This window comes from Halobacillus seohaensis (genome assembly GCF_042663045.1).
Lineage (GTDB): Bacteria > Bacillota > Bacilli > Bacillales > Halobacillaceae > Halobacillus_A > Halobacillus_A seohaensis.
This window is the reverse complement of the sequence record NZ_JBHSZV010000034.1, coordinates 57,672-115,342: the sequence shown is the minus strand read 5'-3', so window position 1 is coordinate 115,342 and position 57,671 is coordinate 57,672. Positions and strand designations below refer to the sequence as shown.

Genomic DNA, 57,671 nt, shown 5'->3' with positions numbered 1-57,671 from the left:
AAGTGCTATTGGCTTCTTACTACTTATCATTACATTGATCGTTACGGTAATTGTTCGTAAGTTAACAGCGGATAAAGAAGAAATTCAATATTAGAAGGAGTGACCATCATGAATCGCATAGGATATTTGATCCTATATGTGTGTTTGGGAATAGTTGCAATATTCCAGATACTACCAATTATATGGTTGTTTCTATTTTCTTTAAAAAGCAACCAAGAAATATTTGCTGGATCTCCTTTTGCTTTACCAACTGAATGGAAATGGGAAAACTATCTAAAGGTATGGGATGGCGGTATTGGAATCTACTTTTTTAATAGTGTATGGATTACAGTTATATCGATTTTGCTAACAGCTCTTTTAGCAAGTATGGCTACATTTGCAATTACAAGAATGCAATGGAAATTAAATAAGTTAGTATTAGGCCTTTTTATGGTAGGGTTAATGATTCCGATTCACTCAGCCATTATCCCATTGTTCAGTATGTTCTTGAACATTAATTTAATTGATAATCCATGGTCAATTGTTATTACGTATACAGCTTATAATTTACCGATCACCATGATGATTTTACTAGGGTTTTATTATACCTTACCGCGAGAAATTGAAGAGGCGGCGATTATAGACGGATGCTCGATTCATAGAATGTTTTTTCGGATTATCTTGCCGATGACGACACCTGTTCTGTCTACTATTGTCATTATTAATATGATTTACAACTGGAATGAATTTGTATTTGTTAATACATTTATTAGTTCAGATAAATATAAAACGTTGACGGTAGGCATTCAGAATTTTATTGGACAGTATATGACTGATTGGGGTGCTATTGGAGCTACATTGATTATTAGTTTATTGCCAATTCTATTAGCTTTTATATTCTTTAGTAATAAAGTCGTTGAAGGGATTTCATCCAGTGCAGTTAAAGGATAACTAAATAGAATATCTCCACCAGATAATGGTGGTGAGGAATTCTATTTAAATTGTCTCTTGCTTTCTATTTTGTGAATCGCATGCAAACTTAGCCACATGGTTATAAATGCATAGGCGCTTATACCGAAGATAATGGCAAGTGCAGGAATAAATCTCATTACAATAAAGAGGGAAGCAAGACATATCAAGATAAAAAAGCTTTGAATGGGACTAATAAGCATGATTAAGAATGTGTTCTTTAAAATTCTAGTTATTTTTAGATCAAAATGAACGAACACCGGGAAAAGGTAAAACAAAAATAATAAGAAGATTAGCATGAAGGCAAATAAAGGTATGGAAGTCCATGTCAGACTGCCCCCCACATTTAATCTAATGTAGTAGATATCAATGCTGATTAATAGAAAAATAAAGGTGATTAGAATACCTAGCAAATTACTTTTCCAAAAATCAGCTTTGAAATATTTAAAGTAAGAAGAAAAGAGACGAATATCCGTTTTCCCTGTTAACCAGTCTCGGACAATCGCAAACATTGCAACGGTTGATGGGAATATACCAAGAATAACAAAACCAGTAAGTGTAAACAGGATCCATAAAATTTGGATGTAAGCCATTCGGGTAATCCATTCCATTATTCTATAAAGTTTACTTCCGAATAAATTCATTAAAATAGCCTCCAGTAGCAAAAGGTAGCTTGCAGATATGGACCATTATACAAGAATTGCCTAAATTGTACATGAAAGATTGGGATGGAAATTAAGAGAGTTAAAAAAATCATTGATAATTAAAACAGGAGGTAACAATTATGACTTATTTTAAAAATATCGACAAAATTAAATACGAAGGATCAGGATCTACAAATCCTTATGCATTCAAATTCTACAATCCAGAAGAAATAGTAAACGGTAAAACGATGGAAGAATATTTGCGTTTTGGGGTAGCGTATTGGCATACATTCACTGAAGATCTTTCTGACCCCTTTGGTACAGGTACAGCTTTACGTCCTTGGGATAAATATGATGGTATGGATCTGGCTAAGGCGCGTGTGGAAGCAGCATTTGAATTTTTCGAGAAACTTAATGTACCGTATTTCTGTTTTCACGATGTCGATATCGCCCCGGAGGGAAATAATCTAGCAGAATCTAATAAGAATCTGGATACCATTGTCGCGATGATTAAAGATTATATGAAAGATAGCAAGACTGAGTTGCTTTGGAATACCGTGAACAACTTCACACATCCACGTTTTGTCCATGGGGCTGCTTCATCGAATAATGCAGATGTATTTGCCTATGCTGCTGCAAAAGTGAAGAAAGGACTGGAAGTTGGTAAGGAATTAGGATCAGAGAACTATGTGTTTTGGGGAGGACGTGAAGGTTACGAATCACTGCTAAATACCGATTTGAATCTCGAACTTAATAATTTGGGTCGTTTTTATAATATGGCGGTAAATTATGCAGAAGAAATCGGGTTTGACGCTCAGTTCTTAATTGAGCCTAAACCAAAAGAACCAACTACACATCAGTATGACTTTGATGTAGCTTCCGGTTACGCCTTCTTACAGAAATTTGATCTTCAGGATCACTTTAAATTCAATATTGAGGCGAACCATGCGACACTGGCTGGTCATACTTTTGAACATGAACTTCGTTATGCACGAGTCAACAATCTATTAGGCTCTGTCGATGCAAACCAGGGACATCCATTACTAGGATGGGATACGGATGAATTTCCAACGGACCTTTACTCTACAACTTTGGCAATGTATGAAATTATTAAAAATAATGGATTGGGCCGAGGTGGTTTGAATTTTGATGCAAAAGTGCGACGCGGTTCATTTGCACCGGAAGACTTATTTCATGCTCATATCGCTGGAATGGACAGCTTTGCCGTAGGTTTGAGAGTCGCTCAGAATTTGGTTGATGATAAAGTATTTGAAGGGATTGTTGAAGAACGTTATAACAGCTTTAATGATGGAATTGGTAAAGAAATAGTTGATGGAAAAACAGACTTTCATAAGCTAGAGCAACACGCTCTTGGTTTAAATGAAATTAGTAATCAATCTGGTCAGGTAGAAAGAATTAAATCTATTATTAATCAATATTTATTAAAAGCCTATGCAGGAGAGTAGATAGTATGAAGCATGTGATTGGTGTTGACTTAGGAACAAGTGCAGTTAAGTTGCTTCTTGTGAATCCAAAAGGAGATATTATTCAAGAAATTTCCAAACCTTATCCTTTAATTCAGGAGCATAACGGGTATAGTGAGCAGGATCCTCAAGTATGGGTGGATCAGACCATTTCGGGACTATCAGAATTGGTTCAGAAATTTGATGGAGACCCTGATGATATAGAGGGTATTAGTTTTTCTGGGCAGATGCATGGTTTGGTCTTGCTTGATGATAATAATGAAGTGCTGAGAAATGCAATTCTTTGGAATGACACACGAACAAGTTCACAGTGTGAGCAAATTTATAATCTTGTTGGTGAGGAGCGCCTTTTAGAAATCACAAAAAATCCTGCCTTAGAGGGGTTCACCCTTCCGAAAATTTTATGGGTGAAGGAACACGAGCCAGAAACTTTCGCCAAAGCAAATTCTTTTGTTTTACCAAAGGACTATTTACGATATAAATTAACTGATGAACTTCATATGGAATATTCTGATGCTGCGGGTACACTTTTATTGGATATGAACTCTAACAATTGGAGTGATGAAATCTGCGAAGTATTAGACATTGATAGAAGCCTTTGTCCTCCGCTAGTAGCTTCTCATGAAAAGGTTGGCAGCTTGACGAATGAGATTTCATCAGCAACAGGGTTATCTGTAAATACTCAAGTGTTTGCAGGAGGAGCGGATAATGCTTGCGGCGCAATTGGTTCTGGTGTTTTGGAGGATGGAAAAACCTTGTGTAGCATCGGTACATCAGGTGTGGTCCTATCATATGAATCAAGTAATGATAAAGATTTTGGTGGAAAAGTACATTATTTCAACCACGGTGCCCCAAATGCTTATTATACAATGGGAGTTACACTCGCGGCAGGATACAGTCTAGGATGGTTTAAAGACGTATTTGCAAAGGAAGAATCATTTGAGGACTTGGTAGCGGGAGTGGGATCGGTTCCCCCAGGAGCCAATGGTCTATTGTTTACGCCGTACTTAGTCGGTGAGCGAACGCCACATGCAGATGCTTCCATTCGGGCAAGCTTTATAGGGATGGATGGTTCCCACGTAAGAAAAGACTTTGTTCGTGCTGTTATGGAAGGGATTACGTTTTCCTTGAACGAGTCGATTGATCTATTTCGTAAAAACGGTAAGAAAATCGATACAATTGTTTCTACTGGTGGCGGAACGAAGGACGATAACTGGCTTCAAATACAGGCAGATATTTTTGATGTAGAAGTTGTTAAATTATCAAGTGAGCAAGGTCCAGGTATGGGGGCAGCTATGCTTGCAGCTTATGGGTCGGGTTGGTTTGAGTCTTTACAAGAATGTGCGGAAGAATTTCTGAAATTAGATAAAACAATTCAGCCTATTAAGGAAAATGTGGAGAAATACAAAGGGTTGTTTGGACTTTACCAAGAGGTATATGAACAAACCAATAAATTGAATGAAAAACTAGTACCATATCGTAAATAATAAATGGAGGCTAATTCACTAGCATGTTTGTATCAATGCTTTTGATTAGCCTCTATTTATAAAATATTCGAATATAGGAGGATTTAAAATTAAATACAATCAGTTAGGGAAAACAGACTTGAAAATTAGTGAATTAAGTTTTGGTACTTGGGCGATCGGTGGAGATTGGGGACGTATAAATGATAATGATGCATTAAGAGGGTTAGATATAGCTATGGACCGTGGCGTTAATTTCTTTGATACAGCGGATGTATATGGAATGGGTCATAGTGAAGAGTTGTTAGCTCAAGCAACAAAAGGGAAAGAATCCAGCGTCCATATTGCTACAAAGTTCTGCCGTAGGGGAGACTTCCAAGATCCGGATAATTACTCTAGACAACAAGTTACGGAATACGTTGAAAACAGTTTAAAACGACTGAATCGTGAACAAATCGATCTATATCAAATTCACTGTCCTCCTTTTGAGATTATAAAAGATGGGTCAGTTTTTGAAGTGTTGGAAGATTTAAAGGCCGAAGGGAAAATTCGTTATTATGGTGTGAGTGTTGAGTCTGTAGAAGAAGGACTGTTTGTACTAGAGAATACGAATGCGAGTTCAATACAAGTTATATTTAATATTTTTAGACAGAAGCCTTTGCAAGAGCTATTGCCCAAAGCAATAGAAAAACAAACGGGTGTCCTTGCTAGAGTACCACTGGCGAGTGGATTATTGACAGGCAAATTCAATAATGATCATACATTTGAAGAAAATGACCATCGTTATTTCAACCGTAATGGAGATGCATTTAATGTCGGTGAAACATTTGCAGGCCTTGAATTTCAACGAGGCGTTGAATTGAGTAAAGGTTTACAATGGATAGCGAAGGATCGAGGAAATATGACTAGAGCTGCTCTTAAATGGGTGATGCAGAATGAAGCTGTAACTAGCATCATTCCAGGATTTCATAGTGTAGAACAAGTAGAAGATAATCTCCAGGCAGTGAGTAGTAGAGATTTTTCTCAAGAAGAAATGGAAAAATTGCAGGCATTTTATGATAATGAAGTGTATGAACATATCCGTGGCATTTATTGAGCAAAGGTATGGAGGCAGATACATGCAAATTGACATTAAAAAATTGGATAATGAATGGAAACAATTTGACCTGGTAAATGACAATGGGATGATGGTTAGTGTGTTGAATTATGGAGGAATTATTAGGAGAATTGTTGTACCTGATAATAAAGGAAAAATGGAAAACATAGTACTTGGTTATAAAAATTATGAGGATTACCAGGAAGACCGTAATTTTTTCGGTGCTATTATAGGAAGAGTAGCTGGTAGAATAGAAGGGGGATCTTTTGCACTAGGGGACAGAACCTATTCACTTGAGGAAAACGATAATGGAAACCATTTACATGGAGGAGAAACTGGATTTCATCAAAAAGTTTGGGAGTCAGATCCTTTTCAAACAGATGATGCTATAGGGATCAAACTCACCCAAACTAGTCATGATGGAGCAGGGGGGTACCCTGGTAATCTTGATGTTATGGTTACCTATAAACTAAATAATCATAATCAATTGATTATTAATTATGATGCAATAAGTGATCAGGACACTGCTTTGACACTTACCAATCATACTTACTTTAACTTAAGTGGTGATTTGAAAAGAAATATTAAGTCACATCATGTGACCCTTGATAGTGATAGGTTTGTTGAGTTGGATGCAAATTTAATTCCAACAGGTCATATATTGGATGTCGTTTCGCACTTTCCATTTGATTTTCGGCAGGGGAAAATGCTTGAAAAAGGGATTAATTCGGAAATAGCACAAAATACGTTAGCAGGATGCGGATATGATCACTATTTCATTTTTAATCATAGAAAGAAAGAAAACGTAGTGGTAAAGGATGAATCGAATGGTCGCACCTTACATATCAAAACGAATCAACCGGGAATGGTGTTGTACACAGGTAATAATTTAAAAAAAGGTCTTCAGTTAACAGAGGGACCTTCTGATAAATATCTTGGTGTTTGCTTTGAAACCCAGGCTTCCCCAGCATCGCTTCATCATGATGGTTTTCCATCTGTCATTATAGGAGCAAATGAAAAATATTCTAAAGAAACAACTTTCACTTTCCGATAGCTTTAATATCACAACACCAGAACGATTGTTCTGGTGTTGTGTAGGCTTGCTCCAGATTATATGATACAATCATAGTTAGATAATGTTCCTTTTAGGGTGGTCGGCTAACCCCACGGCATGAAGGGGGGTGATGCCTATTAGCGTGTATGAGGTTCTGATGGTTTTATTCACATTTGGAATGTTTCTTATTGCACTGCTTGCATTGGTCATAAAAATGATCAATAAAAAATAGACCTCCCTATTAACCTGGCTAGTTTATTGGGTGAGGTCTATTCTTCATGAATAGCTGATCCCCTGGGGGAATCATTATCTAGAGGTCGCAGTTACAGCTGCGACCTTTTTATTATATGTCTCTCTATTTAGTATCATACCATCTTAATTCCTTTTATACCACTTTACGGTAAGGTTAAAACCACTGAATTATTGTTTATTTCTGACACACAGCTACACCTAAAGGATAATAAACTCCGTTACGAGGGGGCTCAATGGTTACTCCGTTCTGATAAAAAATTTCCACTTCAGAAAAGTCTTTAAATAATCCTTTAAACTCTTCGGCAGTCATCTGAAAGTAATGAAAAGGAGAGCCGCTTGGATAACTGATGCCTTTTCCAAAGGGAGTAGAGAGAATCAGAGTGCCACCTGGTTTAAGCAACTTGTGTATATGGCTCATGAATATCTTTTCGTCAGGTATATGTTCAATGGTTTCAAAACTAAGAATCGTATCAAATTGTCCTATTTCAGTTACCCAGTCTGCATGCAGAATATCGCCAACTTGGAATTCGAGTAGCGGGTGATAGTAATTTTGAATGGCATATTGGATCGTATCTTTGCAGATATCGATACCAATCATCTCATCAATATGCTTCTTTCTTTTTTTTGCAATGTGGGCGGAACCATAACCGACTCCACAAGCAAGATCGAGCACACGTCCGTGTACATATAGTTCAGAAAAGTGATACCTAGCTATGTGTTCGAGTAGTAAGTTGTTCATAGGATCCATCTCTTTTGGTATGACACGTTCCCCTGTGTCTTTTAACATGATCGTTTCACCGCTTTTATATATAATTAATAGGTTGGGTTATATTATAACAGATTATGTCTAGTTTGTAGAAAATGATTGAATTTATAGCTGGTTTTAGATACATTGGATATAGTCCTTGGTTTTTCCGCCCAATCCTTAATTGAAGGACCAATAGCGAGGGTATCCACAGCCGTTGCTATTAAAAAAAGTGTCGCCTAATTATGTTTAGGCGACACTTTTTTATTACTTAACAATGATGACAGGAGCTTTAACATACTTCACAAGTTTGTGACTCACACTACCTAGAATTAAAGTTTGAAATTTATTTTTCCCACGACTACCGGTAATAACGCAATCATAGTCGTTCTCATTGGCATACTCTATAAGCGTTTCAGCAGGTTCACCGTGTAATAGGGTGACTTCAGCTTTTACACCTTGTGATTCAATATGTTGAATTGTATCAAGGAATTTCTCTTTTCGTTTAGCTGTAGCTGTGTGAGAATCTCCATGTTTGAGAACATCATTCTTTGATTTCTCCCCATCTACTGAGTAAACAAGTTCAATTTTCACTTGATCTTTGTAGGGAGATACCATTTTAATAGTTTGTTCGATAGCTCGTTTGGAGTGCTCGGAACCATCAGTAGCTAATAAGATATTTTTAAACATTGGTTTGCTCCTTTATTTCAAATTTGGTCTTAGTGTCCCGCGCTTTTAGAAACACCGCCAAGACGATTTAATAGACGTGAACTCTCTCCATTTAAACCTTTAAAATGGACATGGATACCATTTTGCTCAAATTTCGTTTCTAAATTGTCTAAAGCTCCAATTGCTGAATCATCCCAAAGATGAGATTCACTTAGATCAATGACGACTTCTTCAATGTTGTCTTTAAAGTCAATAGCTTCCAAGAACTCCGTCACAGAAGCAAAGAATAACTGTCCTTGTACATAATATATTTTCTTTTTGCCTTCATTCGCATATAAAGGAAGGACACGTACTTTTGAAATCTTAACAGCAAAGAAGATCATACTTAGTACAACACCGGCTAACACGCCGTAAGCTAAGTTGTGGGTGATTACAACAGTAAGGACTGTAACAACCATAACCGATGCATCAGTTTTAGGAACACGGTGAATATTTCTTATAGAGCTCCAATCAAAGGTTCCAACTGCTACCATGATCATAACACCTGCAAGGGCAGCCATTGGAATTTGAACAACCACTCCACCTAAAACAATAATAAGGAACATGAGGACAATTCCCGAAACAAGGGAAGATAAACGTCCGTTCCCTCCAGATTTTACGTTAATGACGGATTGACCAATCATAGCGCAACCAGCCATACCGCCAAAAGAACCTGCGACAATATTTGCGATCCCTTGCCCGCGGGTTTCTTGGTTTTTATTACTATCTGTATCTGTCATATCATCGACAATTGATGCCGTTAGTAATGATTCTAACAGGCCAACAATCGTTAATGCCAATGCATATGGGAAAATAATCATGAATGTTTCTAAATTTAATGGAATATTAGGCAATGCAAAAATTGGCAAGGTTTGGGTTAGTTCTCCCATGTCTCCAACATTACGGATTCCAAAATTCATAGAGATAGCAATAGCTGAAACCACTACAATTGCAACCAAAGTAGATGGCACGGCTTTCGTAACGAGTGGGAATAAATATATGATGGCAAGAGTTAACCCAACGAGTGCATACATAATCCATGCTTCATCGACAAAGTGTTGAAATTGAGATGTGAAGATTAAAATAGCTAGGGCGTTTACGAACCCTACCATAACGGATCTCGGAATAAACTTCATAAATCTTGCGAGTTTAAAGACTCCGAATACAATTTGTAAGATTCCTGTTAAAATTGTAGTAGCTAATAAATATTCAATTCCATGTTCGGCTACTAAGGTGATCATAACAAGAGCCATAGCCCCTGTCGCACCTGAAATCATTCCAGGTCTCCCACCGACGAATGCAATAACGACAGCAATACAGAAGGAAGCGTAAAGACCAACCATAGGGTCTACTCCTGCGATTATCGAAAAGGCAATAGCCTCTGGAATTAGCGCTAATGCCACTACGATCCCAGAAAGGGTGTCACCTTTGACATTACTAAACCACTGTTCCTTAATTGTTGAGATTGACATATTTTCCCTCTTTCTATAGTTTTTATTAGACTACCGATTCTCACAGTAGTCAAGTCCTGTTATAATTTTTCACCATTCTTTAATTTTTCAATACATTCGTGGAGGTCGGTTTTTTTTACCCTCCAATGACTACCGATCTTAAAAGCAGGAATACTGCCGCTTTGCGCTAACTTATAAGTTGTCATTTCACTGAGCTGCAAATATTCTGCAACTTGAGATATTGTCATAATATCTCTTTCCATGGTCATACCCCCTGCAAAAATAAACTATAATATATTAGATTAATTTATAAAACGTTATAACCAACTATAATAGACTATAATATAACCGGATGAATTGCAATGCTTACCTCGATAGTAAGCGCTTACTTTTAATATAAAGCGTTTTCCATTAATAGACTTAAAGTGAAGGGGGATTATGAACCTATGTTTAAAAAAATTCTGCTTGCTTCAGATGGGTCAGGTCATGCATTAAGAGCAGCTCACACGGCAGTGAAATTAGCTGGATATGACAAAGGGGGGGAAGTAACAATTATTTATGCGATAAACGGTTCTGCATCTAAATCTGATGTGTTAACTGAAGGGGATCCACATGAAAGAGTAAATAGAAGGAAGGAACGTCTCAAAAAAACTGAGGGTGTATTACAAGAACGGGGAGTGCAGTATGAAATAAGGATTGTGAAAGGTGATCCTGGTCCTACTATTGTCCAATATGCCAATGATCACTCCTATGATGTGGTTGTCATCGGAAGTCGCGGGTTGAATGGATTGCAGGAGATGGTGTTAGGCAGTGTAAGTCACAAGGTAGCCAAGCGAGCGAATTGTCCTGTGATGATTGTTAAGTAAAAAGGATAAATATGCTGTTATATCAAGGGCTACGTGGTTGGGGCTAGTGGGATTAGAGGACATGGTGAGCACCGCAGGACGAAGTCCAAGGAGGCTCACCGTACTCCCACGGAAAGCGAATTAACCTGCTCCTCCTACCGAAGACGGAACAGCCACACAATCTCGGAATCGAGTCTTCAACAATCCTGCTCGATGGTTGAGTAAACTTCTTGCTCAACTCGGGCAACTATCAACATTAACGTTTAATATAGCCAAGTAAAAGAAAAAGCAAAGAAATCTTATGTAGCTCCGATACTGTGGAGAAAATATAAAGGAACTTGTTCAATAACATGGGAATCAAACAATAGTAATAATGCATACGCAAAAACGCTAGGATTGATTTCTGCTATTTGGAAAGTTATTACGTATGTTTCTCCACCATAACGGAATTGCTTACAGAAACCTCCTGCCCTTCTTTAACTCTAAGAGTGAACGTCATAAAATTTGGAGTTTATCTTATCTAACAGGAAGTACTCTTTTGCTGGTCCTATCAAATGAAGACGGTGCAGGGATCGGGTCATGGCTACATAAAGAAGCTTCACATCTAGTTCTTCCTGAGAATAGGATTCGTCCAAATTCATTATGATGACAGCATCAAACTCAAGTCCTTTAGATAAATAAGAGGGAACAATCGCGATTTTTCCATCGTTGATTGACTCATTCTCCTGTAAAAGTTGAAAGGAGAAATCATTAAGATCGCGGGAGATATTTTCAATCTGTTTGGCTTCATTTTTCGTTTTACTGATGATGGCGATTGTCTTCATACCTTGGGCATATAATTGCTCTAAAGTAGAATTCAGCTTCTCCTTAGCGTTTTCGAGGCTTGAGGTTTCTGTGAATGATGGATAACCCCCATGGCGGACGACGGGCTCTGCGGCGTCAAGTTCTGGCATAGAGAGTTCTAGCAAATGGTTGGCTAAATTCATAATTTCAATGGTTGTACGGTAACTTTTTTTCAAAGTACGGTATAAAGCTCTTGGGAAAACTTCTTGGATTAGCTGATCCCAACTTTTCATTCCTCTATAAGAATGAATCCCTTGGGAAAGGTCCCCTAAGATTGTAAATAAATCTGTCCCCGTGCTCATTCTCAACGCATAAAGCTGGAATAAACTATAATCTTGTCCTTCATCGATTACGACATTTTTAGCTTTCCACTCATCATTAATCCCATAAATTTGATATTGCAAGTAAAGAAGTGGAGCAAGATCCTCTAACTCGTATTTCTTTTTTTTGAAAACAGATGTGGAGGAGGTAACTAAATGGTTTCGTTGCTGATCTGTTAGTAAGTTCCGTGTATATGACTTCAACAGCTGTTCATCACTCATTAATTGTTGGTAATAGGTGTAGACTTTTTCTAATTGATATTGTTTGATATATTCTGTTACAACTTTGTTCGTCGTTTTTTTAATACGAGCTATTTTCCTATCTTTTTCCTCGTTCAAACGAACAACTTTTTTTCTTTTTTCTTCTGTATGGGTCGTCGAATAGTATAGTTGATCAAATCGATCTTCAAACTTTCTTTCGATAAGCTTAATCATTTCTTTTTTCTTCTTTTTAAAAGTTGCTTGGAGAACTCCTTTAATTTTGTTGATTCGTTTTTCAAAGGGAAGGTACTTATATTCTTTAAGGAAGAGGCGGTTAACATTTTTGGATTTGTAAAGGGTGAAACCTTCTACTTTAAAAGGAACATCAACTTTGAATTCTGTCTCAAGATCATTTATAAACTGATCAATGACTTGTTTGAATTCCATCGATCCTTTGAAACTTGAAGCCCATTTAGTAAGATCTTCTTGATCACCTTCTAGTAGTTGTAAAAGTTTTTCATCTGGATGGATGATATTAATTTTCTTTCCGAGACTTTTTTGAACATAATCGATGAATGTTGTTTGTTTAATTTGGTCCACTCCAAGTTCCGGTAGAACCTCTGATATATAATCAATGAAGAGGTGGTTTGGGGCAAGAATCATCATTTCATCTGGGTTTACTTGTTCGGCATAGGAATAAATAAACATAGAAAGCCGATGGAGAGCAATAGTTGTTTTGCCACTTCCAGCAACACCTTGAACGATTACTGGTTTAGATAACTCTGAACGGATCACTTCATTTTGCTCAGCCTGAATGGTAGAAACAATTTCCGTTAATCGATTATCTGAGCTTTCTGAAAGCGTAGCTTGGAGTAACTCATCGCGTGTTGTAACATCTATATCTCGTATTTCTTTAAGGTCGCCTTCTTCAATAATATATTGTCGCTTTAGCGATAAGTCCCCTGAGTATATTTGACCTTGTGCCTCATATTCTACTTCACCTAGTCGACCATCATAATAAAGACTAGCAACAGGGGAACGCCAATCAATAATGATTGATTCTTGGGTATCCTTTTTGAAAAGGGAAACCTTTCCTATGTAATAAGGAGTGGGCTCTTGAGTGTCACCTTGAAAATCAATTCTTGCAAAATAAGGCTTATTTTCAACTCGTTTTAAATGTTCCAAATCAGATGAGGTCATTTCATAAAACTTTGCATTGATTAAAATATTGATATAACTCAAACTACTATCAAGGTGATCCAAATTGACAAAAGCGTCCTTGATATTGTCTTTATATTTTCCTTGTTTCCCTTCGGAAGCTAGAAGAATGTTTTGAATGTATTCCTTGGTGTATTCAAGACGTTTTAATTCTACATTATAGTCTGGATGATCTTTTGTCATAATGGTCCTCCGTTTTTTCAATGTACATTGAACGTAAATCACTTGATGAGGTGAGTCAATTATAATCCATTATATATGAATTTATGCAGTTATAAACATTTGTTAACTATGTGGTTGAATTGATGACAGGCGCCTTCATAAATTTGTGATCTTCTATGAAAACAGATAAACTAAAGATACACACTTCAGTAAGGGAAGGTCGTACTTATGGAACAAGAGCGTGAGATTTTAACGATTGCTCAAGTAGCTGATTATTTGCAAATCAGTGAAGTGACAACATATAAGTTAGTCCAAGAGGGAAGAATTCCAGGTTTTAAAATTGGAAGACATTGGAGAGTTAAGAAGGAAGAGTTAAAGGATCACATAGAAAAGCTTCAACACGGGGAACATTTATAACAATTCAGAAGTCGGTATATACCATATGGAGTTTGGTAGGGCAGGGAAAACAACTCGCTTGCCACGGGCAGACGCCAAGCCTCCTCGAGCTTTACTTTCAATTTATTCGTGAATTTATGTATGCCAATTTGCATACGAATTTTCAGGTCAAAATGTAACTTACAATGGCTATTGTTACCTAACAAATTGGTGTGCAAATCACACTACATTTTTCTAATGGGTTTTAAAAAACGAAAATCCTCTCACAAACATTAAAAATGACCATCAAATTAGCATACAAATTGATGGTCATTTTTAATGTTTGTGAGAGGTGAAGGGACCCGTTAGAATAGCCCCTCTCTTCTTTCTATATTAATAGTAAGGATAGTAGGGATAAGGCTGGTAATAAGGGTAAAGCAATAACGATGATAGAGCCGTTAAAGGAAACAAACTTCGTCTGAAGCGCCGTGCTCTTCTTCGTCTGCCTCCGTAACCACCGTAATATTGTCGACTTTGATCTTCTTCATTTCCATTCTCATCAACCATCACATCTTCACTTATAAGCACGGTTACTCCATCGTCACTTACGTTAATTATGATTCCATCAAACGAAGACCCATCCTCAAGTGAGATCATAACATGATAGTGTTTGTATTTTTCACAATGAGAATGAGTAGGCTTCATGTATTGATGCCCCTGGTGATGCATGTTTCGATCTTCTGTCATGTTCATCAACTCCTCAAAATCATGATACGCACCCAGTTCATAAGTGTGACAGAATAAAATAACAGAATTATTTGACTTATTTCTTACAATACAAACTATTTTTTAGTAAACTATTGATAAGACATAAAATGAGGTGATTGGTTTGGAAAATAATGTTCCCATAGATCTTGGTAACCGTATTCATCTGATTGATGGCTTTGATTTAGGAATGCCAGGGCGGACGGGTACTTATGTCATTCAGGAAGAACAGTTGACAGTTGTTGAGACAGGACCGAGTCCATCCGTACCTTTTGTATTAGCTGGTTTAAAAGACTTAACTCTAGATCCTAAAGATGTTCGTTATTTAATTTTGACACATATTCATTTAGATCATGCTGGCGGGGCCGGAGTACTGATGAAAGAATTCCCAAATGCTCAAGTAATTGTACATAAAAAAGGCGAAAGACATATGGCCAATCCCTCTCGGTTGATTGCCGGGGCTCGTGCGGTCTATGGTGAGAATTTCGATGAACTATTTGATCCGATTCTACCGATTGCTGAAGAAAAATTAATTGTAAAAGAAGACGGGGATATACTTAAAATTGGATCTGATTGTACGCTGGAATTTTTAGATACTCCGGGACATGCAAGCCACCACCTGGGTATTTACGATCCAGTAAGTAACGGTATGTTCACTGGTGATACTGCTGGAATAAGGTATCACCAAACTCAAGATTATGGCTTGACTTTTTATTTACCATCGACGTCACCAAATCAGTTTGATCCAGAAGCGATGAGACAATCGATAGGTAGATTTAAAGAAATGAATCTTAGTCAAATATTTTTTGGTCATTTTGGAAAGTCTGAGGAACCAGAAGTAGCCCTCAATCAGGTGCTTGATTGGATTCCGGCATTTGTAGACGCAGGGGAAAAAGCTCTTGCTAATGGTGAAGGAATGAATGGAATCAAAAGCCGTTTACAAGAAAAGGTAGCTGCCTATTTGAAAGAGTTCAACATCCCGGATGACCATGAAGTGTATAAAATATTAAAATTAGATTTTGAAGTTTGTGCAATGGGGTTGCTTGACTATTTGAACAAAAGGGAGCGCTAATTGGTGACCAGTGTAAACTTAAAATTTTTAGATGTTCAGGATGTCTGTAAATTGCGTGGGTTTTATCGAGATGGATTGCGTTTTTCAACGTCTAAATCAGGTGATAATCCTGAAAACTTTTTTTATAATGTTGGCTCAAAAATTGCATTATACACTTTAGATGATTTAGCTTGAATTACACTGGCTATTTTAAGGGGCCGAAGGGTGTTTTTGGGAGGTCGATTATGGATGGATGTGAGAGATCAACAACGGTGATATGCTAGCTATCAAGTAATCCTAAGATGTAGTCAAGGGGTGGTGTTATCGATACAGTCAATAAAAGGTATCCTTTTACTACAAACGAAAAGTGGATCAAAAAGGGATGGAGTTCACTCCTAAGTATTTTGCTCAGTTTAGTTTTGTTGGTGTATGAATCTATGCTTAACGAGAAAATAAATCCATTGATTGTTCTAATAGTCTGTGTGTTTTTTATTGTAAGTGTGGGGAAGGCCGTTGAGTATTTTCGTATGACAGAGAAAGATTATTTAAGGGTTGAGGATGAGAGATTTTCATTCTATAGAGGATCCGTGCTGCCTCGTAAAATCATCCCTCTTCATCTTGTGAAGCAGGTGACTCAAGTAAACGATGTCATTTTGCTTAAGTTAGTAAAAGGCAGTGAAAAAGAAATCTATCTAGATTGGTTAGCCGAGAAAGACGTAGATGATTTAAAAAAGGTACTGGCGCAGAGAGTTAACTTTGATAGTAAAAGGACGATTACATAGTAAAGAAGGTGTTTTCATTGATTCGTGTGGCGTTACTTAGTAAGTGGCATGTTCATGCAGTAGATTACGCAAAGCAAGCAATGGAGAATGAAAATATTTCGGTTGAAGTAGTATGGGATGAAATTCACGAGCGTGGAATAGAATGGGGAACGGAGCTTGGCGTACGTTTTGAAGAAGATTTGGAAAAGGTCCTTTCTGATTCTTCTATTGATGGTGTTATTATAACGAATCCTACAAGTGATCATACATCCATTATGGTGGAAGCGGCTAAGCACGGAAAGCACATTTTTACTGAAAAAGTATTGGCCCTGACAGTTGAAGAGTGCGATGAAATCCTTTCAGAGGTCGAGAAAGCAGATGTTGAATTTATGATTTCCCTCCCAAGGTTAGTGGAGGAATATTATTTATATGCCCAAGAGGTAGTGGACAAAGGTTGGTTAGGCCAACTATCGACCATTCGATGTCGTGTGGCTCACAACGGGGCGGTATCAACTGAATTGCATCCAGGTGGATGGCTCCCTCAACATTTTTACGATCGAGAAAAGACGGGGGGTGGGGCTTTAATCGATCTCGGAGCGCACCCGATTTATTTAACGAATCGTTTAGCAGGTCCACCAAAAGCTTTAACAGCTCGAATGCAGTCTGTGTTTAACCCTGATGTTGATGATCAGTCAATTGTTTTTGTGGAATATGATTCAGGTATACTGGGTGTTCTTGAGACAAGTTTTGTATCTGCAGGCAGTCCTTTTCAATTGCAAGTGTACGGAACAGAAGGAACGCTCCTGATTGAACAAAATGAAGTCCGCATCAAGAGTGTCCAATTTAATAGTGAAGATTGGGTGGTTCCTGAAGAATTGCCTGTTCCATTGCCGATGCCAATGGAACAATGGGTGGCTTCAATTGAACATGGACAAGCGCCAACCATTACGAAAGAAGATGCCCTAGAATTGACGTTGGTGAATCAAGCGGCGATTATATCTAATGAAGAAGAACGAAGGGTTGAGCTTAAACAGATAAGGAGATAACCGATGGACGCAATTCTTTAAGGGTTGTGTCTTTTATGTGTGGGAAATAATAATTATATAGGGAACAAACTAACTGTGAACAGGAGCAGTCTATGTTAATAAGGAACAAATAAAGTTCTCTTTCCCAATAAACATTCCCTTGATATCAGTTAAATCGCATAGAACAGCTCTTGATTTGATAGAATGGAGATATCAAATCAATTCTCAAATGACTCTTTATGTACTATAATAACCATGTGAAATATTTCACTAATGAAAATATGTTGGGAGCTATCCATTATGAAGCACCTAAAACAAATCGCCTTCTCACAGCGACCAGTAATAATTTTGCTAGTGATGATCTCCTTGTTAACTGGGGCGGCCATCATCGGACAAGCTTATTATTTCGTCGCGATCGTTGAGGGTGTTTTTCTAAATAATGCTTCTTTTCAAGCTATCACACCGTTAATCATCGGATTATTTGTTGTACTTGCCATTCGGGCAACTCTGACATATTGGTCGGGTCGGACAGGTGTGAAGATGGCAGCCAAAGTGAAGAAGAATTTCAGAAAATCTCTTTTGAGTAAGTACGCGAAAAACCCAGTGCAGGCTTCCATGCAAGGACAGTCAGGAAAAAAAGTGAGTGTACTTATGGATGCTATTGATGACTTGGATAGTTACTTTAGCAGCTATATTCCTCAAATGATTCAAACGGCTATCGTACCTGTGATGATTTTAGTTGCGGTATTTACGCAACACCTTTACTCAGGGTTGATCATGATCATAACCGCGCCATTTATTCCTTTTTTTATGGCTTTAATTGGTGTTATGACGAAAAAGAAATCGGAGGAACAGCTAGATAAGATGGCAGCTTTCTCAGGAAGGTTTCTCGATACATTACAAGGCTTAACGACGCTGAAATTGTTTGGACGTGCTAGAAAACAAAGAGAGCTCATTAAAGAAAGCAGTCTCGGTTTTCGTGACGCTACAATGGGCGTGTTGAAAGTCGCATTCGTTTCTTCTTTGATGCTTGAGTTTATATCGATGCTCAGCATAGGTTTAATTGCGATGGAGATTGCCATTCGTCTTGTTGTATATGAGGGGATCTCGTTCTTCTCTGCCTTTTTTATTTTAATTTTAGCTCCTGAGTTTTATCAGTTGTTAAAAGATGCAGGAAGTGCCTTTCATACAGGTCGTGGGAGTATGGTTGCTGCTAATAAAGTAACAGATGAATTAGAAGAGGACGTGCCAGTTGTGGAGTGGGGATCTGCTCCTCTTGTAACGAAAAATCAGCCACCAGAAGTAGAACTTAAAGCCGTAAGTTTTAGTTATAAAGAAGAAGGTTTTTCTTTACTGAACATTGATACATTTATTCCGGCTTATAGTCAGGTAGCGATTGTTGGACGAACAGGTTCTGGTAAAACGACCCTGCTACATTTAATGGCTGGTTTAGTATCACCTACAGAAGGTCAAGTACGAGTAAACGGAAAAGCCCTATCCGACTATAAAGAAAAGGATTGGTTTGAACAGGTGAGCTATATTTCTCAGCATCCTTACTTGTTCTCTGGGACCATTGCTGAAAATATTGCTGTCGGAGGACCTAAAGGATCTACTCGTGCTCAAGTCGAACAGGCGGCTGAGAAAGCAGGAATTGATTCGTTTATAAAATCGCTTGAGCAAGGATATGATACTTCAATTGGGGAAGCGGGCCGAGGACTTTCAGGTGGAGAAAAACAGCGGGTAGCGATAGCTCGTGCTTTTCTGAAACAGCCATACATTATTCTTTTTGATGAACCGACGACAGGTCTTGACTTGCAAACGGAAAAAATTCTGCAGCAATCGTTACAGGAATTATCACGATCCTCTACTGTCATTACGGTCGCCCATCGTTTGCACACGATTCAAGCGGCGGACCAGATTTTATTATTGGATAACGGGAAACTCATTGGTCGTGGATCCCATGAAGAACTTATTCAAACAGTACCTGAGTATCGAGATATGGTTTCTGTTCAGCAAGGAGGGGAGGCCCAATGAAAGATTTAGGAATCGTCGTCAAGTATGTCCTGCTTGAAAAAAGGGATATTCTACTTTCGATTTTATTTGGTTTTCTAGCTGGAATTACGGCGGTAGGGCTCTTCGCCTCGAGTGGGTATTTAATTTCTAGGGCAGCTTTTATTCCACCTTTATATGCTCTAACTGTCGTGATCGCTGTGCTAAAGCTTTTTGGGTTTCTTAGGGCAATAAGTCGCTACGCCGAGCGATATTATTCACACAGAGCTACATTTACGATCTTAAGTCATTTAAGAGTCTCTTTTTATGAAAAAATCGAGCCGCTCGCTCCGGGGATTTTTCAAAAGTATCGAAGTGGCGACTTGCTTGCAAGGATTGTAGGGGATGTGGAAAGTTTACAAAATTTCTTTTTACGTGTGTTTTATCCGCCCATCGTTCTAATTATTGTCTTTTTAAGTACGATTATTTTTACGACGTTTTATTCGGTGGCCATTTCAGTCGTTCTACTCGTAGGACTGGTATTAACAGGGTTTGTCGTACCGGCACTGTTTGCCTTAAAACAAAAGCAGGTGGATAGTCAAGTTCGTGAGAGTCGAGGGGCTCTATCTACAGAAGCCACCGAATTACTATATGGATATCGTGACTTGAAGATTTATCAGAAACTTGAAGAGAAAGAGGACCAGCTGATCCATGCCTCCGATCATTATGTTAATGAGCAAGAACGTGAAGGGATGCATTCGACGTTTAGCCATTCAATGAATACGTTGGTGTCACTCTTCATTTCCTGGTTTGTGCTAGTCCTAGGAGCGTGGCTTGTCGTTGAGGGTGATCTAAATGGCCTTTTTCTTGCCATGCTTGTAATGATTTCTCTTACTGTTTTTGAAAATGCTACGCCAATGGCTATTTTCCCGCTCCATCTAGAGGACAGTCGTCGAGCATCAAATCGTTTGTTTACTGTAGTTCAAAACGAGCCGGAACAGGAGCCTGTTGAACTTGAGAAAGTCGATCCAAATTTTGCACCTGCAATAGACTTCAGTCATGTGTCGTATACTTTTCCTAACGAGGTTAGAAATACTCTTAGAGACGTAAATGTTCATATGGAACAAGGGTCGAAAACGGCAATTGTTGGAGCTAGTGGATCAGGTAAATCTACACTGCTTCAGCTACTGCTGAAAATCCAACCATTCCAAGAGGGAGTAATCCAGCTTGGAGGTGTCAATCTTAATCAGGTAGGGCAAGAAGACCTTTGGGCACGCTCAAACGTTGTGTTACAGGAAAATCACTTTTTCTACGGTACTATACGGCACAACTTAGAGATCGCTCGTGAAGGAGTCTCGGACGATGTATTCGTCGAAGTTCTACAAAAAGTAATGCTCACCCATTTTTCACTAGATGATCATGTGCTTGAACATGGCGAAAACCTTTCTGGTGGTGAAAAACAACGTATGGCCATTGCGCGTGCCATACTGAAAGGGGAGCGTTTGTGGTTGCTTGATGAGCCGACATCTTCTGTGGATGCACTTACGGAACGTGCGTTGTATGAGGAGATATTTGCTCAAGCTGCGGAGGATACCGTTTTAATTGTAAGTCACCGTTTGGCTGGTCTTGAAAAGATGGATCAGATCGTAGTGATGGATCAAGGAGCAGTAGTGGAAGCTGGGACTTTTGATCAGTTGATGACGCGTGAAGGGTACTTTTATAAGATGAAGCAGATTGAAAAAAGTGTATTTCTATAAAGAGGCAGAGCGACTTAGGTCGTTCTGCTTTTTTTGTGAGATGAATAGATTACTTGTGAGTGGCTTCGATCATATGCCAAAGTCCAATTTCCTAACAGAAAGGTGGATATTATGTATTCTCAATCTATACATCAGCGGGTTATGACAGTTAGTGGTTCAGGTGAGATCAAAGCCCAGCCAACTGTAGCAGTGATTCAACTTGGTGTCGTGACAGAATCACAAAGTCTTACGCAGGCTCAGCAGGAAAATGCACGAGTGATGAATCAAGTAATCGAGTCGATTGTGAAGCTAGGCTTACCGAGGGAAGCAATCCAAACGGCAGATTATTCGATTTCTCCTCAGTATGACTATGATAGCGGCACGCAAGTTTTTCGAGGGTATCAAGTAATGAATATGATCTCAGTAACAATTGAAGATATTAATCAAACGGGGGAGGTTATTGATACAGCGGTTCAGAATGGTGCAAATCAAGTGTCGAACATCCAGTTCTCTGTAAAAAATCCAGAGGTGTTATATCAGCGAGCGTTGTCAGAAGCGTTAAACGATGCATACATGAAAGCTCGATCGATGGCGCGAACAATGGGACTGCAGCTTGAACCAACGCCAGTCAAAGTTATTGAGCGGATGCAAGGTGGAGGGATTCCGCTAGCTAAGGCAGAAACATTTGCAGCTGCAACTCCGATTGAGCCTGGACAGTTAGAAATCAGGGCATCAGTCGAAGTTAAGTTTCTGTTTTTTTCATAAGGCTCTGTTAAAGTTGATTGTTGATATGTGATAAAAACGAATAAAGATTCTGTGGCTGTTCCGTCATCGGTAGGAGGAGAAGGAGGTCGGACAAATAACTCGCTTTCCGTGGGAGTACGGTGACCCTCCTTGGACTTCCTCGAGGCTACTGAAAAAGTCCTTTTCTATTAATAATGAACTTTTGAAAAACACTATCCCAAAATCTAACGGGGTCAGTTTTCGAGTACAAAACATGAAATAACATACGAATGAAGAGACCAAATTGCATATGATTTGGCCTCTTATTATTCCTTGTTATATCAACACCGTATTGTTGAAGACTTGAATTCGAGATGTTTGTGTGAATGTAGGGGCTTCGGGAAACGGCTCGCTTTCCATGGGGCGGGCGCTGAGCCTCCTCGGACTTCGTCCTGTGGGGTCTAAGCTGTCCCGCACATCCCATAGGAGTCTCGCCGTTTCCCTCCGCCCCTTTACCATATAAGTGTCTCGATACCCCTTCAAGAAAAGGCAGCCATTCCTAAGTTTGCATGCAAATCTTGATAGCGGGCGGTCCTATTAAAATCCTTGATATAGAGAGGTTCATTGCAATAGAACTCGGATAGTGGAAGATAGTCCTTCTGGGAAAGGGATTCGTTTCTAACACATCGAATGGGGGGGCTTGGGAATCTCCCCGTTTCCTAGCCACCCATCCTCCTTTGCTTTTAATGAACGGCCCTACTGCCATAAGTCGTCTTCGTGTTCGCTACACCATATGGAACAAGTGTGCAGTTGCAAACTCCCATGGAAAGGAAAGTGAGTGATTTCCCGGACCTCCAAACGCTTTCAACCATAACGGAAACAACATCTCTCGAAGCTGAGTCTTCAAGTAAAGGACCTTTAGTTGAAGAAGAAAATATAAAGAAAAACGCTTGGATATTAAAATGTCCAAGCGTTTTTCTTTACCAATTGTCATGTTATTTAGTATGTTAATTGGTTCGATAATTCTGTTGCTATTTTTCCCTCTACATATGTTTTTGTACTCCAAAACCGAACTATTTACCCAAAATCACATTGTTTTTTCCTGTCAAAGTGGAGGATTAAGTGTCTCGTCATTTCCCCAACCCCCTTGCCATGAAAAAGAGGTACGGAACATCAACGAATCTTAGAAGTTGGCACGTAGCCATAGATATAACAGCATGTTTGTCCTCTGTTTTCATTATAGAGGAAGGCCCACTACTCTCGCGTCCGTTCGTGAAAATAAAGCAGGGAGGGCAGATAAAAGCGGACTAGACGAGACCCAGACGAAAGCGAGTCGTTTCCCTATTCTCCGATGATAAGCAACGGAACCGCCATTCTTTTATTGAATAATCGGGGGCTTTAATTGTATGGAAGAAAGCACCCTCCAGCACAATTCTCATTCATAAGGAATGATTTTCACTTGAAGCACCATATCTGATGCTTCCGTTTTCCTCACGAAAGCAAGAAGGTCCGGGAAATTATGAGACTCCTGTGGGATGAACATGATCGGTGAGATCCCGCAAGGCGTAGCCTGAGGAAGCTCACCACATGCCTACGGAAAGCGAGTGATTTCCCGGACCTTCAAACGCCATCCTTTGTAACGGAAACCACCGAAATGTCTCGAAGTTGAGTATTCCATAAACAGCCTTTCATTAAAAAGCCACAGATTAGCTCTGTGGCTTGCAGATCAGAGGGAATCACCAGGTTCAAGAATAGGCACTTCACAATCTACGGTATCCGGATATTTGATGCCTGCTCCAGTGTTTAAAACGACGACTTGTTCATCTTCTTTAATCCAATTTTCTTCTTTTAATCTACGAGCGGCCAGAAAAGAGGCTGCGCCTTCGGGACAAACAAAAGTCCCTTCGAGTTGAGCAATTCTTTCTTGTTCCTTTAAAAGAGATGCATCATCAACAGCGATTGCACAGCCGTCAGTTTCATAAAGAGCATTAAGGACAAGAAAGTCTCCAATGGCTTTTGGTACGTTAATTCCAAAGGCGATTGTCTCAGAATTTTCCCAGAAGCTTGATTCATTAAGGCCTTGTTTCCAAGCTTCGACGATTGGTGCACAGCCTTCTGATTGGACGGCGACGAGGCGAGGCAATTTTTGATCTGATGATATCCATCCTAGTTCTATAAGTTCGCGCAAGGCTTTATAAATTCCAATCAGTCCAACGCCTCCGCCTGTAGGATATAGAATAACATCCGGAAGCTGCCAATCTAGCTGTTCTGCAATTTCTAAGCCCATCGTTTTCTTTCCTTCAATACGGTAGGGTTCTTTTAGGGTAGAGACGTCATATAATCCCTTTTCCTGTACAGCTTGAGCAATGATTTTTCCGGCATCACTTATTAAACCGTTTACCAAAAATAAATGGGCTCCAGCTAATGCACATTCATTTCGCGTGATTCTTGGTGCGTCAACAGGCATCACAATAGTAGAATTTAACTTAGCTCGAGCAGCATACAGGGACCAGGCTGCTCCGGCATTTCCGTTTGTTGGCATGGCAATTTCTTTTATGCCGAGTTCTTTAGCTTTAGAGACTCCTACTGAAGCACCTCTTGCTTTAAAGGCACCTGTTGGAATAATCCCTTCATCTTTCATAAGAAGATTGGGAATTTTCATGTCTTGGCCTAGGGTATTCATAGATAGAAGTGGAGTCATTCCTTCTCCAAGGCTGATTACGTTCTCTTTCTGTTGGACGGGTAATAATTCATGGTACCTCCATAAATCAGGAGACCTTTTGACAAGGTCTTCAGCCGTGAAATTCCTAGAAAGGCGGTCGAGATCATAAGCGACGAGAAGAGGGGAGCCACATGGACATAGATGGTGTTCCTCTTTAGTTGAGTAGGTTTGTGAACATTTCGGACAGTATAGGTGAGATACATAACTATAATTCAATGGAGAGTCCTCCTCTATGTAAAAGTGATTTTAGCTTATCATAGATGTTCAACCTATGTTTGATCAAACGTTTGTTTAAATTAAATCAGCAGTCCCCATAACAATGGGGACTGCTGATTCATATTGCTAGAATAATATTATTTACTTCCTAGACTTCACTTCTTTTATTTCAACCTTACAGCAGGGCTTTTCTTTTTTCTCGGCGAAAACCTTTTCAATCAAATTCATTTAACATCCATCCTTAAATGAAATAGAATAGAAATCCAGATAATGAAGCCATGAGTAATACAGAAACTACAAAGGCAAAGACAAGTTTCTTTTTAAAAATACTATTCAGCATTGTCATTTCTGGAAGACTTGCTCCTGCTGAACTAATCATTAGTGCCATAGCAGGACCAAGGGCCATTCCTTGTGCTACCATAATTTGCGAAATTGGAATCATCGTAGAAAGTCTAATATAAAGAGGAATACCGATGATTGAAGCAATCGGAACGAGCCACCAATTTTCTCCGCCCATGTAGGTTGTAACCCAATCACTTGGGACAACCCCATGGATCACAGCTCCAATTCCTGCACCTATGATTAGAAATGGATAGACTATCTTCATTAAATCTACTGTTTCATCGAGGGCACGTCGAATACTGAAGCGATTGCCTGTTTGAGACGGAAGGCTTTCAACTATAACGTTCTTCAATTGTTTTTCAAAGCCTAATGCACTTAATAAATATCCAATCAATACCGAGAAACTAATCGTAATAAAAGTGTAGAAAAGACTAACTTGCCAGCCTAATAAGTAAGTCATGAGTGTAAGTATTGTTAGGTCGAGAACAGGGGACGCAAATAGAAAGATCATAACGATGGAAAATTTAATTTTATTACGCAGCAAATTGGCAACAATCGGAATTGTTGAGCAAGAGCAAAAAGGTGTTACGAATGCGAATGCTATGGCTGTGGTCGCTTGTATAAAAGGGGGAGCGTGATTAAGTAATTGCTCTAATTTATGATAAGGAATAAATCCTTGGAAAAGGTTAATCGCTAAAGATATTCCCACATATAGCAGAGTAAGCTCGATAGTGATGTTGATGAAGTTCTGTATGATACCAGTCATAGTTACTCCCCTTATTCATCAACTTACTTTGATTCATAATACAAAAACTAGCACGTTTTACAGCTGCAACATTCAACAGGTTGCTTTTTGTTAAGGAGATTTAGAGCATGGAAATGAAAACGTGTAAAGATTCTAAAGAAACTAAAGTTCTCAGTTGACTTTTGACGTCGATAAGAACGGACTGTTTTAGAAATTTCCTCTCGGTGTAATTTGATTAACTCATCATTCATAATAAACGTTCCCTTCATCAATTATTTTTGATTAATAAGGTAAAAATTAATCGTGACGGAACAAACAACAAAGATCTTCAGATAATAAGTGATTCATTTCGTTATGATTAAGCGTATAGTAGCTCCATGTACCTCGGGTTTCTTTTACAATAAGTTCAGCGTCCATTAAAATTTTTAAGTGATACGATAGCTTAGATTGAGGTAAATCTAATTGATCAGATAAGTCACAAACACATACTTCTCTATGCTGAGTAATTTCATTAAGAATATGAAGCCTTCTCTGGTCAGCTAATGCTTTAAACTTTTTTTCGTATTTGTTAAAAGTATGCTCTAAGGATACATCAGTTAATTGAAAATCTTTGCTCAATAGTGTTCTTCTCCCTTCATCAATTATTTTTGATTAATATAAGTATATGTAATTTTTTCCAGGATTGCAACTAATAAATCAAAAATAATTGATTTACAAAAACTTTACATTTATATCGTATACATAAATATATAAGTATATTATTATGTGGATGTGTTCAATAAACTAGAGATGCGAAACTTTACATTTGCATATATAAGCATATACTTATATTATAATAAGTGAGGTGAGGATATGGAGAAAACAATCATCGATTTAGAAAAAGCTGCACAAACACTTAAACTATTAGGCGACAAAACACGTTTAAAGATTATTGGCTTAGTTAGTGAAGGGGAGTGTTGTGTCTGTGAAATTGTTGAAGTCCTGCAGATGAGTCAACCTTCCATTAGTCAGCATTTACGTAAACTTCGTGATGCAGGGTTAGTGAAGGAGAAGCGTAAAGGTCAGTGGATTTTTTACTCTTTAGATCAAGACCACGCAACCTATCCCATCGTTCAGCAGATTTTAGAACAAATTCCAGATCAGAGAGAAAAATTACGTGCATTGGAGCAAGCTGGATTGCGTATTCAATGCGATTAGTAGGGGGATTCTTTTGAGTTTAGCAATTTTAGCCACCATTATATTTTTACTTACATTGGTATTAGTGATTTGGCAGCCAAAGAACCTAGGGATTGGCTGGTCAGCCTGTGGGGGAGCAATTTTAGCCCTCATTGTAGGTGTAGTTGATTTTCAGGATGTGCTTGTCGTAACCGATATTGTATGGAATGCTACGCTTGCTTTTATCGCTATTATTATTATTTCACTTATTCTTGATGAAATTGGCTTCTTTGAATGGGCAGCCCTTCACATGGCAAGAATTGCGAAGGGTAATGGTAAGAAAATGTTTGTTTACGTCACCCTGCTTGGTGCGGTTGTTGCAGCATTGTTCGCCAACGATGGAGCTGCGTTAATATTAACGCCCATTGTGCTAGCTATGGTTAGGAATTTAAATTTCAAAGAGACGATGATTCTGCCTTTTATTATGGCAAGTGGATTTATTGCTGATACGACGTCTTTACCATTAGTCGTAAGCAACCTGGTGAACATCGTATCGGCCGACTTCTTTGACATCGGTTTTGCTGAGTATGCTTCACGAATGATTATTCCGAACTTCTTTTCATTAGCGGCCAGTATTCTTGTTCTTTATATCTTTTTCCGCAAGAGTATACCGGACAATTATAATTTAAATGATTTAAAAGTGCCGAAAGCGGCTTTACAGGATCATAAAATGTTCCGCTTGTCCTGGGGAGTCTTAGCTGTCTTACTTGTCGGATATTTCGCAAGTGAACCGTTAGGCATACCAGTTTCCATTATTGCAGGAATTGTAGCGATCTTTTTCTTAGTGATGGCGCGGAGAAGTCCGGCTGTTGAGACGGCAACTGTTATAAAAGGAGCTCCTTGGGCTATCGTCTTTTTCTCAGTTGGAATGTATGTTGTCGTTTATGGTTTAAGGAATGTTGGATTTACCGATGTTCTCGCCGATGTTATACAATATACAGCTGATCAAGGTATGTTCGTTGCCACGATTTCTATGGGCTTCATCGCAGCGATTTTATCATCGATAATGAATAACATGCCTACTGTTATGATTGATGCGTTAGCTATAGCTGAAACAAACACATCTGGTTCTATGAGAGAAGCTCTTATTTATGCCAACGTAATTGGTTCGGATTTAGGACCGAAAATTACGCCAATTGGCTCTTTAGCCACTTTATTATGGCTCCATGTTCTTTCGACAAAAGGGTTCAAAATTTCTTGGGGATACTATTTTAAGGTTGGCATCATCCTTACCGTTCCCACATTGTTCATTACATTAGTCGGTCTTTACTTGTGGCTGCTAATTATATAAAAATTTTCTTAACAAAAGGAGAAAAACAATATGTCTAAACCAGTAATTTACTTTCTTTGCACAGGGAATTCATGCCGTAGTCAAATAGCCGAAGGGTTTGGAAAAAAATATCTTGGAGATGAGTATGATGTTCGTTCAGCTGGAATTGAAGCTCACGGATTAAATCCTAATGCTGTTAAAGCAATGAATGAAGTAGAAATTGATATTAAGGACCAAACTTCTGATATCATCGATTCAGATATATTAAATAATGCAGACTTTGCAATTACGCTTTGTGGAGATGCGAATGATAAGTGTCCTATGACTCCACCTCATGTAACTCGTTTCCACTGGGGATTCGATGACCCTGCTAAAGCAGAAGGTACAGAAGAGGAAAAATGGGCAGTATTCCAAAGAGTACGTGATCAAATTGGAGCACGCATTCAACAGTTTTCTCAGGATAAAAAATAAAATTAAAAAGGCCGAGATATTTTCTCGGCTTTTCTTATAAGGAGAGGTTTTATAATGAAGAAAATTGAAATATTTGACCCAGCAATGTGCTGTTCGACAGGTGTTTGTGGACCAAGTGTGGATCCAGAACTAACGAAAATAGCCAATAACCTTAGTATTTTAGAAAAAAATAACATAGAGGTTGAACGTTTTAACTTATCGAATGAACCTCAAAAATTTGTGGAAAATACAGCAGTGCGTGAGCAACTTGATAAACATGGGGAAGAAGCTCTTCCTTTGATATTGGTAGATGGAGAGGCAGTAAAACTAGGGGATTACCCTTCAGATGAAGAATTATCAGGATGGTCAGGTGTTGAAAGAACGGCTTTTTCACCTGAACCTAAATCACATTTTACGATTCTGGACTAAGGAGCTTTCCCATGTATGAAAAGTATGATCCAACGCGACTTCCCGATACTCCATTTCTCTTTTTCACAGGAAAGGGTGGCGTAGGCAAAACATCAACAGCTTGTGCGACGGCCGTTTCTCTAGCTGATCAAGGCAAAACGGTTTTACTTGTGAGTACAGATCCTGCTTCAAACCTGCAGGATGTGTTTGAGGAAGAATTGACAAACGAGTGGAAGTTTCTAAAAGCTTTACCACGTCTAGCTGTCGCCAATCTGGATCCTGAAGAAGCAGCTAAGGAACACCGTGAAAATACAATTGGACCTTATCGCGGACAACTGCCTGATTCACTGATTGCCTCTATGGAGGAGCAAATGTCGGGAGCGTGTACAACAGAAATCGCAGCTTTTGATTCATTTACCACTTTTCTAAGTGATGAGCAACTACTTAAACAATTTGATCATATACTATTTGATACAGCTCCAACTGGACACACCCTTCGTTTGCTACAACTCCCGCAAGCCTGGTCTGGTTTTATGGAGGAGAATCCTAATGGAGCTTCTTGTTTAGGTCCGATGTCCTCTTTAGCTGGTAAAAAGCATGCATATGAACAAGCGATGGATAGTCTTAATGATGGAAGGAAAAGCATTCTTTTCCTTGTGAGTCGTCCGGAGGAATCCGCATTGTATGAAGCAGACCGTTCTTCAAAGGAGCTAGTTGAACTAGGTATAAAAAATCAACGATTAATTATCAATGGGTTGATTTCACAGTCTGTACTTGATGGTGACGAAATTTCCATTGCTTTTAGAAAAAATCAACAAATGGCTTTGCAGCAGTTATCTTCACACTTAGAAGAACTGGAGACTTACAAGCTTCCTTTTGCTCCACTGTCTCTAACAGGTATAGAGTCTTTAAGACAATGGTTATCAAGTGACTTTTATGAAGGAAATGTAGAAGAGAACATAGATGTTCCGGATGTATCGAATGTAGAGCAGGTAGTAGACGATTTTGCTCAGAAAGGAAAAGGCCTTATTTTTACTATGGGCAAGGGTGGCGTTGGAAAGACCACTGTAGCGTCTTCAATTGCCCTGGGCCTTGTGAAAAAAGGTTATCGGGTGCGTTTAACGACTACTGATCCTGCTGATCATTTGAGTCGAATTTTTTCAGAAACGAAAAACGAACGTCTTCATGTAAGTCATATTGATCCGAAGATAGAAACTGAACGATATAAGGATCAAGTATTTGCTGAATCGGGTAAGACACTAAATGAAGAGGAAATGACTTATTTAAAAGAGGATCTAGATTCTCCATGTACCGAAGAGATTGCCGTATTTCGAGCGTTTGCCGATGTAGTTGAACATTCTGAAGAAGACTATATTGTGATTGATACGGCTCCAACTGGGCATACTTTATTATTACTAGATGCTGTACAGTCATATCATAAAGAAATCAAACGATCTTCAGGAGAAGTTCCTGATTCCGTGAAAAAATTATTACCAACTCTTCAAGATGAGAATTATACACACATGTGTATCGTGACTTTACCGGAAGCTACCCCTGTATTTGAAGCGGAGCGATTAGAAGCCGATTTAAAAAGAGCAAGCCTGCATCCTAGCTGGTGGATTATGAATCAATGTTTATCAGCTACTTATACAGAAGATCCAATGCTAAAAGCTAAAGCTTATTCAGAACATCAATGGATTGAACGAGTTAACAAAAGGACAGAGCAAGTCGCTGTTCTCCCTTGGCAAAAGAATTCATTTTCTATTCATCACTTTGATTAAAAGGAGGAGTTTTAATGACACATCAAGCGATTATATTAGGAACGGGACCTGCTGGATTAACCGCAGCTGTTTATTTGGCAAGAGCTAATATGGAACCCCTAGTGATTGAAGGACCGGAGCCTGGTGGTCAGTTAACATTGACAACTGAAGTTGAAAATTTCCCCGGATTCCCAGATGGCGTTATGGGTCCAGAACTAATGGACAATATGAAGAAACAAGCGAAACGATTTGGTGCTACCTTCGAACGGGGATGGGTCACTGATGTTAATGTAGACCAACGTCCGTTTAAACTGTCCGTAGATGGGTTAGGTGAACTAGAAGCACAATCCTTAATCATTTCAACGGGAGCTTCAGCTAAACTGCTAGGTGTTCCTGGTGAGAAGAGCAATATCGGAAAAGGCGTGAGCACATGTGCAACTTGTGATGGATTCTTTTTCCGTGGAAAAAAAGTAGTGATTATCGGAGGCGGTGATTCGGCAATGGAAGAAGCGAATTTCCTAACGAAGTTTGCAGATGAAGTCCAAGTCATCCACCGCCGAAATGAGTTGCGTGCATCTAAAATTATGCAGGATCGGGCTAGAGCTAATGAAAAAATCACGTGGGCTTTAAATAAGACTCCTGTTGAAATGGTATCAGATGGTATGAAAATTTCTGGAGTGAAAGTAAAAGATTCAGATACTGAAGAAGAAGAGCTTCTCGAGACAGATGGAATTTTCGTTGCGATTGGCCACAATCCAAATACAGAATTCTTGAAAAATAAGCTTGATATGGATGAAAAGGGCTACTTACTTGTGGAGCCTGGAACGACAAATACGAATATCCCTGGTGTGTTTGCATGTGGAGATGTCCAGGATCAGAAGTATCGTCAAGCAGTTACTGCTGCAGGTACTGGGTGTATGGCAGCGATGGATGCCGAGCGTTTCATAGAAGGGGAAGCAACCATCGATTGGAGTCAGAGTTTGTCTTAGTTGAGAAACTTATTAAACATGAGCCCCGTCAAGTGATGGGGCTCATGTTTTTTGTCTTGTTTCGACTACTGTACTCTTTGAATTAGAAAAACTAACTCACTTCTTGTAAAATGAGAGCTAGACTAAAATCTAGGAAAGAAAAGGTGTTATTCCATTGAATTCATATATCGTAATTGGAGCAGGTGTGCTTGGCGTATCAACGGCCTATCACTTAGCTAAAGCAGGAGCGGAAGTTACCGTAGTGGATCGTAAGGATATTGGCCAAGCAACAGATGCGGCAGCGGGAATTATATGTCCTTGGTTATCCCAACGAAAAAATAAAGCTTGGTATGAGCTAGCTAAAGGCGGGGCCCGATACTATCCGACTTTAATCAAGGAGCTAGAAGAAGACGGAGAGACACATACAGGCTATAAACGAGTAGGAGCCTTGCGTCTTCATACAGACGAAGAAAAGTTAGAGGAAATGAAGGAGCGTGCGCTTGAGCGTCGTGAAGCTGCGCCAGAAATGGGCGAAATTAAGCGATTATCACCAAAAGAAACACAAGATTTGTTTCCTCCACTAGATGAGTCCTATGGTTCCATTTTTATTAGTGGAGCGGCGAGAGTCGATGGTCGTGCTTTTCGTGATGCACTCATTAGGGCTTCTAAACGCAAAGGTGTTAAATTTGTCCAAGCCGATGCTGAACTAAATGTCGAGAGAACGAAAATAACAGGTGTCAAAACGGACAAGGGACCGTTACATGCAGATCAAGTAATTGTAACAGCTGGTGCCTGGGCGAAAGAACTTGTTCTGCCTTTAGGAGAAGAGTTTCTCGTTCATCCGCAAAAGGCACAAATTGTTCATTTAGAACTTCCTGAAGCGGATACGGGCGAATGGCCGGTCGTAATGCCTCCAACAAACAAGTATCTTCTATCGTTTAATGGTGGACGTATAGTGGTTGGTGCGACGCATGAAACGAAGGAGAAATTTGATTCGCGCGTGACGGCAGGTGGACTACACGAAATTTTTCAGAAGGTACTGGGGGTTGCGCCAGGTCTTGCTAATAGCACCATGGTGGAAACAAGAGTTGGATTTCGTCCGTTCACTCCAAATTCTTTACCGGTATTTGGCCCTTTAAGAAACTATGAAGGTCTGTTCTTAGCAAATGGATTAGGTGCTTCAGGATTAACATCAGGTCCGTATATTGGTGCTGAACTGGCACGATTGGTTTTGGGAGAAAATACCGAACTGGACCCCGATAATTATCGAATAGACCTTGCTTTAGCCAAAAAATAAAAATTATAGTTATGAAAAAAGACCAATGTGGAAAAAGCTAAGGAGTTCAGTTTTGGAGTACAAAAACGTAAATTTGTACTCCTGACTGAACTCCTTTTTTAAAAGAATGAATTTGCATCTGAAAATGGTACCGTTCATTGCAATAAATTCGATTAGGAAATTCTTGATTTCTATGGAGTTTGGCATTTATATCTATATGGTAAATAAAACAAAAGAGGTTATTCAACAAACAGGCTGGATTGTTTATAATCAATTCCGAGATGATTGTGTGGAGAAGGGGGCGGTGGGGAAGGAGTCGCTTTCCGTGGGCGTGCGCTGAGCCTCCTCAGGCTGGCGCCTTCCGGGGTCTCATCTAACCCGCGTATCCCACTGGAGTCTCCCCCTTCCCCACCGCCCTTGCCGTATGTTTCTATCGGAATAGTGCCGTACGACCTTCCTTGTTAAAGAATGAGATATCTGATATAAAGCCAATTGAAGCCTTATACAGACTAGGGAATTTGGCCATCACACAGATCTATTGAGCCATGAAATAATTTGTTGAAAACCGGGTGTGATAGCCTGTTTATATGAAGTATAGAGGCTACCTGGTGTGTATGCCTAACATCACCGCCTCTCCTTGTGAAGACATTTAGGATGTTTATTGGTTCGATAATTCTGTTGCTATTTTTCCCTCTACATATGTTTTTGTACTCCAAAACCGAACTATTTACCCAAAATCACATTGTTTTTTCCTGTCAAAGTGGAGGATTAAGTCCAATCCTCAGTAATGGGTTCTTCAAATTGTAGGCTATTCGAACCTCTCTATATCAAGGATTTTAATAGGACCGCCCGCTATCAAGATTTGCATGCAAACTTAGGAATGGCTGCCTTTTCTTGAAGTGGTATCGAGACACTTATATGGTAAAGGGGCGGAGGGAAACGGCGAGACTCCTATGGGATGTGCGGGACAGCTTAGACCCCACAGGACGAAGTCCGAGGAGGCTCAGCGCCCGCCCCATGGAAAGCGAGCCGTTTCCCGCAGCCCCAAAATTCACACAAACATATCGAATTCAAGTCTTCAACAATACGGTTTCGTTAATTGTTTAACAAGGGATAATAAGAGACCAAATCATATGCAATTTGGTCTCTTCATTCGTATGTTATTTCATGTTTTGTACTCGAAAACTGAACCCGTTAGATTTTGGGATCGTGTTTTTCAAAAGTTCATTATTAATAGAAAAGGACTTTTTCAGTGGCCTCGCTTAAGCTCGAGGAGGCTTGCCGTCTTCCCCGCGGAAAGCGAGTGGTTTCCCATCCCCCATACTCCGATAAAAAGCAACGGAACCGCCATTCTTTTATTAAGCAATCGGGGGATATAGTTGAAGAACGGGCATTTTCCAATAAGGAATTTGCTCTTTTTTTGTAGACAGATTTACTCTAACATATCAACAAAAAAGAGCATTAAATTGCTATGCAATTTGATGCTCAATTAATCTTGCATTTTTAAAGCTTGTACCTCAAAACTGAACTACTTAGGAAAAAGTGGATTGGCCTTCTTTATTTAGCTTAATTTCTTAATGAACTCTTTAGACACCGCTAAGGTAGATTGTGGATTTTGACCTGTAATTAAGTTCCCATCAACTTCCACATGCTCTGACCAATTAGGAGCAGAGTGGAATGTTGCTCCTAATTCACGCAATCTACTTTCAAGTAGGAAAGGCATGAATTGATCCAACGTCGTATCTGTTTCTTCAGAATCCGTAAAGGCATTAAGACGCTTCCCTTTAACGAGTGGTTCTCCATTGGAAAGAGTAGCTCCTACTAAGCCGGATGGCCCGTGACATACAGCGGCGATGATTTTATCAGATTCATAAAAATCGCGTAATAATTCTTGAAGCTTCTGATTTTCCGGAAAATCATACATCGTGCCGTGTCCACCCGGGAGGAAGATGGCGTCAAAAGACTCCTCAGATACCGAATCAATCGGAACCGTATTTTCCAAATGAGGTTTTGTTGCTAATATGTCGGCTGGTTCATCTTCACTCACGCTATTCGGGTCTATAGGGGACTGACCGCCTTTAGGACTAGCTACGGTGATTTCGTAACCATGTTGTTTGAATTCATTATAAGCTTCTCCGAATTCAGATAACCAAATGCCGGTTGGCGTTTCTTTATTTATTTTTTCATGATTGGTAACTACCATTAACACTTTCTTAGGCATAGAAAATACCTCCTAATATATGTTTAGTTTCACTGAAATGTGATTCCCTTTGTTTCAAAAGAATAAACATATCGAAGGTTAATTCTTTTCAAGTTTCTTTTTTTGTAAAAATTGAACGACTTCCTTATCGGAATGAACAGGGTGGCTATAGGTTTGTTGATATTCTTGGTGTCCTTTTCCTGTTATGACAACCCAATCTCCTTCTTGACTTAATGATATTGCATGTTCGATCGCTAAAGTGCGATCATGAATAATTTCACCTTTCTTATTTCCATAATCTTTTTGCAATTCTTGAAGAGATTGCACCATTTCCTCCTGGGGGACGTTATTTAGATTATCTAAAGTTAGGATGTAATGGTCACTAATCTCCGCACTAATCTTCACCATCTCATTCCGTTTTTCAATATCTTTATTGCCTTTAAAACCGAATACATGAAGCAGTTGATTCTTATTAAAATCTTTGACTGTCTGTAAGCAATTAATAATAGCGTCTGCTGTGTGGGCATGATCAATAACGACCTTTGCACCATTGGAAAGATTATAAATATTGAAGCGGCCTTCTACCCCAGAAAAGCTTTGGATGGAATGAATAATGTCATCACGAGCACCGTCAAAAATTCTTGCAGCCGCATAAGCAATGGCTGTGTTATATAAATTGTGATAGCCAGGAATGGGTGAAGGAACTGAAAACGTTTGTTGGTTTTCTTTTAAATTCACGGTGTGTGGGTAAGTAAGGTTCAGTTCATGCAATTGAAGATCAGCATTTTTGGATTCCCCAAATGTATATATGTTTGCACCTGTATGATGTAATTCTTCTGCGAGTTTTTCTCCATAATAATCATCGACATTAATAATCGCCGTACCATTATGTTTTAATTTATAAAACAATTCCTTTTTTGCTTCAAAATAATTTTCAATGGTCCCATGGTAATTTAAATGTTCATGGGAAAGATTAGTAAACAAACATAAGTCAAATTCAATTCCTTCTAAACGGTATTCGGCTAATCCTTGCGAGGATGCTTCCATAATAATGATTTCGTCATTACTTTGAGAAAGTAGTTGATTTAACTGTAAAGAGTTAGGAGTTGTATTATTGGTGTTTAGTTTTTCATTATTAATAATATTTTGAATGGTTCCGATAAGCGAACAAGAATAGCCAATATCCTCGAGGATATGCTTAAGCAAGTAGCTGGTGGTTGTCTTACCATTTGTTCCTGTAATCCCAATCACTTTTTTATGGTGGGAAGGGTTTTGATAATAGGTAGCAGAGACAATTCCAAGCGTTTTTTTACTATTGGATACTTTGATATAAGGAACTGGACATTGAGGAAAACTCTTCTCCCCGATAATGGCGGAAGCCCCTTTGTTAATTGCATCATCAATATAGTCATGTCCATCGAAGTTATACCCTTCTATAGCAATAAACACATAGCCTGATTTTACCGTGGAGGAGGAATCAGCCAACCCTGTAACATCTGTTTCCATAGTATTGATTACATATTGACTTTCAAAAGGTACGTTTTCTAATAGTTGTTTTAATTCCATGTGTATAAGTTCACGCCTTTTTTGGTAAGGTTAGTTAGTTTCAAAAATAATATTATCAAAATTCATCGTTCACACGCTAATTTTAAGAGAAAATGATTCAATTGATTCATTGTTCAAAAAGGAAAAAAGTGGCTTTTGTAAAACATGAATGATTGCCAATAATAAAAGAACAAGCAAATGAGACGACCATTTGAACATAAAAACGAGGCTGGGGCTCGCAAAATCAGAACACAAGTGGGGAAGTCAAATGACGAAGATTCAATTTAATCAAGTATACCATATAGGGTTAATAAGGAGGTTTGGACCAGATGCGCAAGATGTTTCAAACCTGATGTTTCATTCTAAACATGTCAAACCAGCATCGATCTTTTTTAGTATTAAAGGAGAAAACGAGGATGGACATCGTTTTATAGAAGAAGCAATTGAAAATGGGGCAGTTGTTATCGTAGCAGATGATGAAAGTCAATTGGAAAAACTCAGACATCATTATCCATTGTGTTCATTGCTTTTAGTAGAAGATGTTCGAAAGGCGATGGCTTATTTCTCCAAGCATTTCTTTAATAACGCAGATGAAAAATTGAGTACGATTGGAGTCACGGGTACAAACGGTAAGACTACGGTATCTTTTTATGTACGTTCTTTATTAAATTTACTTGGGACTCCTACAGGTTTAATTGGTACCACTGGGGTTTGGACATCAAAAGGTAAAATGAACTATAAGAAAAGTACACCGACTACGCCCGAGGCGGTGGATCTTCATCGTATATTTACTGAGTTAGATAAGCACAAAGACTTGGCTGTTTCTATGGAAGTTTCTTCAATTGCACTAGATCAAAAGCGTGTGGAGGGAATTACATTCGACGTAACCATTCATACTAATTTTTCGGAAGAACATTTGGAGTACCATCACACCATGGAACATTATAAAAAATGTAAACTTAAGCTCTTTGAACAAGCTAAATGTGCGGTCATCAACGTGGACGATGAAGGAATGGGGCAAGATATCTTAGATTCATTTAATGGACCTACAATTAGATATAGTTTATTAGGAAACAGTGCAGCAGATATTATAGGTACTCAGTTAGAAGTGAGAAAGGGCGGCACAAAATTTAACCTGGTGTATTTAGGAGAGGTTTACCAAGCATTTGCTCCAGTACATGGTGCTTATAATATATCGAACGTACTTGCAGCAATAGGAGCCAACCTTCTTCTTGGTTATAGCATAAGTGAAATATTGGCCGTTCTACCAGAATTGCAAAGTCCTGAGGGAAGATTCCAAGTAATTCACTTCCCTAATCACTCAAGAGTGATCTTAGATTATGCCCATACTCCAGTGGCTCTGAGTCGGCTCGTGGAAGAAGTGAAGAAGTTAACATACCATCGATTGATCGTTATGATTGCGGGAGTCGGAATACGTGATTTCAACAAGATTCGTAAAATGGCGGCAATAATTGAAGGGGAGGCAGATGAAATTGTTGTCACTGTCGACCACCCTGGATACCATGCCCCGCAAACCATCATTGATGAGATGCTAGCAGGTTTTGGTAATCCTTATGCTGAAAACATTCACACTGCACCAAATAGAAAGGAAGGGGTTCAGAAGTCACTAGTGTTAGGTCGGTCTAATGACATTGTTCTTTTAACAGGGGGATGCATAAATAATGCTCAAATTATTCAAGGGAAAGAGATCCCTCATTCTGATACAGACATTATTCAAGAACACTACTTGCAATCGCTGTAAAAGGCAGAAGTATATCGTTTCCGCCTTTGCTAAGCAAAAAACCGCTGAACAGCATCAGAGTATGTTTTAAAAAATGCAGGGGTTTGCGTAGAAGGGATCCCCTTCCGCATCATATTTTCTACAGATTGATAATACCATTTCTGTTGTTCATACCCGGCGTTAAATTGAGACCAAATGGTTTCCCCGATTTTTTGATATTGATCTTCAATCGATAATAAGTTATCTAATTTATCGGCAATTATAAGTGACTTGATATCTTTACAACCACCTTTGACTGTCTCAATCGTATGAGATTTACGAGCTTGCCATGACTGAGTTTTATCTTCTGTATGGGAATCAACTAGATAACGGACCCTTTCCCCGAATTCCTTTTTAATATCTTCAAGGTCATAAGGTGTATCTTCCACAACATCATGCAGGAAGCCAGCACAAATGAGCTCAGTAGAGCCACCTGCTAGTTGCAAAGTCTTAGCCACACGAATAGGGTGAACAATATAATCTTCATCAGAACACTTTCTTTTCTGACCTTGGTGAGCTTGAAATGCAAATTCTTCAGCTTTTTTAATCATGAAGAAACTCCTTTTGTCATGCAGATTAGTTGAGCCGTGACTAACTAGGTTATATGATGGAGACTAGTAGGATAGAACGGAGAAGGGGAGTATAGGGATATGGAAACGATCGAAGTGACCGCTTTACCACCAGCCAGTACAAAGCCCACAACTTTATTAATTGGAAAATTTGACGGCCTTCACTTAGGTCATCAGCAGCTCTTAAATGAAGCTAATACCTTGCGTGAAAGTGGAGAAGAAATTGCTGTCTTCGGGTTTTCAGATCATCCTCTATGGGTATTAAAGGAAGACTCCAAATACGAAAAATCTCTCTCTTCTTATCAAGATAAACTTCACTTGCTTGAACATGCTAGTGTGGATCGATACTATCATATTTATTTTACTAAAGAATATGCCCAAATCACACCGGAACAGTTTGTGAGGGAGCAGTTAGGTCAACTCAATCTTACTCGAGTTATTGTCGGGGAAGGGTTTCAGTTTGGTAAAGGTCGAAACGCTGATGTTCGAGGGTTAGCAAATCTTTGTAAAGAACAGGGTATCTCTGTAATTACTTTACCTCACGTGACTTTTGATAATGAAAAGATAAGTAGTACAGAAATTAGAAACAACGTAGCTAAAGGACGTATGGAATCTGTACAAGCTTTGCTTGGACGTCCCTTCGAAACAACTGGAGTGGTTGTGAAAGGGGAGGCACTGGGTAGACAACTAGGTTTTCCAACATTGAACTTAGCTGAAATTGAGGAGTACGTGGAGCCTAACCCAGGTGTGTATCTAGGAGTTGTAGAAGTTCACTATGAGAAGTCCTCTGCTCATTATTTCTCTTTGATAAGTGCTGGTTACCGGCCAACAGTAAATGGAGAAACATATAAAGTTGAAGCCTATTTGCTCGATTTTTCTGGCGATTTGTACGGGAGAAATATCACAGTAAAATATTTGCGCTTTATGCGTGGTGAAGAAAACTTTAATGGGCTAGATGAGCTCGTGGAAAATATGAAAGAAGACGAGCGAAATGCACGTCAGATTTTAGGATTAGATATCAACGAAGAATAAAGGAGAATGACGGAATGGGGTAGTCGTAGTAGAAATATGTGACGGAAACTTAATCAATGAATTGGATGTAGAATTCATCCTTGAGTCTGAGTATCCTGATGTCGCCGTACTCATGAACGAATGCCTGTCTTTCTGTGGACTTTGCGCGCTCAAACCTTATGCTATGGTAAATGGAACGCGTGTTTTTGCGAATACTTCTGAGGAAGCTTTGGATAAAATTCGTGCGAAAGTTGAAGAGGAATTAGCTTTTTATGCAGGATAGATTTCCTTCACTGAACAAAGTCAATATTAGAAGAAAATTAAGCGAATCAGCCATTATTGCTGATTCGCTTTTTTAAGAACTTAATTTTTCTTTTTTGTCGTTCTGATTGGATAGACGTAATGGAATTTCTTTTAAAAAGAAAATTAAAATCCATGCGCCGATTAATATAAAGGTTCCGAAAAGAAAAGATCCATTTAGAGCCGTACTTAAGACTTCTCGCATTGACTCAATCATTTGATCAAATTGTAAAGAGGATAGTTGAGATGTATCTGACTTTAGATCACTGATTTGATTTGGATCCATTAACAATTGAGGATCTTGTAATTCGTTGGGACTTTCTGTATTAGCGGGGGGATTAATTTTACCAATCTCCCGACCTATCGTCATATTCATAATGGACCCCATAATAGAAACGCCCATTGTACCTCCTGCCTGTCTGAAGAACTGGGAAGCCGATGTAGCTACTCCGAGATATTTGTGGTCTACAGCGTTTTGCACGGTTAATGTTAAGACAGGAAATGTTAATCCTAGACCAAGACCGACGAGAATCAAGTTGCGTACTACTCCGGTAACCGTTGTATCTATGGACATGAGAGACATTGAGAACATTCCACCAGCCATTGTCATAAGACCTACTATAGCAAAAATTTTGTAGCGTCCTGTTCTTGTAATTAGATGGCCGCCAATGGTACTTGTTAATACCATACTGAGCATCATTGACATCATGATGAAACCTGTTTGGGTCGCGGAGATACTGAGAACGCCTTGAATAAAGAATGGCATATACATTATTGCCCCAAACATGCCCATTCCCATTAAAAAACCGCCTAAATTAGAAACCGAGAATATACTATTTTTAAATAAATGAAGAGGGATTACTGGATTTTGAACGCGTTGTTCTATAAGTGTAAATGCAAAGAGTCCGAATAGTGACCAAGTGAACAGACCAATAATTGTGGCTGAATTCCAAGCGAAATTTTGACCAGCCCATGAGAAAGCTAATAATAAAGGTACAATCGTTATCACAAGGACACTAGCTCCGAGAAAATCAACAGACCTTTTTCCACTCGTTTCAGTTTTCGGGAACAATCTCCAAATCATAATGTAGGCAACAATTCCGAAGGGGAGGAAAACCCAGAACACCCAATTCCATTGCCAAGTATCTACGATGTACCCACCAACAGTCGGACCAAATACACTAGCTAAACCAAAAACCGATCCCATCATTCCTTGCCAACGTCCACGCTCTCGTGGTGGAAAAAGGTCCCCAATCGCTGTAAAAGAGGTAGATATGATCATTCCTCCTCCTAGTCCTTGGACAGCACGGAAGATGATGAGCTGATAGATGTTTCCGGATAACCCACAGAGCAGGGAAGCCACAATGAAAATTCCAATTCCTGTTAGGATAAAAGGTTTACGTCCATATGTATCGGATAATTTTCCCACAAGAATAGCCGTAATGCTGGAGGCGAGCATATAAATTGTAAAAACCCAATTGAAGTAGTTCATCCCGCCAATGTCAGCAACGATGATGGGGAGAGCTGTACCGATGATTGTTTGATTGAGTGCAGCAAAAAGCATTGCAGCCATAATGGCGATCATGATCGTCACTTTTTGTTTGTGTTCTAGATGTTCCATATTATTCGTCCTTTTTCATTAGATTATAGCTTGTGTGAAATACGAATGATTGTTCAATATCCTCGATTGATAGCTTTTCAAATCTAGCTTGCAAATATTGTAATCCTTTTTACAAAGTTCTTGAAAAGTTTCCTTTCGAAGCATCATTAAGTTAATGTTAAACTTAGTTAAATAATTGAGCAATGCCTATCGCTGGTAGAAAATGAGAATACCGTCGAACGAATCTCGTTGAGTTATTAAAGAAAGTCCTGTATTATTGCGTTACATCATAGGTTCAGGACGGAAGTTTATTGGAGGTTTCATTATGAAGAAGGCACTAGTGTTGCAATCGGATTTTGGAATAAGTGACGGTGCGGTAAGTGCCATGCACGGTGTCGCTAATTCTGTTGAACATGAATTAAAAATATTCGATCTCACCCACGATATTCCACCATACGACATCTGGGAAGCTTCCTATCGACTATGGCAAACAATCACGTATTGGACAGAAGGTACGGTTTTTGTTTCGGTGGTCGATCCTGGTGTAGGATCGACAAGAAGAAGTATTGCTGTAGAAACAGCTTCCGGTCAATATATTATTACCCCTGACAATGGGACCCTTACCCATATCGAGCGTACGGAAGGAATTGTAGCAATAAGGGAAATTGACGAATCGATTAATAGATTACCAAAGTCTGGGGAGTCCTACACCTTCCACGGACGAGATATTTATGCATATACTGGAGCTCGTCTTGCTTCGGGCATTATCAACTTTGAAGGAATAGGACCAGAAGTTGATGTAGAGAATATCGTCAAATTACCTGTTAAAGAAGCTCAGATTGTGGATAGTAAAGTAGAAGGAATGATTGATATATTAGATGTTCGATTTGGAAACATATGGACAAATGTTAGCCGCAAACTTTTTAAAAAGCTGGGGATTGCTTATGGTGGAAACATCGAAGTTGAAATCCAGCACGATGGACGGTCAATTTACCAAAATATGATGACATTTGGACGTTCATTTGCGGATACTCATAAAGGAGAACCGCTCGTATATATTAATTCATTAGATAATATGGCTGTTGCGATTAACCAGGGATCTTTTGCTAAGGCCTATGGAATTAGAACAGGCTCTAACTGGGTCATTACGTTTCGAAAAACAGATAAATAATTTCTCAACAAGGTGAAACGTTTACCGCTCAATTTCGAGGAATGGACTGATGTGAATCTTATGCGTTTTCAGTGGATATATTTACTTGTTCTATTAATAATTGCGGGATGTTCAAGTCAAATAATGGGGATATCAACAGACTCGGGTGGATACAAGGAAAAAGATAGTGATGTTGTCGAAAGCCAGGGGCAGATAAAAAATATCCAGTACTTAGACGATTTTATTAAAGATGTAGATCAAAGGGAGAAGACAGAAGTACGTGTTATTCAATATACAATGGAGGGTGATCCCATTGTTACAGATTTACAGTTTGACGGGGAAGTCATTAAGTACAAGCATGATTCCACAAAAGATCAATTCGGATCAGGTGAAGTTGTGAAAAGTAATTGTTCAGAAATTTCCCGTAAAGATCGTACCAACGAAACGGTATATGAACTTATTTGTGGTGAGAAATCATTATCTATCGATGTGTTGACCATCTCCTACGATGCAGATAAGCAAGACAGGTTTGACTTAAAGTTTTCCTATAATAAAAGCAATAGGGTAACTGTAGATACGAAAGAACAGTCCCTGTCCGTTCAGTCTGAGTCTAATAGTATAAAGGAAAAGGGTTTTCAGTTTACTAAAGAAGAGCGTGATCAAATTTATAAGCAACTCGTGATAGGTAATTATCTAGGAGATAAGAACCTAGGCGACACTTGCCGTGAAAAGCCTGATTACTCGTTAAAAGTTATGATTAATGGTGTGGAAAAATCTTTTGAATGGTCTGACTGTGATTCTGGTGAGAATGTTGATGAGATGACAGAGATGGCAGAGAAAATTATTGAAATAGTTAAAGAGACGGACCATTATCAGAAGGTATTTCATTGAACTCTTGCTTACTAACGTAAGTTTAGCAGACCAAATCGCATATGATTGGTCTCTTATTTTTCTCTTATTATCAATAGTTATTGGATAATAACATTTGTATGATCATAGAAAATCGCAACCCAAATAACAGAATGACCATAGCTGTTGTCAACGTGCTCATTACTATGTTAATTAGTATGCTATTTGCTATGTTGATTTTTATAGACCAAGTAGGTAATTATCATTTTATGTAAAAATAATTGTAGAGTCTGTGAAGAATTGTTCTTAAACTAACTTGATTGTTGAATAACTCAATTCCGAGATGGTTGTGTAGAGAAAGGGGCAGTGGGGAAGGAGTCGCTTTCCGTGGGCGTGCGCTGAGCCTCCTCAGGCTGGCGCCTTCCGGGGTCTCATCTAACCCGCGTATCCCACAGGAGTCTCCCCCTTCCCCACCGCCCCTTACCGTATGTTTCTATCGTCCCGTTCTACCGTCCCTGTTAAAGCATGAGATATCTGATATAACGCCAATTGAAGCCTGATTGATACAGATACAGATCAGGGGATATGGCCATCACAGATTGAGCCATTAGATAATTTAAAAATCGGGTGTGATAGCGTGTTTATAGGAAGGGGGTAAGGAATGCTTTTCACTTGAAGCACCACATCTGATGCTTCCGTTCTCCTCACGAAAGCAAGAAGGTCCGGGAAATTATGAGACTCCTGTGGTGGATGAACATGATCGGTGAGATCCCGCAAGGCGTAGCCTGAGGAAACTCACCTCATGCCCACGGAAAGCGAGTGATTTCCCGGACCTTCTAACGCCATCCTTGGTAAAGGAAACCACCAGAATGTCTCGAATCTGAGTATTCCACAATCTGGGGCTTTAGTTGAACAACAGAATATAAAAATAGAACGTTTGGAAAATTAAAATCCAAGCGTTTTTGTTTGCTATTTTTCATTAGAGGCAGCGATTTTAGGGGATATGGCAAATATATAGTTTCTAGGCAAGGAGTTTGAGTCAATGCTAGTAAAGAATAAATATTTTTCTTTTAAAATGACAACGTTACAGTACTGATAACAGATAAACTCACGAATCATCCCGCGTTTGAAAATGTATTAGAAGAATTTATGATCTCCTATGCAGGTCATAAAGGTCAAAAAAATGCTTGCAAAGTGTCCAGGTCTCCTCTCCCCACTTAAACCGCGCACAATTACTAGTAAGCAAAATCGGAGCCATCCACATGATCTATGTGCTACACTACCACTGTAACCTTTTAAATTAGAAAGGAAGAGATTTTCATATGAACTCAGTAAAACTGCACAATACTATCGAAATGCCACAGCTTGGCTTTGGTGTATGGCAAGTCGAAGAAAAAGACGCAGTACCTGCAGTCACAAAAGCTATAGAAACAGGCTATCGCTCAATTGATACGGCCGCCATTTATAAAAATGAACGTCAAGTTGGCGAAGCTATCGCGAGCAGTAACGTAGCTCGTGAAGACCTTTTCATTACAACAAAAGTATGGAATGCTGATCAAGGCTATGAAAACACATTAAAAGCTATGGATGAGAGTTTAGAAAAACTTGGAATAGACTATGTAGACATGTATTTAATCCATTGGCCGACTCCTGAATTTGATGATTATGTTGAAACATATAAAGCGCTAGAACAATTGCAAAAAGATGGAAAGGTCAAAGCTATCGGGGTATGTAACTTTAACATCGATCACTTACAGCGTTTACTTGATGAGTGTGATGTGAAGCCAGCCATTAACCAGGTGGAGTGTCACCCATTTTTAGCACAGAATGAACTGAAAGAATTTTGTCGTGAAAATGGTATCTTGGTAGAAGCATGGAGCCCGCTTATGCAAGGGGGAGAAGTGTTGAACAATGACACTGTTCAATCAATTGCTGAGAAGCATAAGAAAACGTCTGCTCAAGTGATTATTCGCTGGCACTTACAAAATGGTACCGTTGTAATTCCAAAGTCGATCACGCCTTCTCGTATAGAAGAGAACTTTGATGTGTTTGATTTTGAGTTAACTGAGGAGGATATGAATCAAATCAATTCGCTTGATAAAGGGGAGCGTAAAGGCCCTGAACCGAGTGAAATGAACATACGTTAGATAAGACGCAGCTGGTCTTAGACGTGTGACTGTTCCGTCATCGGCAGGAGAATGTCTTAGTTGAAGAATCGTTGAAAATAAAAACAAGAAAAATCTCAGTTCACTGAACTGAGATTTTTCTTGTTTTTATTACAAATACGGTATAATTCGTGAGACAAATTAAGCGTCAATTTATAGTGGTATTCCAGACTTTGTGATAGGGCGGAACCCTTCCAATCTGTGTAAAGGTTCTGTTCATCCTGTATTTTTTATGTAAAACACCTGTATGTTTTTAGATTACTTCAGCATCGAACCTGTCTATTACCATGTGTGTCCTATTTTTATTAAGAATAGATGCCATAATCAATCATTTCTGTTATGTAAGAAGCAAGTTCATAGGCACTGCATGAGTGATCTTGTTCAATCCACCACATGATGGAACCAGTAATACTTGAAGCTATGAAGGTCTCCGTTATACCTCTGGGAAATTTTACTGAGTGATTAAATTTAAGGGCAACCGATAATGTTGATCGTGTCGACTGTTCGATCAACTGGTGGAATCTTTTTTGGAAAAGGGGCAGCTCTTGTTTAATTAAAAATATAAAGAAAACACGTTCTTGCGATTTTATGAATTCAAGTAACCGAATAAAACGGGGATGGGGAAGCTTCACAGTAACAAAGTCATAATGTTCCTCGCATGACTCCAAATTATATTCACACAGATCGAATAGTTCATTAACTATAGTTTGTAATAAATGATCTTTACCCTCGAAATGTCGGTAAAAAGTTACTCGATTCATTTGGGCTTCATTCATAATATCCTGTACAGCAATAAATTCATAATCGTGACTTTCCAACAGCTGTAGAAAAGATTCCTTAATCCAACTTTGGCTTCGTATAACTCGTGCATCTGTTTTTCTTTTCAAAAGAAAACCACCTTTTCGCGACAGTATGATTAGATGTGTTTATTATCTCTAAATGATATTGACCTCTTTTTATTGATTGCTATAATGAGGATTAGATTGATAAATGATAATGAATTTCATTTTCATTATAGCAGTAATTTTTCTTTTTGAAAGAGGTAAGGGTGATTTTGTGAAAATAAGATATACACTTCTGGCTCTTACTCTTTTATCCTTTTTGTCACTTTTCATTGGTGTATCAGAGTTATCTATAGCCGATTTGTTTCATTTAACGTCCGATCAAGTAGAGATTCTTACGATTAGCCGTCTCCCTCGGTTGGTTAGCATTCTAATTGCAGGAGCAAGTATTAGTATTTGTGGACTGATTATGCAGCAGTTGACGAGAAACAAGTTTGTTTCTCCAACTACAGCAGGAACATTTGATTCTGCTCGATTGGGTGTTTTGGTTTCCTTACTCGTTTTCACGTCAGCTAGTCCTTTAATGAAAATTGGTATAGCTTTCATCTTTGCTTTGTTAGGAACGTTTTTGTTCATGCAGATTTTAGACAGAATTAAGTTCCAGGATACAATTTTCATTCCACTAGTAGGAATGATGTTCGGAAATATTATTAGTTCAATTTCTACCTTTTTTGCATTAAAGTATGACCTCGTTCAAAACATGTCATCGTGGTTGCATGGTGATTTTTCAATGATTATGGAGGGTCGATTTGAAATGCTTTACCTTTCCATACCATTGTTAGTTATAGCCTTTTTGTATGCAAATCAATTCACCTTAGCTGGAATGGGGGAAGATTTCGCGAAAAATTTGGGGTTGAAGTATAAGCAGATTGTAAACATTGGGTTAGCAGTTGTAGCAATGATCACGGCTTCAGTTGTACTGACGGTTGGAATGATTCCTTTCTTAGGGTTAATTGTTCCGAATATCGTTACCTACTATTACGGGGACCATTTGAAAAAAAGCTTGATTCAAACAGCAATATTCGGTTCTGGATTTGTGTTGATTTGCGATATTATTGGGCGCGTCCTTATCTATCCATATGAAATCTCAATTAGTTTGACGATGGGTGTGATCGGAAGCGGAATCTTTATTTATCTGCTGATGAGGAGGCGTTCATATGCAACTTAGAAAGAAAGTCACGTTGTTATTAGTGTTAGCTGTTATTTTGGTTGGGGTCTTTTTGTTCACAGGAATAAGCAGCAACTGGGATTACATACTCCCGCGACGTGGAGTGAAAATGGCTGCGATAATTGTAACGGGTGCAGCCATAGCATTTTCTACGGTGATTTTTCAGACGATCACAACAAATCGCATTTTAACTCCCAGTATTTTGGGGCTGGATAGTATGTACTTACTCGTACAAACAGGTGTAGTATTTTTATTCGGTTCAGGTTCGATTGCGATGATGGATAGCCAGATTAATTATTTCTTATCTGTAGGAGCAATGGTTGTTTTCTCTTTTCTATTATTTAAGTGGTTATTGAGAAAAGGAGAAAACATCTACCTATTGTTACTCGTGGGTTTGATATTAGGGACGTTCTTTTCAAGCTTATCTTCGTTCATGCAAATCTTAATTGATCCGAATGAATTTCTTATCGTACAAGATCGAATGTTTGCAAGTTTCAACAATGTCAACACAGACTTACTAGGCCTTTCCATCGTCATTATGGGATTGGCATTTATATTTTACATTCCGTATCACAAATACATGGATGTTGTTTCGCTAGGAAAGGATCATGCTGTTAACTTAGGAGTTCCGTACGACAAAATTATTCAGCGATTACTTATCATTGTAGCAATCCTCATTTCAGTAGCTACCGCATTAGTTGGGCCTGTTACTTTTCTAGGTCTTCTCGTTGTCAATTTAGCTCATGAGTTCATAAAAACATTTCGTCATAATTATTTAATTGCTGTCTCGGTCTTATTTAGTATTATTGCGCTTGTTGGAGGTCAGCTGGTCGTTGAAAGAGTGTTCACTTTTTCGACAACGATCAGTGTGCTCATTAATTTTGTCGGTGGTATCTACTTTATATATCTACTACTAAAGGAGAATAAAGCATGGTAAAAGTAATGAACTTATTTAAGCAGTATGGAGAAAAGCCTGTAGTGGAAGATGTTTCAATTAGTATTCCTAAAGGAAAAATCACAACCTTCATTGGTCCTAATGGAGCTGGAAAGAGTACACTTCTGTCAATGATCAGTCGTCTTATTACAAAAGATGAAGGGGAGGTGATGATTGAAGACCACGAACTTGGAAATTGGAAAACCGAAGAATTGTCTAAAAAAATATCTATTTTAAAACAGAGCAATCATATTCACTTGCGACTAACGATTCGGGAACTCGTATCATTTGGTAGATTTCCATACTCTAGAGGAAGATTGACAGACGAGGATAAGGAGAAGATCGATCAAGCGATTGAGTTTGTAACTTTAACAGATATGGAAAATAAATATTTAGATCAGCTTAGTGGGGGGCAACGTCAACGTGCCTATATCGCCATGGTCATTGCTCAAGATACAGAGTATGTGTTACTAGATGAGCCTTTGAATAACTTGGATATGAATCACTCCGTTCAAATCATGAAAACGTTAAGTCGACTTGTCAGAGAACTCGGAAAAACAGTTGTTCTTGTGGTACATGATATCAACTTTGCTTCTTGTTATTCCGATTATATTGTAGCCATGAAAGACGGACGAATTATTGAAGAGGGATCAACCGCCAAGATGATTGAGCCCTCTGTTCTGAATTCTGTATACGACATGGATATTGATATCCATACCATCAATAATCAAAAAATATGTGTGTATTTCCAATAAAATAAATGAGGTGAAGAATAATGAAAAAGTGGTTTATATTAATAAGTGTTTTGTTCTTAAGTTTAGTGTTGGTAGCTTGTGGAGAGTCTGAAGCAGGGGCGGATAGTAGTTCTGAGAAAGAAACGGTCACGGTTGATCATGAGCTTGGAAAAACAGAAGTACCTAAAAATCCAGAAAATGTAGTCGTGTTTGATTTTGGAATAGTTGATAGTTTAGACGAGTTAGAGATTAATGTTCAAGGTGTAGCTAAAGACTCTTTACCCGATTATTTAAGTAAATATGAAAGTGATGATTATGAAAATATCGGTGGATTAAAAGAACCTGACTTTGAAGCAATTAGTCAAATGGATCCTGATCTTATTATTATTTCAAACCGTCAATCTGAAGTTTATGATGAATTAGGAGAAATTGCTCCTACAGTTCACCTTGGAGTAGACACAAAGAGGTATATGGAATCCTTTAAGGAGAACATGGCGACTTTAGGTGAAATTTTTGAAAAAGAAGACGAAGTGAAAGAAAAGCTGGCCGAGATAGAATCTAATGTTGAATCCGTTAATGAGAAGGCTTCAGATATGGAGAAAAAAGGATTGATTATACTAGCAAATGATGGAAAAGTGAGTGCTTATGGAGAGGCTTCTCGCTTTGGTTTAATTCACGATGTATTAGGAGTGAAAGCAGTTGATGAAGCCATCGAAGCATCAACACATGGTCAAAGTATCTCTTTTGAGTACATTTCTGAGAAAAACCCGGATTACTTATATGTTGTGGATCGTGGGGCCGTTGTTGGTGGACAATCGTCTGCTAAGCAAGTCGTAGAAAATGAAATTGTTATGAAGACAAATGCTTACGAGCAGGATCAAATTGTCTATCTTGACCCGCAATACTGGTATTTATCTGGTGGAGGACTCCAATCTGTTGCTGCAATGGTTAATGAGATTGATGAGAGTTTATAAAGAGTAGTAGAAAGGACGCCGTTGTGCATCCTTTTTGTTTATCCACTCACAATCTAGTTTAAACGTTACCAAAATGGGAAACATACTCATCAAACAGTCAAAAGGAGCCTCTTATGAGAATTCGCTTTGGTTACGTTGCTCATGCACTAAATTTATACGACGCCACACCATCAAAAACCATGACTTATACCCGTTATCAAAAATTATCTAAAGATGAGCGGAAAGACCAACTTGAGCGAATCACTCGTACTAACCTCGAACATACGATTCGGATATTACACTATAACATTGCTCACGAAATTCCGCTGTATCGATTTTCATCATCACTAGTACCTTTAGCTACTCACGATGAAGTGGACTTTGATTATATTACTCCGTTTAAAAAGGAATATGATATGATCGGACAACTTGTTAAAGAACATCAATTACGGACAAGTTTTCACCCGAATCAGTTCACACTTTTCACAAGTGATAAGCCGCACGTTACTGAAAATGCGGTTAAAGATATGGAATATCACTTTGCTCTACTGAAAGCGATGGGAATTGAACAAAGTGCTTATATAAATCTTCATATTGGTGGCGCCTATGGTAATAAAGAGAAGGCTCTCGAACGTTTTCATGAAAATTTAAAACAGCTTCCAAATCCTATCAAACGTCAAATGACACTGGAAAATGACGATAAAACGTATACCACGACGGAAACTTTAAATGTATGCGAAAAAGAGAATATACCGATGATGTTTGATTATCATCACTTCATGGCAAATCACGAGACAGGTGAAAGATTGAGCGAGCTCCTTCCTCGATTCTTCAAGACGTGGGACGGAACAAAATTCCCACCTAAAATTCATATTTCTTCACCTAAGTCAGAAAAATCATTTAGAAGTCACGCTGATTTCGTAGACTTGGATTTTATTCAGCCTCTTCTAAAAGAATTGAAGGTTCAAGATCAAGATGTGGATTTTATGATAGAAGCAAAGGAAAAGGACCGGACATTATTAAAACTACTGGATGAAATGGCTTCATTGAGAAAAGTGAAGCGGATAGGGGGAGGAAGTTTAGATATGTAAAAACCGCCGTGCATTTTATGACGACGGTTTTAAAAATATATTATTCAGCTACAGTAAACTGAAACTCACCTTCGAATTTAACATCTTTACCAAGAAGCATGCCGCCTGTTTCTATTGCTGCATTGTAAGTCACTCCGTAAGCTTCACGGTTAATCTTTCCAACAACACTAAAACCTACAACAGTGCTTCCGTCAAGTGGGCTCTTTGACGTTCCGTTATATTCTACTGTGAACGTTTCTTCGTTTGTTGTACCTTTTATTGTGAAATCTCCAGTTACTTTATATTCTTCATCTGATACTTTTTTAATAGATTTGCTTTCAAAAACCAAGTTAGGGTGTTTTTCTGCTTCGAAGAAATCTCCAGAGCGAAGGTGGCCGTCACGGTCTTCGTTACCTGTATTAATCGATGCAACAGGGATAGTTACTGTAACATTTGCTGAGTCAAGTTTGGAAAGATCTCCACTGAAATTGACATCAAAATCTTCAAATTCACCTTTTGCTTTACTCACCATCATGTGTTTGATTTGAAAATCAAGACTACTGTGTACTTTGTCTAAAGTTAATGTTGACATTATAAATTCCTCCTGTTAGTTAATCGGATTATACTATTTTTATTATTTCTTTGTTATTTATCGTATAACCCCTAATCACTTACCTTATGTAAGTAACTTTACATTATATATCAGGTATCGTCAAGCATGAATATCTCGAATTCGAGTTAAATGTTATTTTTGTATTAATAAAGGCTTTATTTGTACCTTCTTTTTATGTTGTTGTTTTAAACTTTTCTTTATTAATTAGAAAGGGACTCAGGAGAACGATGTGCTTTTCCCAGGAGTCTCAGCCTTATCACATTGAGATATAGATCTATAGGCTACCGAAATCTTAGTGCTATGGAAGAAACCTTATGAAAGATTGATTTTCTAATCGTTGGTCTGATCCACTCGTATATTCTTAACTAACCCTCGTTATGGACAATACAACTCTTGATATCTGAAATTCCACAAAAGGAAATTCCTTATTTTATTACACAAAATCAACATTACCATTTAACAAAAGCCTCTTTAATTAGTATAAATGTTTGGAAAGAATAGGTGACTGAATAATTCAATAAATTGCCAATTTTCGTATAACCCCTCTATAATAAAGATAGATAAAGTAACTAGTTTAAGTCACCAATTTATAGGAAAAGGGGAAAGAGTATGGTATTAGATCCGCAAGCAAAAGTTTTACTTGTACAAATGGAAGCAGCTGGATCTCCTCCGTTAGAAAGCCTACCTCCAGCCGAAGCACGGCAGGCGTTTCGGGCTTTAGAAGGAAGTTCAAATGAACATCTTGAGTCAGTTGCAAAAATTGAAAGTCAGAGGATTCCGGGTCCTAATGGAGACATTCAGATCAGGGTTTATACACCTGAAGGAGAAGGGCCGCACCCTGCATTTGTTTTTTTCCATGGTGGGGGATGGGTGATTGGGGATTTGGATACCCACGATAATATATGCCGATCCTTGACTAACTTAGCAAACTGTGTCGTGGTATCCGTCGATTATCGTCTTGCTCCGGAACATAAATTCCCGATACCTATTGAAGATTGTTATGCAGCTTCGCAATGGGTGTTTGAACATCCCTCAGAGTTGAATATTGATGCTGATAAAATTGCTGTAGGGGGTGATAGCGCTGGCGGTAATCTTGCTGCTGTCGTCACTCATTTGGCTAAAGAGCGTGGCACTCCTAAATTGTCTTACCAGCTTCTTTTTTATCCGTCTACAGACTTCACTAGAGAGACAGAATCTATGCAAGATAATGCAGAAGGTTACTTTTTAACTAAAGACAGTATGATCTACTTTCGGAATCATTATTTGAAGAATCAAGAAGATGCTAGGAATTTACTTGCTTCGCCGTTATTAGTTGAAGATCTCTCTGAATTGCCTCCAGCCATGGTTGTAACTGCTGAATATGACCCACTGCGCGATGAAGGGGAAGCCTATGCCAATCGCTTACAAGGTGCAGGCGTGCCAGTTATTCTTAAGAGATTTGAAGGCATGATCCACGGTTTTGTTAGTATGGCGGATAAACTCGATAAGGGGAAAGAAGCCTTACAATTTGCTGCTGATTCGTTACGCAACGGCTTTGAAAAAGTTAAGTAATTATTTAAGTAACAAAATAGTTTAAGAGTGAAAAACATGAATAACAATCTTTTCAGCAGTCTAATGTCATATAAATTGGACTGCTGAATTTTTGATTTAACAAGATGACATACAATCTTGTTAAATCAAATTCCGCTAAGAAAGGCAGAGGAATGAACAGTTCCCTTTACGTGGGTATATGTGATTCTTCTTGCTTCGTGCGGGGTCTTTAACAATCCAATATAAAAATGCTCTGAGCATTAAAGCAAGCTCGGAGCATTTTTATATTGAGTTCATTTGTTAATTTGAGTTCGGGTGCTTCTTACGTTTCTACTCTAGGTTTTGTGGGATCACATGAAGGATACTCCCCGCCGGTCGATTCTGCTATTTTAAATAAGTAGTAGCATTCTTCACGTGCCATATGATCGGCCATTAATGCAGAGAAGGATCCTAATAATGTTTCATTAAGTTCCATTTCTTCTAGTTCATGTAAGAACGTTTTAAAAATCTTCATCTCCATCTCAACTTCATCATTGTAACGCGATAAGGAAGGGAAGGATTTATGGTTGGTACGTAAATAACCTGTTAATTCAACGGCTTTTAAATAAAATTGATTGAAATGCTCTGAAAATAAATGACTTTTTTGTTTGAGCCTCTGCTCTACTCCATCCAATTGATCATTAATCGCTGTTGCATGTCCGGAGGCATCGAGCAGCCAAAGCATATGGTGATGAAGTTCATGGAAGATGGGAGGGATCTGCCCTTTTCCAAGGTAACCAATAACTAGTAAGTATTCCTCAATTTCATTGACCATATGATTGATGAAGGTAGGGGTGAAGTGAATTTTTATTTTTCCAAATAAGATCTGTTCTAAAATTGCTAACTTAAACTTGTGGAACTCTCGGACTAAAGATCCAACCTCATGTGTGAAGGTAATCATATCTCCACCAATTGCTCCGCTGCGGGCACGTTCTAAATAGTGATCCCATTGGTTTACATACTGCTTTGCTCTCTCAATGGACTCTTTTTCTGAAGGGTAGAGGGCATCTCGAATAAACCGAGCATGGTCTCCTAAGACTTGAAGCCAAAACTGGTGTTCAAATGTAAAAGCTTCTTCATATGTTCGCAAGTTGGGTCCTCCTCCTTCGTTTATGCAACATTTTTCATGAAGAACTGATGGAGCTTCCACTTTATTGTATTAATTAGAAAGTGAAGGTATACCTTGTGCAATAAAACGCAGCGTCAAAAAAACACTCCACCCTTGAGCCGACGACTCTGGTGGAGTGTTTCCGTGAATTCCTGGTTCAACTTTTATAATTCACCTGGTTTTGCTTCGGTTACATAAGTGCTTGCAATAAAGTCGTGGATCGAACGATTGTCATCTCTTAATCCAACCATAAATGCACTTACTATAATTCCAATACCTAGGGTGGCCATATAGGCTACACCTGCTACTACCTGACGCATCAGCATCGTACCTAGACCGACGTCACTTCCGTCAATTTTTACGATGCGTATGCCGATTAGTCTTTTACCTACCAGGTAGCCATGCCAGAGGACAGGGAGAATGAGCGTATAAAGAAATCCGAGCAAGTTAAATGCTGGGTGATCAAAATCCATTCCAAATAAAAGCATTCCTAATAATGATAAGGGTAAAATGATAATGAGCGAATCCAGTAGATTTGCTCCTAGTCTTTTCCAAAACCCTACGGTGCGTTCCATGAAAAACCTTCCTTTCAAATCATTCAATACAATAACCTAAGGACAACCATACTGCCTATCCTAGAATTCTTCCTGCTTCTACGAAACGCTGGATACCAGTAAACAATTCTACGACGAAAAACAGGAGAATAGACCAATATAAAACACTTGGAAATAGTAACATTATGCTGAATAAAAGAAAACCTTCAGTACGCTCAGCTAATCCAGCTTGGTAGTAAAAGGATTTAACCCCAGATTGTTCAGAGACCGCGCCCACTACTAAAAAGATCGTCATTGAAATTACGATGGCAACAGTCAGTAAAAGTAATGGCCAGATAACTTCAGGATGAACATAGGCAATTGCAACAATAATGGCAACTTCTACAATACGGTCAAAGGTTATGTCCATAACCGTTCCGAAAGGCGATGTTTTTGTGTGTCGGGCCATCGTTCCATCAACGGCGTCTAGAAAGCCTGACGTCCACAAGAAGACAACGGCTAAACTCGGAAATCCCATCACATAGAGTACGCTTGTCCCAATACCCACTAAAAGAGCAAATACGGTAATTTGATTAGGGGTATATCCTCTTGTTAATAGCTTATTAGCCGCGTAGTTTATAGAAGGTTGTGCAAACTTTCGTGCATGTGTATCTAACATATCGTCACCAACTTAATCTAAGTTACTATCCTTCGAAATTATATCACGAACTAGTTATTGTTTATAAAGTCACTGCTTCGCCACTATACCCCGCCGGAATTGTCGCAATTGCAAAAATCAAATGATTATTTAATGTAAGAAGGATGAGATACCTCATAGAAAAGAGTATAATAGTAGATAAAGCAAGGAGGTTTTATGGGTGATTTTATGTGAAGAAGACTTTACAAGCCATAATATGAGCAAGTTGGTCAAAGGTGCTGTTGTTCCTCGGCCTATCGCTTGGGTATCGACGGTAGATGGAAAAGGAATACGTAATTTAGCACCCTTCAGTTTTTTTACGGTGGCTTCAATGGAGCCGATTACTTTATGTATATCTATTGGGGGATCAGATAAGGAAAAAGATACTCTACGCAATATTCGAGAGACAGAGCAATTTGTCATTAATGTAGTGTCTGAGTCGCTAGCGAACCAAATGCATGAAAGCAGCAAGTCTTACGATCATGAAGTTAATGAGTTTGAGAAGTCAGGAACGACCGCAAGCGATAGTGTAATAGTGACGGCTCCTAGAGTAGCAGAAGCACCTGTTACTTTTGAGTGTGAACTTGATCAAGTGATAGAAGTGGGGAGCAGTCATCTTATTTTAGGTAAAGTAGTTTGCTATCATATTAAAGATGGTCTAATTATGGGGAATGATAAGATTGATCCTCATAAACTTGCACCTGTGGGACGAATGGCTGGCGATTATAGTTATATTCAGAACTTTTATAGTTTGCCAAATGAAGATTTACCAAAATAAAAGTCTATGTTAAACGTTCATGTTAATAGTTGTTCGAGCTGAGGAAGTAGTTTATTCAACCAATGGGCAGGTTTTACTAACGGTTCCGAGATCATGGGGGTTCGTTACCGTATAAGGGATAGGGGTGGCTTTGAAACAACTCGCTTTCCTGCGGGGGACCTGGCAAGCCTCCTCGGTCGTTGTCACTCCCTATGGGGTCTTGCCTAACTCCTTCTCCCGCGGGAGTCTCGTCGTTTCAAAGCCACCCCTTTCGACATGGAAATGAACGAACC

55 protein-coding genes (1 of these 55 only partly in view) are annotated in these 57,671 nt (G+C 38.8%); 36 read left to right on the top strand and 19 right to left on the bottom strand.

The window, feature by feature from the left end:
• Together ACFQIC_RS14015 and ACFQIC_RS14010 are read left to right on the top strand one after the other, a co-directional pair.
• A protein-coding gene (locus ACFQIC_RS14015; protein ID WP_204709091.1) for a carbohydrate ABC transporter permease crosses the window boundary here: on the top strand, positions 1–94 show its final stretch. 785 nt of this gene lie to the left of the window's left edge; the window shows 94 of its 879 coding nt (coding positions 786–879); the start codon falls outside the window, past its left edge; its stop codon occupies positions 92–94.
• Between the two features lie 14 nt (positions 95–108).
• Entirely contained in the window at positions 109–930 is an 822-nt protein-coding gene (locus ACFQIC_RS14010; protein WP_204709093.1) for a carbohydrate ABC transporter permease, read from the top strand.
• A gap of 41 nt (positions 931–971) precedes the next feature.
• On the opposite strand, the gene ACFQIC_RS14005 is transcribed toward ACFQIC_RS14010, so the two are convergent.
• Complete coding sequence (locus ACFQIC_RS14005) at positions 972–1,592, bottom strand: YesL family protein (protein ID WP_204709095.1); 621 nt, start codon at positions 1,590–1,592, stop codon at positions 972–974.
• A gap of 140 nt (positions 1,593–1,732) precedes the next feature.
• Between ACFQIC_RS14005 and xylA the strand changes: the two genes are divergently transcribed.
• The 5 genes from xylA (at position 1,733) to ACFQIC_RS13980 (ending at position 6,921) form a co-directional block, all read left to right on the top strand.
• On the top strand, positions 1,733–3,058 hold the full coding sequence (xylA, locus tag ACFQIC_RS14000; RefSeq protein ID WP_204709097.1) for a xylose isomerase: 1,326 nt from the start codon (positions 1,733–1,735) through the stop codon (positions 3,056–3,058).
• A gap of 5 nt (positions 3,059–3,063) precedes the next feature.
• Positions 3,064–4,563, top strand: coding sequence for a xylulokinase (gene xylB, locus ACFQIC_RS13995; protein ID WP_204709106.1), 1,500 nt, complete (start codon positions 3,064–3,066; stop codon positions 4,561–4,563).
• Positions 4,564–4,651: 88 nt separating this feature from the next.
• The gene (locus ACFQIC_RS13990; RefSeq protein ID WP_204709286.1) at positions 4,652–5,635 is read left to right on the top strand and encodes an aldo/keto reductase; all 984 of its coding nucleotides are present in this window, start codon (positions 4,652–4,654) and stop codon (positions 5,633–5,635) included.
• 22 nt (positions 5,636–5,657) lie between these two features.
• Positions 5,658–6,689: an aldose epimerase family protein gene (locus ACFQIC_RS13985; protein WP_204709108.1), complete on the top strand. Its 1,032-nt coding sequence runs from the start codon at positions 5,658–5,660 to the stop codon at positions 6,687–6,689.
• A 130-nt stretch (positions 6,690–6,819) separates the two neighbouring features.
• Complete coding sequence (locus ACFQIC_RS13980) at positions 6,820–6,921, top strand: putative holin-like toxin (protein WP_390217263.1); 102 nt, start codon at positions 6,820–6,822, stop codon at positions 6,919–6,921.
• 195 nt (positions 6,922–7,116) lie between these two features.
• Here ACFQIC_RS13980 and ACFQIC_RS13975 read toward each other — a convergent pair whose 3' ends face one another.
• From ACFQIC_RS13975 to ACFQIC_RS13960, 4 genes are all read right to left on the bottom strand, one after another.
• Complete coding sequence (locus ACFQIC_RS13975) at positions 7,117–7,728, bottom strand: class I SAM-dependent methyltransferase (protein WP_204709110.1); 612 nt, start codon at positions 7,726–7,728, stop codon at positions 7,117–7,119.
• Positions 7,729–7,953: 225 nt separating this feature from the next.
• The gene (locus tag ACFQIC_RS13970) at positions 7,954–8,376 is read right to left on the bottom strand and encodes a universal stress protein (RefSeq protein ID WP_204709112.1); all 423 of its coding nucleotides are present in this window, start codon (positions 8,374–8,376) and stop codon (positions 7,954–7,956) included.
• A 29-nt stretch (positions 8,377–8,405) separates the two neighbouring features.
• The gene (locus tag ACFQIC_RS13965; RefSeq protein WP_204709114.1) at positions 8,406–9,866 is read right to left on the bottom strand and encodes a SulP family inorganic anion transporter; all 1,461 of its coding nucleotides are present in this window, start codon (positions 9,864–9,866) and stop codon (positions 8,406–8,408) included.
• 59 nt (positions 9,867–9,925) lie between these two features.
• Entirely contained in the window at positions 9,926–10,108 is a 183-nt protein-coding gene (locus tag ACFQIC_RS13960; protein WP_390217251.1) for a helix-turn-helix domain-containing protein, read from the bottom strand.
• A gap of 183 nt (positions 10,109–10,291) precedes the next feature.
• On the opposite strand from ACFQIC_RS13960, the gene ACFQIC_RS13955 reads away from it, so the two are divergent.
• Positions 10,292–10,711 carry a universal stress protein gene (locus tag ACFQIC_RS13955; RefSeq protein ID WP_204709118.1) on the top strand — a complete coding sequence of 140 codons (420 nt, stop codon included), beginning with the start codon at positions 10,292–10,294 and terminating at the stop codon, positions 10,709–10,711.
• A 461-nt stretch (positions 10,712–11,172) separates the two neighbouring features.
• Here ACFQIC_RS13955 and helD read toward each other — a convergent pair whose 3' ends face one another.
• Positions 11,173–13,455 (bottom strand): RNA polymerase recycling motor HelD, encoded by a 2,283-nt coding sequence (gene helD, locus ACFQIC_RS13950; RefSeq protein WP_204709125.1) that lies wholly within the window; start codon positions 13,453–13,455, stop codon positions 11,173–11,175.
• A 207-nt stretch (positions 13,456–13,662) separates the two neighbouring features.
• Here helD and ACFQIC_RS13945 point away from each other — a divergent pair, with 207 nt between their 5' ends.
• Positions 13,663–13,851 carry a helix-turn-helix domain-containing protein gene (locus tag ACFQIC_RS13945; protein ID WP_204709127.1) on the top strand — a complete coding sequence of 63 codons (189 nt, stop codon included), beginning with the start codon at positions 13,663–13,665 and terminating at the stop codon, positions 13,849–13,851.
• Positions 13,852–14,202: 351 nt separating this feature from the next.
• Here ACFQIC_RS13945 and ACFQIC_RS13940 read toward each other — a convergent pair whose 3' ends face one another.
• Positions 14,203–14,556: a small nuclear ribonucleoprotein gene (locus tag ACFQIC_RS13940; protein ID WP_204709129.1), complete on the bottom strand. Its 354-nt coding sequence runs from the start codon at positions 14,554–14,556 to the stop codon at positions 14,203–14,205.
• Between the two features lie 142 nt (positions 14,557–14,698).
• Here ACFQIC_RS13940 and ACFQIC_RS13935 point away from each other — a divergent pair, with 142 nt between their 5' ends.
• The 7 genes from ACFQIC_RS13935 to ACFQIC_RS13905 all read left to right on the top strand — a co-directional run bounded on the left by ACFQIC_RS13935 (position 14,699) and on the right by ACFQIC_RS13905 (position 21,901).
• On the top strand, positions 14,699–15,646 hold the full coding sequence (locus ACFQIC_RS13935; RefSeq protein WP_204709131.1) for an MBL fold metallo-hydrolase: 948 nt from the start codon (positions 14,699–14,701) through the stop codon (positions 15,644–15,646).
• A gap of 3 nt (positions 15,647–15,649) precedes the next feature.
• A complete protein-coding gene (locus tag ACFQIC_RS13930) occupies positions 15,650–15,820 on the top strand; it encodes a VOC family protein (RefSeq protein ID WP_204709133.1) in 171 nt (56 codons plus the stop codon).
• Between the two features lie 209 nt (positions 15,821–16,029).
• Positions 16,030–16,407, top strand: a complete 378-nt coding sequence (locus ACFQIC_RS13925; RefSeq protein ID WP_390217248.1) for a hypothetical protein — start codon at positions 16,030–16,032, stop codon at positions 16,405–16,407.
• 8 nt (positions 16,408–16,415) lie between these two features.
• Positions 16,416–17,432, top strand: a complete 1,017-nt coding sequence (locus ACFQIC_RS13920) for a Gfo/Idh/MocA family protein (protein ID WP_390217246.1) — start codon at positions 16,416–16,418, stop codon at positions 17,430–17,432.
• 279 nt (positions 17,433–17,711) lie between these two features.
• Entirely contained in the window at positions 17,712–19,445 is a 1,734-nt protein-coding gene (cydD, locus tag ACFQIC_RS13915; RefSeq protein WP_204709146.1) for a thiol reductant ABC exporter subunit CydD, read from the top strand.
• Positions 19,442–21,157, top strand: a complete 1,716-nt coding sequence (gene cydC, locus ACFQIC_RS13910; protein WP_204709153.1) for a thiol reductant ABC exporter subunit CydC — start codon at positions 19,442–19,444, stop codon at positions 21,155–21,157. The genes cydD and cydC overlap by 4 nt, the downstream gene beginning before the upstream one ends.
• Before the next feature lie 111 nt (positions 21,158–21,268).
• Complete coding sequence (locus ACFQIC_RS13905; protein ID WP_204709156.1) at positions 21,269–21,901, top strand: SIMPL domain-containing protein; 633 nt, start codon at positions 21,269–21,271, stop codon at positions 21,899–21,901.
• 1,684 nt (positions 21,902–23,585) lie between these two features.
• Here the strand turns inward: ACFQIC_RS13905 and ACFQIC_RS13900 are convergent.
• The 3 genes from ACFQIC_RS13900 to ACFQIC_RS13890 form a co-directional block, all read right to left on the bottom strand.
• Positions 23,586–24,797: a threonine synthase gene (locus ACFQIC_RS13900; protein ID WP_204709158.1), complete on the bottom strand. Its 1,212-nt coding sequence runs from the start codon at positions 24,795–24,797 to the stop codon at positions 23,586–23,588.
• A 241-nt stretch (positions 24,798–25,038) separates the two neighbouring features.
• Positions 25,039–25,905, bottom strand: coding sequence for a permease (locus tag ACFQIC_RS13895; RefSeq protein ID WP_204709160.1), 867 nt, complete (start codon positions 25,903–25,905; stop codon positions 25,039–25,041).
• A gap of 276 nt (positions 25,906–26,181) precedes the next feature.
• Positions 26,182–26,502: an ArsR/SmtB family transcription factor gene (locus ACFQIC_RS13890; protein WP_204709162.1), complete on the bottom strand. Its 321-nt coding sequence runs from the start codon at positions 26,500–26,502 to the stop codon at positions 26,182–26,184.
• 234 nt (positions 26,503–26,736) lie between these two features.
• Between ACFQIC_RS13890 and ACFQIC_RS13885 the strand changes: the two genes are divergently transcribed.
• The 7 genes from ACFQIC_RS13885 (at position 26,737) to ACFQIC_RS13855 (ending at position 33,252) form a co-directional block, all read left to right on the top strand.
• Entirely contained in the window at positions 26,737–27,081 is a 345-nt protein-coding gene (locus ACFQIC_RS13885; protein WP_204709164.1) for an ArsR/SmtB family transcription factor, read from the top strand.
• A 13-nt stretch (positions 27,082–27,094) separates the two neighbouring features.
• Complete coding sequence (locus ACFQIC_RS13880; protein ID WP_204709166.1) at positions 27,095–28,390, top strand: arsenic transporter; 1,296 nt, start codon at positions 27,095–27,097, stop codon at positions 28,388–28,390.
• Between the two features lie 30 nt (positions 28,391–28,420).
• A complete protein-coding gene (arsC, locus tag ACFQIC_RS13875; RefSeq protein ID WP_204709168.1) occupies positions 28,421–28,840 on the top strand; it encodes an arsenate reductase (thioredoxin) in 420 nt (139 codons plus the stop codon).
• A gap of 54 nt (positions 28,841–28,894) precedes the next feature.
• Positions 28,895–29,248, top strand: a complete 354-nt coding sequence (gene arsD, locus ACFQIC_RS13870) for an arsenite efflux transporter metallochaperone ArsD (protein WP_204709177.1) — start codon at positions 28,895–28,897, stop codon at positions 29,246–29,248.
• Between the two features lie 11 nt (positions 29,249–29,259).
• Positions 29,260–31,008 carry an arsenical pump-driving ATPase gene (arsA, locus tag ACFQIC_RS13865; RefSeq protein ID WP_204709179.1) on the top strand — a complete coding sequence of 583 codons (1,749 nt, stop codon included), beginning with the start codon at positions 29,260–29,262 and terminating at the stop codon, positions 31,006–31,008.
• 14 nt (positions 31,009–31,022) lie between these two features.
• Positions 31,023–31,976 carry a thioredoxin-disulfide reductase gene (gene trxB / locus ACFQIC_RS13860; protein ID WP_204709187.1) on the top strand — a complete coding sequence of 318 codons (954 nt, stop codon included), beginning with the start codon at positions 31,023–31,025 and terminating at the stop codon, positions 31,974–31,976.
• A 154-nt stretch (positions 31,977–32,130) separates the two neighbouring features.
• Entirely contained in the window at positions 32,131–33,252 is a 1,122-nt protein-coding gene (locus ACFQIC_RS13855) for an NAD(P)/FAD-dependent oxidoreductase (RefSeq protein WP_204709189.1), read from the top strand.
• 1,540 nt (positions 33,253–34,792) lie between these two features.
• Here ACFQIC_RS13855 and ACFQIC_RS13850 read toward each other — a convergent pair.
• Both ACFQIC_RS13850 and ACFQIC_RS13845 read right to left on the bottom strand, forming a co-directional pair.
• A complete protein-coding gene (locus ACFQIC_RS13850; protein ID WP_204709191.1) occupies positions 34,793–35,452 on the bottom strand; it encodes a type 1 glutamine amidotransferase domain-containing protein in 660 nt (219 codons plus the stop codon).
• A gap of 78 nt (positions 35,453–35,530) precedes the next feature.
• Complete coding sequence (locus ACFQIC_RS13845) at positions 35,531–36,997, bottom strand: UDP-N-acetylmuramoyl-L-alanyl-D-glutamate--2,6-diaminopimelate ligase (protein WP_204709193.1); 1,467 nt, start codon at positions 36,995–36,997, stop codon at positions 35,531–35,533.
• Between the two features lie 247 nt (positions 36,998–37,244).
• Between ACFQIC_RS13845 and ACFQIC_RS13840 the strand changes: the two genes are divergently transcribed.
• A complete protein-coding gene (locus ACFQIC_RS13840; RefSeq protein ID WP_204709195.1) occupies positions 37,245–38,738 on the top strand; it encodes a UDP-N-acetylmuramoyl-L-alanyl-D-glutamate--2,6-diaminopimelate ligase in 1,494 nt (497 codons plus the stop codon).
• 29 nt (positions 38,739–38,767) lie between these two features.
• Here the strand turns inward: ACFQIC_RS13840 and ACFQIC_RS13835 are convergent, their stop codons facing one another.
• On the bottom strand, positions 38,768–39,307 hold the full coding sequence (locus ACFQIC_RS13835) for an HD domain-containing protein (protein WP_204709197.1): 540 nt from the start codon (positions 39,305–39,307) through the stop codon (positions 38,768–38,770).
• 99 nt (positions 39,308–39,406) lie between these two features.
• On the opposite strand from ACFQIC_RS13835, the gene ACFQIC_RS13830 reads away from it, so the two are divergent.
• Complete coding sequence (locus ACFQIC_RS13830) at positions 39,407–40,357, top strand: bifunctional riboflavin kinase/FAD synthetase (RefSeq protein ID WP_204709198.1); 951 nt, start codon at positions 39,407–39,409, stop codon at positions 40,355–40,357.
• A 34-nt stretch (positions 40,358–40,391) separates the two neighbouring features.
• Positions 40,392–40,619: a YuzB family protein gene (locus ACFQIC_RS13825; protein WP_204709293.1), complete on the top strand. Its 228-nt coding sequence runs from the start codon at positions 40,392–40,394 to the stop codon at positions 40,617–40,619.
• Positions 40,620–40,691: 72 nt separating this feature from the next.
• Here the strand turns inward: ACFQIC_RS13825 and ACFQIC_RS13820 are convergent, their stop codons facing one another.
• Positions 40,692–42,257, bottom strand: coding sequence for an MDR family MFS transporter (locus tag ACFQIC_RS13820; protein WP_204709200.1), 1,566 nt, complete (start codon positions 42,255–42,257; stop codon positions 40,692–40,694).
• A 301-nt stretch (positions 42,258–42,558) separates the two neighbouring features.
• Here ACFQIC_RS13820 and ACFQIC_RS13815 point away from each other — a divergent pair, with 301 nt between their 5' ends.
• From ACFQIC_RS13815 to ACFQIC_RS13805, 3 genes are all read left to right on the top strand, one after another.
• Positions 42,559–43,407 carry an SAM hydrolase/SAM-dependent halogenase family protein gene (locus tag ACFQIC_RS13815; RefSeq protein ID WP_204709295.1) on the top strand — a complete coding sequence of 283 codons (849 nt, stop codon included), beginning with the start codon at positions 42,559–42,561 and terminating at the stop codon, positions 43,405–43,407.
• A 60-nt stretch (positions 43,408–43,467) separates the two neighbouring features.
• A complete protein-coding gene (locus tag ACFQIC_RS13810) occupies positions 43,468–44,277 on the top strand; it encodes a DUF4362 domain-containing protein (RefSeq protein ID WP_390217261.1) in 810 nt (269 codons plus the stop codon).
• A gap of 1,280 nt (positions 44,278–45,557) precedes the next feature.
• Positions 45,558–46,382: an aldo/keto reductase gene (locus tag ACFQIC_RS13805; protein WP_204709212.1), complete on the top strand. Its 825-nt coding sequence runs from the start codon at positions 45,558–45,560 to the stop codon at positions 46,380–46,382.
• A gap of 323 nt (positions 46,383–46,705) precedes the next feature.
• Here ACFQIC_RS13805 and ACFQIC_RS13800 read toward each other — a convergent pair whose 3' ends face one another.
• Positions 46,706–47,287 carry a TetR/AcrR family transcriptional regulator gene (locus tag ACFQIC_RS13800; protein ID WP_204709214.1) on the bottom strand — a complete coding sequence of 194 codons (582 nt, stop codon included), beginning with the start codon at positions 47,285–47,287 and terminating at the stop codon, positions 46,706–46,708.
• A gap of 169 nt (positions 47,288–47,456) precedes the next feature.
• Here ACFQIC_RS13800 and ACFQIC_RS13795 point away from each other — a divergent pair, with 169 nt between their 5' ends.
• The 5 genes from ACFQIC_RS13795 (at position 47,457) to uvsE (ending at position 52,122) form a co-directional block, all read left to right on the top strand.
• Positions 47,457–48,410, top strand: a complete 954-nt coding sequence (locus ACFQIC_RS13795) for an ABC transporter permease (RefSeq protein WP_204709216.1) — start codon at positions 47,457–47,459, stop codon at positions 48,408–48,410.
• The gene (locus tag ACFQIC_RS13790; protein WP_204709218.1) at positions 48,400–49,347 is read left to right on the top strand and encodes an iron chelate uptake ABC transporter family permease subunit; all 948 of its coding nucleotides are present in this window, start codon (positions 48,400–48,402) and stop codon (positions 49,345–49,347) included. Before ACFQIC_RS13795 ends, ACFQIC_RS13790 begins: the two co-directional genes overlap by 11 nt.
• Positions 49,341–50,099, top strand: a complete 759-nt coding sequence (locus ACFQIC_RS13785) for an iron ABC transporter ATP-binding protein (RefSeq protein WP_204709220.1) — start codon at positions 49,341–49,343, stop codon at positions 50,097–50,099. Before ACFQIC_RS13790 ends, ACFQIC_RS13785 begins: the two co-directional genes overlap by 7 nt.
• Positions 50,100–50,119: 20 nt before the next feature.
• On the top strand, positions 50,120–51,052 hold the full coding sequence (locus tag ACFQIC_RS13780; protein WP_204709222.1) for a siderophore ABC transporter substrate-binding protein: 933 nt from the start codon (positions 50,120–50,122) through the stop codon (positions 51,050–51,052).
• A 113-nt stretch (positions 51,053–51,165) separates the two neighbouring features.
• Positions 51,166–52,122, top strand: coding sequence for a UV DNA damage repair endonuclease UvsE (gene uvsE / locus ACFQIC_RS13775; RefSeq protein ID WP_204709223.1), 957 nt, complete (start codon positions 51,166–51,168; stop codon positions 52,120–52,122).
• 40 nt (positions 52,123–52,162) lie between these two features.
• Here uvsE and ACFQIC_RS13770 read toward each other — a convergent pair whose 3' ends face one another.
• Complete coding sequence (locus ACFQIC_RS13770) at positions 52,163–52,693, bottom strand: YceI family protein (RefSeq protein ID WP_204709224.1); 531 nt, start codon at positions 52,691–52,693, stop codon at positions 52,163–52,165.
• A 630-nt stretch (positions 52,694–53,323) separates the two neighbouring features.
• On the opposite strand from ACFQIC_RS13770, the gene ACFQIC_RS13765 reads away from it, so the two are divergent.
• Positions 53,324–54,265, top strand: a complete 942-nt coding sequence (locus tag ACFQIC_RS13765; RefSeq protein ID WP_204709225.1) for an alpha/beta hydrolase — start codon at positions 53,324–53,326, stop codon at positions 54,263–54,265.
• Positions 54,266–54,566: 301 nt separating this feature from the next.
• Here ACFQIC_RS13765 and ACFQIC_RS13760 read toward each other — a convergent pair whose 3' ends face one another.
• From ACFQIC_RS13760 to ACFQIC_RS13750, 3 genes are all read right to left on the bottom strand, one after another.
• Positions 54,567–55,373 carry a DUF2935 domain-containing protein gene (locus tag ACFQIC_RS13760; RefSeq protein ID WP_204709226.1) on the bottom strand — a complete coding sequence of 269 codons (807 nt, stop codon included), beginning with the start codon at positions 55,371–55,373 and terminating at the stop codon, positions 54,567–54,569.
• Between the two features lie 182 nt (positions 55,374–55,555).
• Positions 55,556–55,966: an RDD family protein gene (locus ACFQIC_RS13755; RefSeq protein ID WP_204709227.1), complete on the bottom strand. Its 411-nt coding sequence runs from the start codon at positions 55,964–55,966 to the stop codon at positions 55,556–55,558.
• A 55-nt stretch (positions 55,967–56,021) separates the two neighbouring features.
• Positions 56,022–56,603 carry a CDP-alcohol phosphatidyltransferase family protein gene (locus ACFQIC_RS13750; protein WP_204709228.1) on the bottom strand — a complete coding sequence of 194 codons (582 nt, stop codon included), beginning with the start codon at positions 56,601–56,603 and terminating at the stop codon, positions 56,022–56,024.
• A 199-nt stretch (positions 56,604–56,802) separates the two neighbouring features.
• Here ACFQIC_RS13750 and ACFQIC_RS13745 point away from each other — a divergent pair, with 199 nt between their 5' ends.
• Positions 56,803–57,399, top strand: coding sequence for a flavin reductase family protein (locus ACFQIC_RS13745; protein ID WP_390217236.1), 597 nt, complete (start codon positions 56,803–56,805; stop codon positions 57,397–57,399).
• Positions 57,400–57,671: the final 272 nt, after the last annotated feature.

Bases quoted from the DNA above. Each gene is read 5' to 3' on its own strand.
- ACFQIC_RS13940 (WP_204709129.1), bottom strand. From the start codon at position 14,556: ATGACAGAAGATCGAAACATGCATCACCAGGGGCATCAATACATGAAG.
- ACFQIC_RS13885 (WP_204709164.1), top strand. From the start codon at position 26,737: ATGGAGAAAACAATCATCGATTTAGAAAAAGCTGCACAAACACTTAAA.
- cydD (WP_204709146.1), top strand. From the start codon at position 17,712: ATGAAGCACCTAAAACAAATCGCCTTCTCACAGCGACCAGTAATAATT.
- ACFQIC_RS13835 (WP_204709197.1), bottom strand. From the start codon at position 39,307: ATGATTAAAAAAGCTGAAGAATTTGCATTTCAAGCTCACCAAGGTCAG.
- ACFQIC_RS13840 (WP_204709195.1), top strand. From the start codon at position 37,245: ATGACGAAGATTCAATTTAATCAAGTATACCATATAGGGTTAATAAGG.
- helD (WP_204709125.1), bottom strand. From the start codon at position 13,455: ATGACAAAAGATCATCCAGACTATAATGTAGAATTAAAACGTCTTGAA.
- arsA (WP_204709179.1), top strand. From the start codon at position 29,260: ATGTATGAAAAGTATGATCCAACGCGACTTCCCGATACTCCATTTCTC.
- ACFQIC_RS13770 (WP_204709224.1), bottom strand. From the start codon at position 52,693: ATGTCAACATTAACTTTAGACAAAGTACACAGTAGTCTTGATTTTCAA.
- ACFQIC_RS13820 (WP_204709200.1), bottom strand. From the start codon at position 42,257: ATGGAACATCTAGAACACAAACAAAAAGTGACGATCATGATCGCCATT.
- ACFQIC_RS13790 (WP_204709218.1), top strand. From the start codon at position 48,400: ATGCAACTTAGAAAGAAAGTCACGTTGTTATTAGTGTTAGCTGTTATT.
- ACFQIC_RS13810 (WP_390217261.1), top strand. From the start codon at position 43,468: ATGCGTTTTCAGTGGATATATTTACTTGTTCTATTAATAATTGCGGGA.
- trxB (WP_204709187.1), top strand. From the start codon at position 31,023: ATGACACATCAAGCGATTATATTAGGAACGGGACCTGCTGGATTAACC.
- xylB (WP_204709106.1), top strand. From the start codon at position 3,064: ATGAAGCATGTGATTGGTGTTGACTTAGGAACAAGTGCAGTTAAGTTG.
- arsD (WP_204709177.1), top strand. From the start codon at position 28,895: ATGAAGAAAATTGAAATATTTGACCCAGCAATGTGCTGTTCGACAGGT.
- ACFQIC_RS13845 (WP_204709193.1), bottom strand. From the start codon at position 36,997: ATGGAATTAAAACAACTATTAGAAAACGTACCTTTTGAAAGTCAATAT.
- ACFQIC_RS13830 (WP_204709198.1), top strand. From the start codon at position 39,407: ATGGAAACGATCGAAGTGACCGCTTTACCACCAGCCAGTACAAAGCCC.
- ACFQIC_RS13765 (WP_204709225.1), top strand. From the start codon at position 53,324: ATGGTATTAGATCCGCAAGCAAAAGTTTTACTTGTACAAATGGAAGCA.
- ACFQIC_RS13965 (WP_204709114.1), bottom strand. From the start codon at position 9,866: ATGTCAATCTCAACAATTAAGGAACAGTGGTTTAGTAATGTCAAAGGT.
- ACFQIC_RS13905 (WP_204709156.1), top strand. From the start codon at position 21,269: ATGTATTCTCAATCTATACATCAGCGGGTTATGACAGTTAGTGGTTCA.
- ACFQIC_RS13985 (WP_204709108.1), top strand. From the start codon at position 5,658: ATGCAAATTGACATTAAAAAATTGGATAATGAATGGAAACAATTTGAC.
- arsC (WP_204709168.1), top strand. From the start codon at position 28,421: ATGTCTAAACCAGTAATTTACTTTCTTTGCACAGGGAATTCATGCCGT.
- ACFQIC_RS13805 (WP_204709212.1), top strand. From the start codon at position 45,558: ATGAACTCAGTAAAACTGCACAATACTATCGAAATGCCACAGCTTGGC.
- ACFQIC_RS13895 (WP_204709160.1), bottom strand. From the start codon at position 25,905: ATGACTGGTATCATACAGAACTTCATCAACATCACTATCGAGCTTACT.
- ACFQIC_RS13750 (WP_204709228.1), bottom strand. From the start codon at position 56,603: ATGTTAGATACACATGCACGAAAGTTTGCACAACCTTCTATAAACTAC.
- ACFQIC_RS14010 (WP_204709093.1), top strand. From the start codon at position 109: ATGAATCGCATAGGATATTTGATCCTATATGTGTGTTTGGGAATAGTT.
- ACFQIC_RS13970 (WP_204709112.1), bottom strand. From the start codon at position 8,376: ATGTTTAAAAATATCTTATTAGCTACTGATGGTTCCGAGCACTCCAAA.
- ACFQIC_RS13980 (WP_390217263.1), top strand. From the start codon at position 6,820: ATGCCTATTAGCGTGTATGAGGTTCTGATGGTTTTATTCACATTTGGA.
- ACFQIC_RS13785 (WP_204709220.1), top strand. From the start codon at position 49,341: ATGGTAAAAGTAATGAACTTATTTAAGCAGTATGGAGAAAAGCCTGTA.
- ACFQIC_RS13755 (WP_204709227.1), bottom strand. From the start codon at position 55,966: ATGGAACGCACCGTAGGGTTTTGGAAAAGACTAGGAGCAAATCTACTG.
- cydC (WP_204709153.1), top strand. From the start codon at position 19,442: ATGAAAGATTTAGGAATCGTCGTCAAGTATGTCCTGCTTGAAAAAAGG.
- ACFQIC_RS13955 (WP_204709118.1), top strand. From the start codon at position 10,292: ATGTTTAAAAAAATTCTGCTTGCTTCAGATGGGTCAGGTCATGCATTA.
- xylA (WP_204709097.1), top strand. From the start codon at position 1,733: ATGACTTATTTTAAAAATATCGACAAAATTAAATACGAAGGATCAGGA.
- ACFQIC_RS13780 (WP_204709222.1), top strand. From the start codon at position 50,120: ATGAAAAAGTGGTTTATATTAATAAGTGTTTTGTTCTTAAGTTTAGTG.
- ACFQIC_RS14005 (WP_204709095.1), bottom strand. From the start codon at position 1,592: ATGAATTTATTCGGAAGTAAACTTTATAGAATAATGGAATGGATTACC.
- ACFQIC_RS13850 (WP_204709191.1), bottom strand. From the start codon at position 35,452: ATGCCTAAGAAAGTGTTAATGGTAGTTACCAATCATGAAAAAATAAAT.
- ACFQIC_RS13960 (WP_390217251.1), bottom strand. From the start codon at position 10,108: ATGGAAAGAGATATTATGACAATATCTCAAGTTGCAGAATATTTGCAG.
- ACFQIC_RS13975 (WP_204709110.1), bottom strand. From the start codon at position 7,728: ATGTTAAAAGACACAGGGGAACGTGTCATACCAAAAGAGATGGATCCT.
- uvsE (WP_204709223.1), top strand. From the start codon at position 51,166: ATGAGAATTCGCTTTGGTTACGTTGCTCATGCACTAAATTTATACGAC.
- ACFQIC_RS13945 (WP_204709127.1), top strand. From the start codon at position 13,663: ATGGAACAAGAGCGTGAGATTTTAACGATTGCTCAAGTAGCTGATTAT.